Origin of the sequence: Fibrobacter sp. UWB3 (genome assembly GCF_002210405.1) — a bacterium.
Lineage (GTDB): Bacteria > Fibrobacterota > Fibrobacteria > Fibrobacterales > Fibrobacteraceae > Fibrobacter.
The window spans coordinates 1-57,671 of the sequence record NZ_MWQJ01000010.1 but is presented as its reverse complement, the minus strand read 5'-3'; the positions used below and the strand labels follow the sequence as shown (position 1 = coordinate 57,671).

48 protein-coding genes, 1 tRNA gene and 1 pseudogene (1 of these 50 running past the window's edge) are annotated in these 57,671 nt (G+C 48.9%); 37 read left to right on the top strand and 13 right to left on the bottom strand.

All coding sequences use genetic code 11. The annotated features are described in order from the left end of the window. The 6 genes from lysA to glmM all read left to right on the top strand — a co-directional run. On the top strand, window positions 1-31 hold the final stretch of the coding sequence (gene lysA, locus B7991_RS11545) for a diaminopimelate decarboxylase (RefSeq protein ID WP_073425305.1). It extends 1,229 nt beyond the left edge of the window; 31 of the gene's 1,260 nt are visible here — the last part of the coding sequence; the start codon falls outside the window, past its left edge; its stop codon occupies window positions 29-31. Between the two features lie 184 nt (window positions 32-215). Then, complete coding sequence (locus B7991_RS11540) at window positions 216-1,121, top strand: bile acid:sodium symporter (RefSeq protein ID WP_088630959.1); 906 nt, start codon at window positions 216-218, stop codon at window positions 1,119-1,121. A gap of 119 nt (window positions 1,122-1,240) precedes the next feature. Next, window positions 1,241-1,381 carry a hypothetical protein gene (locus B7991_RS14880; protein ID WP_176421804.1) on the top strand — a complete coding sequence of 47 codons (141 nt, stop codon included), beginning with the start codon at window positions 1,241-1,243 and terminating at the stop codon, window positions 1,379-1,381. Window positions 1,382-1,460: 79 nt separating this feature from the next. Next, window positions 1,461-2,231 (top strand): hypothetical protein, encoded by a 771-nt coding sequence (locus tag B7991_RS11535; protein ID WP_088630958.1) that lies wholly within the window; start codon window positions 1,461-1,463, stop codon window positions 2,229-2,231. A 61-nt stretch (window positions 2,232-2,292) separates the two neighbouring features. Next, entirely contained in the window at window positions 2,293-2,625 is a 333-nt protein-coding gene (locus B7991_RS11530; protein WP_015732050.1) for a cupin domain-containing protein, read from the top strand. A gap of 21 nt (window positions 2,626-2,646) precedes the next feature. Then, the gene (gene glmM, locus B7991_RS11525; RefSeq protein WP_088630957.1) at window positions 2,647-3,987 is read left to right on the top strand and encodes a phosphoglucosamine mutase; all 1,341 of its coding nucleotides are present in this window, start codon (window positions 2,647-2,649) and stop codon (window positions 3,985-3,987) included. Window positions 3,988-4,102: 115 nt separating this feature from the next. Here glmM and B7991_RS11520 read toward each other — a convergent pair whose 3' ends face one another. Together B7991_RS11520 and B7991_RS11515 are read right to left on the bottom strand one after the other, a co-directional pair. After that, on the bottom strand, window positions 4,103-5,626 hold the full coding sequence (locus B7991_RS11520) for a T9SS type A sorting domain-containing protein (protein ID WP_088630956.1): 1,524 nt from the start codon (window positions 5,624-5,626) through the stop codon (window positions 4,103-4,105). 244 nt (window positions 5,627-5,870) lie between these two features. Further along, the gene (locus B7991_RS11515; RefSeq protein ID WP_088630955.1) at window positions 5,871-7,370 is read right to left on the bottom strand and encodes a T9SS type A sorting domain-containing protein; all 1,500 of its coding nucleotides are present in this window, start codon (window positions 7,368-7,370) and stop codon (window positions 5,871-5,873) included. 197 nt (window positions 7,371-7,567) lie between these two features. On the opposite strand from B7991_RS11515, the gene B7991_RS11510 reads away from it, so the two are divergent. Continuing rightward, a complete protein-coding gene (locus tag B7991_RS11510) occupies window positions 7,568-8,722 on the top strand; it encodes an NYN domain-containing protein (RefSeq protein WP_088630954.1) in 1,155 nt (384 codons plus the stop codon). Window positions 8,723-8,882: 160 nt separating this feature from the next. Here the strand turns inward: B7991_RS11510 and B7991_RS11505 are convergent, their stop codons facing one another. From B7991_RS11505 to B7991_RS11490, 4 genes are all read right to left on the bottom strand, one after another. Continuing rightward, window positions 8,883-10,181: a TolC family protein gene (locus B7991_RS11505; protein ID WP_088630953.1), complete on the bottom strand. Its 1,299-nt coding sequence runs from the start codon at window positions 10,179-10,181 to the stop codon at window positions 8,883-8,885. A gap of 97 nt (window positions 10,182-10,278) precedes the next feature. Continuing rightward, a tRNA-Val gene (locus tag B7991_RS11500) sits at window positions 10,279-10,353 on the bottom strand. Window positions 10,354-10,397: 44 nt separating this feature from the next. Then, on the bottom strand, window positions 10,398-10,862 hold the full coding sequence (locus B7991_RS11495) for a PTS sugar transporter subunit IIA (RefSeq protein ID WP_088630952.1): 465 nt from the start codon (window positions 10,860-10,862) through the stop codon (window positions 10,398-10,400). 76 nt (window positions 10,863-10,938) lie between these two features. After that, the gene (locus B7991_RS11490) at window positions 10,939-11,700 is read right to left on the bottom strand and encodes a type I 3-dehydroquinate dehydratase (RefSeq protein WP_088630951.1); all 762 of its coding nucleotides are present in this window, start codon (window positions 11,698-11,700) and stop codon (window positions 10,939-10,941) included. A 278-nt stretch (window positions 11,701-11,978) separates the two neighbouring features. Here B7991_RS11490 and B7991_RS11485 point away from each other — a divergent pair, with 278 nt between their 5' ends. From B7991_RS11485 to B7991_RS11450, 8 genes are all read left to right on the top strand, one after another. Then, a complete protein-coding gene (locus tag B7991_RS11485; RefSeq protein ID WP_085492104.1) occupies window positions 11,979-12,560 on the top strand; it encodes an ATP-dependent Clp protease proteolytic subunit in 582 nt (193 codons plus the stop codon). After that, a complete protein-coding gene (ftsY, locus tag B7991_RS11480) occupies window positions 12,560-13,480 on the top strand; it encodes a signal recognition particle-docking protein FtsY (protein WP_085492103.1) in 921 nt (306 codons plus the stop codon). The genes B7991_RS11485 and ftsY overlap by 1 nt, the downstream gene beginning before the upstream one ends. 76 nt (window positions 13,481-13,556) lie before the next feature. After that, window positions 13,557-13,877 carry a hypothetical protein gene (locus B7991_RS11475; protein WP_235002987.1) on the top strand — a complete coding sequence of 107 codons (321 nt, stop codon included), beginning with the start codon at window positions 13,557-13,559 and terminating at the stop codon, window positions 13,875-13,877. Beyond that, window positions 13,874-14,350, top strand: a complete 477-nt coding sequence (locus B7991_RS11470) for a DUF255 domain-containing protein (RefSeq protein ID WP_088630949.1) — start codon at window positions 13,874-13,876, stop codon at window positions 14,348-14,350. Before B7991_RS11475 ends, B7991_RS11470 begins: the two co-directional genes overlap by 4 nt. Continuing rightward, window positions 14,347-15,498, top strand: a complete 1,152-nt coding sequence (locus tag B7991_RS11465; RefSeq protein WP_088630948.1) for a glycosyltransferase family 2 protein — start codon at window positions 14,347-14,349, stop codon at window positions 15,496-15,498. The genes B7991_RS11470 and B7991_RS11465 overlap by 4 nt, the downstream gene beginning before the upstream one ends. Window positions 15,499-15,593: 95 nt before the next feature. Further along, window positions 15,594-15,776 carry a hypothetical protein gene (locus B7991_RS14690; RefSeq protein WP_141099872.1) on the top strand — a complete coding sequence of 61 codons (183 nt, stop codon included), beginning with the start codon at window positions 15,594-15,596 and terminating at the stop codon, window positions 15,774-15,776. A gap of 25 nt (window positions 15,777-15,801) precedes the next feature. After that, window positions 15,802-16,260 (top strand): hypothetical protein, encoded by a 459-nt coding sequence (locus tag B7991_RS11455; RefSeq protein ID WP_088630946.1) that lies wholly within the window; start codon window positions 15,802-15,804, stop codon window positions 16,258-16,260. A gap of 176 nt (window positions 16,261-16,436) precedes the next feature. Further along, the gene (locus tag B7991_RS11450; protein WP_088630945.1) at window positions 16,437-17,330 is read left to right on the top strand and encodes a hypothetical protein; all 894 of its coding nucleotides are present in this window, start codon (window positions 16,437-16,439) and stop codon (window positions 17,328-17,330) included. Between the two features lie 258 nt (window positions 17,331-17,588). Here B7991_RS11450 and B7991_RS11445 read toward each other — a convergent pair whose 3' ends face one another. Together B7991_RS11445 and B7991_RS11440 are read right to left on the bottom strand one after the other, a co-directional pair. Continuing rightward, entirely contained in the window at window positions 17,589-18,662 is a 1,074-nt protein-coding gene (locus B7991_RS11445) for a glycoside hydrolase family 5 protein (protein ID WP_088630944.1), read from the bottom strand. Window positions 18,663-18,712: 50 nt separating this feature from the next. After that, a complete protein-coding gene (locus B7991_RS11440; protein WP_015732053.1) occupies window positions 18,713-19,003 on the bottom strand; it encodes a hypothetical protein in 291 nt (96 codons plus the stop codon). An 85-nt stretch (window positions 19,004-19,088) separates the two neighbouring features. On the opposite strand from B7991_RS11440, the gene B7991_RS11435 reads away from it, so the two are divergent. After that, the gene (locus tag B7991_RS11435; RefSeq protein ID WP_088630943.1) at window positions 19,089-19,910 is read left to right on the top strand and encodes a menaquinone biosynthetic enzyme MqnA/MqnD family protein; all 822 of its coding nucleotides are present in this window, start codon (window positions 19,089-19,091) and stop codon (window positions 19,908-19,910) included. Window positions 19,911-19,960: 50 nt separating this feature from the next. Then, window positions 19,961-20,830: a diguanylate cyclase gene (locus B7991_RS11430; protein WP_088630942.1), complete on the top strand. Its 870-nt coding sequence runs from the start codon at window positions 19,961-19,963 to the stop codon at window positions 20,828-20,830. 138 nt (window positions 20,831-20,968) lie between these two features. Here the strand turns inward: B7991_RS11430 and B7991_RS11425 are convergent, their stop codons facing one another. From B7991_RS11425 to B7991_RS11410, 4 genes are all read right to left on the bottom strand, one after another. Continuing rightward, window positions 20,969-21,610 carry a bifunctional 4-hydroxy-2-oxoglutarate aldolase/2-dehydro-3-deoxy-phosphogluconate aldolase gene (locus B7991_RS11425; protein WP_088630941.1) on the bottom strand — a complete coding sequence of 214 codons (642 nt, stop codon included), beginning with the start codon at window positions 21,608-21,610 and terminating at the stop codon, window positions 20,969-20,971. Between the two features lie 96 nt (window positions 21,611-21,706). Then, entirely contained in the window at window positions 21,707-24,940 is a 3,234-nt protein-coding gene (locus B7991_RS11420; RefSeq protein WP_159462302.1) for a glycoside hydrolase family 9 protein, read from the bottom strand. A 44-nt stretch (window positions 24,941-24,984) separates the two neighbouring features. Next, window positions 24,985-26,190 (bottom strand): ABC transporter permease, encoded by a 1,206-nt coding sequence (locus tag B7991_RS11415; protein WP_088630939.1) that lies wholly within the window; start codon window positions 26,188-26,190, stop codon window positions 24,985-24,987. After that, window positions 26,187-26,966: an ABC transporter ATP-binding protein gene (locus B7991_RS11410; protein WP_088630938.1), complete on the bottom strand. Its 780-nt coding sequence runs from the start codon at window positions 26,964-26,966 to the stop codon at window positions 26,187-26,189. The genes B7991_RS11415 and B7991_RS11410 overlap by 4 nt, the downstream gene beginning before the upstream one ends. A 226-nt stretch (window positions 26,967-27,192) precedes the next feature. Here B7991_RS11410 and B7991_RS11405 point away from each other — a divergent pair, with 226 nt between their 5' ends. Both B7991_RS11405 and B7991_RS11400 read left to right on the top strand, forming a co-directional pair. Continuing rightward, window positions 27,193-29,313 carry a polysaccharide biosynthesis tyrosine autokinase gene (locus tag B7991_RS11405; RefSeq protein WP_088630937.1) on the top strand — a complete coding sequence of 707 codons (2,121 nt, stop codon included), beginning with the start codon at window positions 27,193-27,195 and terminating at the stop codon, window positions 29,311-29,313. 19 nt (window positions 29,314-29,332) lie between these two features. Beyond that, window positions 29,333-31,435: an OmpA family protein gene (locus B7991_RS11400; protein ID WP_088630936.1), complete on the top strand. Its 2,103-nt coding sequence runs from the start codon at window positions 29,333-29,335 to the stop codon at window positions 31,433-31,435. Window positions 31,436-31,666: 231 nt separating this feature from the next. On the opposite strand, the gene B7991_RS11395 is transcribed toward B7991_RS11400, so the two are convergent. Next, window positions 31,667-32,083, bottom strand: coding sequence for a GtrA family protein (locus tag B7991_RS11395; protein ID WP_088630935.1), 417 nt, complete (start codon window positions 32,081-32,083; stop codon window positions 31,667-31,669). 30 nt (window positions 32,084-32,113) lie between these two features. Between B7991_RS11395 and B7991_RS11390 the strand changes: the two genes are divergently transcribed. From B7991_RS11390 to B7991_RS11305, 18 genes and pseudogenes are all read left to right on the top strand, one after another. After that, the gene (locus B7991_RS11390; RefSeq protein WP_235002988.1) at window positions 32,114-33,601 is read left to right on the top strand and encodes an acetyl-CoA hydrolase/transferase C-terminal domain-containing protein; all 1,488 of its coding nucleotides are present in this window, start codon (window positions 32,114-32,116) and stop codon (window positions 33,599-33,601) included. A 163-nt stretch (window positions 33,602-33,764) separates the two neighbouring features. Beyond that, entirely contained in the window at window positions 33,765-35,780 is a 2,016-nt protein-coding gene (locus B7991_RS11385) for a histidine phosphatase family protein (protein WP_088630933.1), read from the top strand. Window positions 35,781-35,824: 44 nt separating this feature from the next. Continuing rightward, the gene (locus tag B7991_RS11380) at window positions 35,825-37,912 is read left to right on the top strand and encodes a histidine phosphatase family protein (RefSeq protein WP_254917954.1); all 2,088 of its coding nucleotides are present in this window, start codon (window positions 35,825-35,827) and stop codon (window positions 37,910-37,912) included. A 78-nt stretch (window positions 37,913-37,990) separates the two neighbouring features. Continuing rightward, entirely contained in the window at window positions 37,991-38,833 is an 843-nt protein-coding gene (locus B7991_RS11375) for a hypothetical protein (protein WP_088630931.1), read from the top strand. Window positions 38,834-38,881: 48 nt separating this feature from the next. Then, a complete protein-coding gene (locus tag B7991_RS11370; protein ID WP_085492087.1) occupies window positions 38,882-39,247 on the top strand; it encodes an acetyl-CoA carboxylase biotin carboxyl carrier protein subunit in 366 nt (121 codons plus the stop codon). Window positions 39,248-39,261: 14 nt separating this feature from the next. Next, window positions 39,262-40,422, top strand: coding sequence for a sodium ion-translocating decarboxylase subunit beta (locus B7991_RS11365; protein ID WP_014546278.1), 1,161 nt, complete (start codon window positions 39,262-39,264; stop codon window positions 40,420-40,422). Window positions 40,423-40,688: 266 nt separating this feature from the next. Then, window positions 40,689-41,510 carry a TIGR02147 family protein gene (locus B7991_RS11360; RefSeq protein ID WP_088630930.1) on the top strand — a complete coding sequence of 274 codons (822 nt, stop codon included), beginning with the start codon at window positions 40,689-40,691 and terminating at the stop codon, window positions 41,508-41,510. 10 nt (window positions 41,511-41,520) lie between these two features. Then, window positions 41,521-43,077, top strand: coding sequence for a hypothetical protein (locus B7991_RS11355; RefSeq protein WP_088630929.1), 1,557 nt, complete (start codon window positions 41,521-41,523; stop codon window positions 43,075-43,077). Window positions 43,078-43,087: 10 nt separating this feature from the next. Continuing rightward, entirely contained in the window at window positions 43,088-45,097 is a 2,010-nt protein-coding gene (locus B7991_RS11350; protein WP_176421803.1) for an FISUMP domain-containing protein, read from the top strand. A gap of 33 nt (window positions 45,098-45,130) precedes the next feature. Continuing rightward, window positions 45,131-46,591, top strand: coding sequence for an FISUMP domain-containing protein (locus B7991_RS11345; RefSeq protein WP_088630927.1), 1,461 nt, complete (start codon window positions 45,131-45,133; stop codon window positions 46,589-46,591). Between the two features lie 48 nt (window positions 46,592-46,639). Further along, window positions 46,640-47,878, top strand: a complete 1,239-nt coding sequence (locus B7991_RS11340) for an FISUMP domain-containing protein (RefSeq protein WP_088630926.1) — start codon at window positions 46,640-46,642, stop codon at window positions 47,876-47,878. A 203-nt stretch (window positions 47,879-48,081) separates the two neighbouring features. After that, window positions 48,082-48,942, top strand: coding sequence for a TIGR02147 family protein (locus B7991_RS11335; protein ID WP_088630925.1), 861 nt, complete (start codon window positions 48,082-48,084; stop codon window positions 48,940-48,942). Then, the gene (locus B7991_RS11330; protein ID WP_088630924.1) at window positions 48,932-51,301 is read left to right on the top strand and encodes a fibrobacter succinogenes major paralogous domain-containing protein; all 2,370 of its coding nucleotides are present in this window, start codon (window positions 48,932-48,934) and stop codon (window positions 51,299-51,301) included. The genes B7991_RS11335 and B7991_RS11330 overlap by 11 nt, the downstream gene beginning before the upstream one ends. A 268-nt stretch (window positions 51,302-51,569) precedes the next feature. Continuing rightward, a complete protein-coding gene (locus B7991_RS11325) occupies window positions 51,570-52,460 on the top strand; it encodes a TIGR02147 family protein (RefSeq protein ID WP_254917953.1) in 891 nt (296 codons plus the stop codon). Window position 52,461: 1 nt separating this feature from the next. Continuing rightward, window positions 52,462-54,780, top strand: a complete 2,319-nt coding sequence (locus B7991_RS11320) for a fibrobacter succinogenes major paralogous domain-containing protein (protein WP_088630922.1) — start codon at window positions 52,462-52,464, stop codon at window positions 54,778-54,780. Between the two features lie 24 nt (window positions 54,781-54,804). Continuing rightward, window positions 54,805-56,391, top strand: a complete 1,587-nt coding sequence (locus B7991_RS11315) for a fibrobacter succinogenes major paralogous domain-containing protein (protein ID WP_254917952.1) — start codon at window positions 54,805-54,807, stop codon at window positions 56,389-56,391. Between the two features lie 183 nt (window positions 56,392-56,574). Continuing rightward, on the top strand, window positions 56,575-57,447 hold the full coding sequence (locus tag B7991_RS11310; protein ID WP_088630921.1) for a TIGR02147 family protein: 873 nt from the start codon (window positions 56,575-56,577) through the stop codon (window positions 57,445-57,447). A 1-nt stretch (window position 57,448) separates the two neighbouring features. After that, window positions 57,449-57,671: pseudogene (locus tag B7991_RS11305) on the top strand (hypothetical protein); the annotation flags it as partial.

Sequence of the window (57,671 nt, the reverse complement as noted above, 5' to 3'; positions counted from 1 at the left end):
CTTGCAGAACGATCGCATTATCGAACTGTAAGCGTTGGATGTCATGCCGGACACAGTTCCGGCATCGCCACATTTCCTTTGCATTCATCACCCCGGCGTTTGTACCCTGTCATCCCCGCCTACCTGTCCTCGCTTGACGGGGACGAGCGGGGGATCTCCTTTTTTATAGCCAAGTCCATACTCAATTTACTACCTTTGGTCTCGGAAATAAGACTATGGGTAACTTACGCGCTATTCTCATGCCGGTCGCCATTCTCGCTGGCATCCTCATTCCTCAGGCGCACTTTCTGTCGCCGCTCTTGCCGTTCACTATCGGCATTATGATGTTCCTTACGTTCGTGACGAAAATTCCGCCGCAGACGCATGGTTACACGTTCAAGATAGAAGCTCGCGCGTTTATCGCAAGTCTCGTGATTATCGCCGCCCTCTGGGGCGTTGTGGAGCTTTTCCACTTGCCGCGCGAAGTGCTTTTGGGCGGTGCCATCATTGCGCTTTGCCCACCCGCGAATGCGGCCCCTGCGATGGCGAAAATGCTTGGCGGCAGCGCATCCCTTGCGCTCAAGATTTTCCTCAGCGGTAACTTGATTGCATGCTTTAGCATCCCAGTGATTTTTGGCTATTTGACCGGTGCCGAGGCGGACCTTTCCGAAATCGCGATGAAAATTTTCAATACGATCCAGCCGATTATCAGCATCCCGCTTGCGTTTGCGTTTGGGCTCCGTAACTTTTACCCGGAACTTGCTGACCGTGCTGCGAAATACCAGAAGTACACGATGTTTGTGTGGACGTTCTCGGTGTTCATTATTTTGTCCAAGGCAAGCTTTGACATTCGCGAGATGGGCTTTGCCGACTTGTGGAATAGCGGAAAGCTCCCGCTGATGGCTGCGGTTTCGCTTGTGCTTTGTCTTTTGCAGTTCTGGCTTGGTTGGGTTTGCGAACGCGGTCGCCGTCCGATTGAAGGTTCGCAGAGCATGGGGCAAAAGAATACGACGCTTGTCATCTGGGTTTCTAGCCTTTACGCGGGCCCGGTGGTGGCTCTTGCCCCGACTTGCTACGTTGTATGGCAGAACCTTGTGCTCAGCTATATGACCGCAAAAATCAAGCCGAAAAAAGATTGTTAGAACTTAGAATTTAGATCTTGGAACTTAGAATATTTCTGAAATCAAAATGTCATGCCCGCCACCGAGCTCTTTGATCACTTAGTGCTTTGACGCTTTGCGTCAGCATCTTCGGCTCAATCATGACAGTCTGCAAGCAGCCTGTCGCGACACTCGCCTTGAATGCAACTAGCACTTATGTGAGCATGATCCGCGTATGGGGAGGGCATCTCCTTTTTTATGTCGAGATGGTGATGCCCGCATTCGCGGGCATGACAAAATGAAATTTGTTCATCGTCACATACAAGAAAATTTTTAAACTTTTCTTTACTTTTTGCTTACGACCGCTTTATATTTATACACATGGTGTATTCGAAGCTGGTTTCATCTTTGATTGCCCTTGTGGCAATTCTTTTTGTGTCATTCTTTGTGCGTGACTGGTATGTGCTGCATCAGTGCGGTGCTGTTCAGTCGTGTCTAGATTCTACCAGCGATTTTCAGAACATCACAAAGTTTATTGTAACCTTTATTGCAACGCTACTTGCGTTTATGATTGGCAGACGTTCAGTCACTAGGCGCGACCGCTTCTTTTTGCAGATGAGTTTCTTGATGATTCTTTGCGCCGACTTTTGTTTTAAAATTCTGTACAATTATTTTGGCACGCCCGACACTCGCGAAAATTTTATCACGCTTGGCATCGGCTTTTTCTTCATGGCGCAAATGATTTTAATTTATCGACATTCGCGTACAAAGAATACAGACTGGTCGTTCCCGTGGATTTATTGCATTCCGCTTGCGGCTGTGATTGCGATGATTTTCCTTGCGTATTTCAAGGTCCTTGAATCCGTGATGCTCATGGCTGTTATTGCGTACGCGCCGACGTTGCTTTGTTCGCTTTACATGGCATGCAGGGCGACAACGTTAGGCTTTTTCCCGGAGAAAAATGCCTTCTTCATCATGTTCGGCATGATTTGCTTTACGTGCTGCGATGCACTCACGGGAATTTCGCTCCTTACGGGGGCGGACCATTCGACCCGTGAAATCTTGGCGGTTGTGTCGAATAACTTTATTTGGCTCTTCTATGTCCCGGCCATTATTTTCCTTGCTTTGAGCGGATATCGCCGCAACGTTTAGACCCGCATGCTTGGCTCTATTCCCCTAAAATTCTATTATTACCTCGTTCAAAGAGGTCATAATGATTATTGATTTAAAAGGTATGGAGACGACTGTTCTCCCGAATTTTAAGGGTGGCGAAAAAGAATACAAGGCCAAGATGTATTTCGACGGTACGACGCGCATTATGCACGGCACGCTCGAAGCTGGCGCTTCTATCGGCTACCACAAGCACGAAACTAACAGCGAAATTATGTTCTTTGTCTCGGGGAAGGGCAAGGTACTTTTTGATGATGGTGTGGAATATGTCGAAGCTGGCCAGTGCCATTTCTGCCCGAAGGGGCATTCTCACAGCTTGATTAATGAAGGTCCGGAAGATCTCGTCTTTTATGCGACGGTCCCGGAACTCGGATAAGTTTAATTTAATGGAGAAAATATGTCTAAATTAATGCGTTCTATTTCTGGTATCCGCGGAATCGTTGGCGATACCCTTACTCCGCAGATTTTGCAGAGCCATGTGCGTGCTTTCCTTGAAATCACGAAGGCTAAGCGCGTGGTGATTGGCCGCGATAGCCGCCCGACAGGTGATGCCATCGTGCAGTTCGTCGCTGGCATTTGCCGCCTTTCTGGTGTGGATGTCGTGGATGTTGGCCTTTCGACGACACCGTCTGTGGAACTCTTGACGACGCATTTCAAGGCTGATGCGGGCATCATCATTACCGCAAGCCATAACCCGCTCGAATGGAACGCTCTCAAGTTCCTCAACAACAAGGGTCTTTTCCTCGGTCCGGATGATGTGAAGCAGCTCTTTGCTCTCGCTGATGCAAACCAGTTCAGCTATCCGGATTACCGCACGATGGGCAAGTACGAAGTCGCTCCGGATGCCGATGGCATTCACATTGATGGTACGCTCAAGATTCCGTTCGTGGATGTCGAAGCCATCAAGGCCAAACATTTCAAGGTCGCTGTCGATGCTGTGAACGGTGCCGGTAGCTTTATTGTGCCGCGCCTCTTGGAACAGCTCGGTTGTGAAGTTGTTCGCGTCCATTGCAGCCCGGATGGCACGTTCCCGCGCGGCGCAGAACCGATTCCTGAAAATCTCGGTGACTTGCGTAAGGCTGTCAAGGATAACGGCTGTGCTGTTGGCTTTGCCGTGGACCCGGATGCAGACCGCTGCGCTCTCGTAGATGGTTTGGGACAAAGTATCGGCGAAGAATACACGCTTGCAATTGCAACAGACGAAGTACTTGCTCAGAAGAAGGGTAGCGTTTGCGTGAACCTCTCCACGAGCCGCATGAACGAAGATGTTGCCACCAAGTACGGTTGTGAATTCAGCCGCGCGAAGGTCGGTGAAATCAACGTTAGCCTCCAGATGATCGAAAACGGTTGCGTGATTGGCGGTGAAGGTAACGGCGGTGTGATTCTCCCGGCGCTCCATTACGGTCGCGATAGCCTCGTGGCTGCCGCACTTGTGCTTAGCTGGATGGCCCACCACAATGGCGGCCCGGAAAAGTTCGTGGCAGAAAATCCGGCCTACGTGATGCCGAAGAAAAAGTTCGAACTCGGCGACAAGAAGGTTGCTGACATTCTCCCGAAGGTCAAGGCTGAATTTGCCGGCTGGAAGACGGATGAACGCGACGGTCTCTGGCTCGGTTCCGAAAAGTCCTGGGTGCACGTGCGCGCCAGCAACACGGAACCTGTGATCCGCGTGATTGCCGAAGCTCCGACTGCTGAGGAAGCTGAAAGTTTGTGCGCTAAGGTTGAAAAGCTCATTTAGTAGTAAGTAGACGGTAACGTCATCCTGAGCAACGCGAAGGATCCAGTCAAATTAAACCAAAAGGGCTCGCCGTTTCCGGCGAGCCCTTGAACATTAGAGAGTGTATAGGAAATCTTTAGAACTGTTCGAAGAACTTGTGGACTTCTTCAGGAACCCAAGTGCTTTCCCAGTTCCAGCCAACGCCCATGTTACCGGTGTCATGAGCGGTCCACTGATGGTCACCTGGCCAGCTGCACCACTTGACCGGGAAGCGTTCGTCGACGTTCTTAAAGTCATAGCAGACGTGTCCGGTGTTGCCGTTCACTTCTTCAGGCTTTTCGGAGCTTGCGTCGGTGAAGTCGCCATTGGCGTCGGCCTTGCCGTTACGCTTGAGGATTCTCGGGAGGGCGCTGTTCTTGGCGCGGTTGTAATCGCATCTGCCGTCGTTTTTGCCGTGAACGTTCATCCAGGCGATCGGCAAGTTCTTCATGTTGTTGCCTTCGGGGAGCCAAATGTTGTAGTCAGCGACTGCGTAGGTGGCTGCAGCGCGGACGCGGCTCTGCATGTCTTGCATAAGTGAGTAGCTGAACATGGCGCCAAAGCTAAAGCCTGTAATGAACACGCGGCTAGTATCAATGCAGTAGTTGTCGTTCAGAGTCGTTAGTGTCTGAGCGAAGAAGTCGTGGTCGCCCTGACCCTTGGTCCATACACCGCCAATAGCGTCGAGTGAAACGAAGATGTAGTCGCCGTTCTTGTCGAGCACTTGCTGGCCGTAGTACGGAGTCGGATGGTCGTAGTCTGCTTTGTGATGCACGAAGTCTTCACCGCGGCTACCGTAGCAGTGTAAGGCAAAGAGAACCTTGTGCGGTTTCTTGTTGTCGTAGTTCTTCGGCAAGGTGATAAAGTAATCGCGGGTGTCGCTACCGACCTTGATTTGGAACTGGTCGCCGTTTTCGACGCTCTTGACTTTTTTCAATGTGGAATTGGTTCCGCAGCCCTTACTCGGTGTCGGTGCGTTCTTCAAAGCGTAACCGAATTTGAACGTCGGTTCGGGAGGGATGGTCTTCGAGAGTTTCACGTCAACGGTCGTGTCGAGCGTTCCGAGCGGCACGGTGAGCGTGTCATAGCCTTCGAATGTAAAGCGGAGTGCTTCGTCCTTGGCGGCATCCTTCATGAGGGCGTTAGCCTGTGAGCCGAAGGAGCTGGTAAAACTTTCGTCCGTCGTGAACTTGAAATTCTGCTTGGCGTTACCGACAGAGACCTGTGCAAAGTAAGTACCGCGTGCGCTGAGTCCTTTGCTCAAGTCATACGTGCCGGAACCTTGCAATGTCTTTTTGAAAACCTGGTTGCCGAGCGAGTTGTAAATCTTTACCTGAACAGGCGAGGTGCTGCTCTGGGAGTAAGAGAGAATGCCTTTGTTTACGCTGATATAGCCAACGGCGTTTCTGAAGCTTGGGTTGATGCCCACTTCCTCTTCCTGGATGGTGAATTTACCCTTATCATCCGTCGAGGCTGTCTTGCCTTCTTTGAGCAGGTCGACCGTGACACCTTTGAGTGCCTTGCCATCATTGTCAGAAACTGTTCCTGTGATTGTGTATGCCGATGCCATCCCGCACAAGGCAAAACACGCGGCCGTAAATAGATTAGGCGCTTTAATCATATGTACTCCTTTTACCAAACTCCTAAGACACACCTCACTATAAACTAATCTAATTCCAGATGTGATGAATGTTACGCGTTTGCGCTCCATGTTTATGGATGAATTGTCTATAAAATGATTTTTACAAGTCCCGCTAAGGTTGGCGATGCCGAAGGGCCGGAATGCGCGGGCATGACAGAAAAAAGCGGCTCCTGGGGAGGAACCGCTTTTGGGTAGAGAGCTGATTTATGAATATCGTTTGTGATTAGAACTGGCCGAAGAACTTGTTGACTTCTTCAGGAACCCAAGTGTTTTGCCATTGACCGTTGTCCGAAGCGGTCCACTGGTGGCCACCGCCCCAGGTGCAGAGCTTGACCGGGAAGCGCGGGTCTACGCTCTTGAAGTCGTAACAGACGTGGGTGTTGCCACCGCTATACTTCGTTGCCTTTTCCTTGCCGCGAGCATCGGTGCCGTCCGGGCCGTTATTGGCGAGGATGCGGTCCACAGAGCTGTCGACACGGCTATAAGAGCAGAGGTTGTCCTGAGAACCGTGCACGTCCATCCAGGCAATCGGCTTGCCGGCATTCTTCGGGATGTAAATGTTCCAGTCTGCCACAGCGTAAACGGCGACAGCGCGGATGCGGTGCTGGAATACCTGGGCCAAAGAGTTGGTGACCATGGAACCGAAGCTGAAGCCCGTTACGAACACGCGAGAGGTATCGATGCAGTAGTTTTCTTCGAGCTTGGTGAGGAGTTCGTCAAAGAAGATGTGGTCCTTGTTATCGCCAGTGCGCCAGGGGCTTCCGTCCGTATCGCCACGCGGAGCGACAAAGATGAATTCGTTGTTCTTGTCGAGATTCTGCTGGCCATAGTACGGAGACGGATGATCGGCGTCCGGAGAATGGTTGGTGAAGTCTTCGGCGTTAGAGCCCATGCAGTGCATAGCGAAGAGAATCTTGTACGGCTTGGTGTTGTCGTAGTTCTTCGGGAGCGTAATCCAGAATTCACGATTCAGGCCGGCGCTCTGCATATTGTACTTCTTGGCGTTGCTGTTCTGACCGGTCGACTGGAGTGTCGAATTTACGCCGCAGCCCTTACTCGGGGTCGGTGCGTTCTTCAAGGCGTAGCCGAATGCGTAGGTCTGTTCGTTAGAAACCTTCGTGAGTTTCACGTTGAGGTTTGTGTCAAGCGTGTTGAGTGCGATGGTGAGCGTGTCGTAGCCATCGAGGACAAAGCGGATGGCTTCGCCGGCTTGAGCATCCTTCATGAGGGCGCTTGCGTCTTTGGAACCGATCGAGCTCTCAAAGTTGCCGTCTGTCGTGAACTTGAATTTCTGCGTTGCAGAACCGACGGATACCTGTGCAAAGTAGGTACCGCGAGCCTTGATTCCCTTGGTCAGGTCATAGGTGCCGGAGCCCTGCAGAGTCTTTTTGAAAACCTGGTTACCGAGCGAGTTGTAAATCTTCACCTGCACAGGAGAAGTGCTGCTCTGGGAATAAGAAAGAATGCCGTTGTTGATGCCGATGTAGCCGACGGAATTTTTGTAGCTCTGGTTGAGCCCCGTTATTTCGTCTTCGTGAATGGTGAATTTACCCTGGTCGTCTGTCTTTGTGGTCTTGCCTTCCTTGAGCAAGCTGACATCGACGCCGTTAAGGACCTTACCCTGATCGTCGGAAACGGTTCCGCTGACCGTGTAGGCGAATGATGTGGTACATAAAGCCGCAACGCATGCTGCGGTAACGAACGAAAGACGTTTCGCTTTCATCGAACACTCCTTTTTGAAATCCAAAAATTTCTCTCTGGACCTCTTAACCCAATCTTAATTTATTTTCCAAAAAGAAAATAATCAATAATGTAAATATATTGTTATGGACATTTTGTCAACGCTTCTGGGCGGTTAATTGAGTTTGTAATAAATTTGTAAACTTTAGACGGAGCTAGTTAAATTCTATATATACACCTATGAACCACATTGCAATTTTTATCGACGCAGAAAACTTGACCAACTGGGTCAAAAATAACGGTGTACAGTCGCTCATGGACGAGCTTTTGCCGCTTGGACAGATTGTCGTGCGCAAGGCTTATGGCAAATGGTCCACGCCACAGCTGATCCCGTTACAGTCCGCGCTCAATGAAAATGGCTTTGAACTTGTGCATACGTTCCATCCGGTGAGTGGCAAGAACTCGACGGACATCAAGATGACGGTCGATACGATGGAAGTGGCGCTCGATTCCCAGGTGCAGTGGATTGTGCTTGCCACGGGCGATTCTGACTTTTCGCCGCTTTTCCGCAAGCTGCGTGAACAGGGCAAGGAAGTGATTGGCGTGGGTCCCAAGTCCCCGCTGAGCGAATGCGTCAAGAATTCATGCTCCCGCTACATTTACACGGACGATGCGACCGGTGCCGATGACGATTCCGGTGATGAAGTTGCCGATGCCAAGGAACGCGCAAACTTGATCGTTTCCGAGAAAATCGATTCCATGGAAATGCTCCGTAGCGTTTTGCAAAAAGAAGATGGCCCGATTGCGCTTGCGGCGATCAAGCCCAAGATGCTGGGTATCGATAACGCGTTTAACGAGAAGCGTCTCGGTTTCAAGACGTTCAAGGATTTCGTGAAGTCCGCGGACTTTGTGCAAATGACGGATGTGGGTGGCGGTTCTTACATGGTGGCACTCGCCGAGCAGAAAGTCGCTGTCGAAGAAGATGCGCAGATGGTTTTGGCAAAGGCGCTCAAGCGTAAGGGCTGGGACATGTTCCCGCGCAACATGCTCAAGAAGATTTATGCCGAAGCTTGCGACCTTACTTCATTTGTTCCGATGAACAAGCAGGACTTGGTTCAGGAAATTGTTGCAAAGAATATTGCCGGTACGACGAGCAGCATTATCAACCGCGCGCTGAGCACGTTCTTCAAGGCGAAGCTTGTGACCATCAGCGGTGGTGATGACAAGCTCTGGACTGTCACCGAGACGAACCAGTACTGGAAAGAAATTGACAAGGCCATGCTCGACAGGCTCCGCGTGAGCCTCAAGGAAACCGGTCAGAAGGTCCCCAAGAAAGATATCGTCGCTATTTTGTACGGAAAGTACGCCGACGGCGAAGCCGAAAAGCTCGTATAAAAAGGAGATGCCCCATCAAGTGGGGCATGACATGTTTCTGCATCGCTCGGCTACGCTTCGTCGTTCTGAGTGCAACGAAGAACCCAGTTATATCTTGTTCTACATACCAGAAATGACTGGATTCTTCCGCCTTCGGCGTCAGAATGACGGTTGCGATAGTCTAGTCCAACTTACCTTGGTACAGGTCCAGCAGGTTGCGGGCCAAGAGGCTTGTGTACTTGGCGTTCGTGAGCGTGGATTGTGCGCTTTCGAGGCGGTTCTTCTGCGTGAGGTAATCTGTGTACGTGAGGGCACCTACGTTACGTTGTTCTTCGGCGACCTGCAAGGCTTCGTTTTCTGCTTCGACCTGGAGGATTGCAGCCTTCCACTGCATGTCGGCGCTGAGGGCGTTCAGGTAAAGCTTTTCGATGTTGTTTTCGAGCGTCTTTGCCTGTTCCTTCAAAGCGACCTGGCTTTCGGTTTCACTAATCTGTGCCTGCAAGACCTTGTTTTCGGTTGCACCGCCGTCGATAATCGGAATGTTGATGTTCAACGAAATGCTGTGCGAGTAGCCGTTCTTGAGTTGGCGACCGTACTTGTCGGATTCCCAGGCCTGGAGGCCGGTGCTTGCGCTTGCGCCGAGCGAGACCTTGATGGACTTGCCCTTGCCTGCAATTTCGGTGTTCTTCTTTGCGACCTGGATGGCGAGGCTGTCAGACTTTAATCCCGGATTTGTTTCCGTGGCTGTGGACTGGAGCTCATTGAGGGTCGGAATCGGCGTGAGGGCGTCCGGCGTCTGGATTTCGGATTCCGGAGCGGAGACTTCGAACGCTTCGCTTTCCGGGAGTTCCAAAAGCTGGCGGAGTGTTGTCTTTGCGGTATTCACGCTAAGCTGAGCGGCGAGCTGTGCTGCTTCTTTCTGGAGCACGTTTGCCTGCGACTGCGTCAAGTCCTTCTTGGTGATGGAGCCTGCTTCGAACAGCGTGTTGTAGTGCTCGAATTCGGCCTTGGCAAGTTCAACGGTCGCATCTGCTGTGTGCAACTTTTCGATTGCGGCGAGCAAGTTCATGTATGCGTTCAAGACGCTTTCTTGCACGGAGCGTTCGGTTTCCTTTGTCGAGAGTCGCGTAGCTTCTTTATTGATTTCGTTAGCTTGAATAGAAAGTCTTGTAGAGCCGCCGTCCCAGAGCGTGTAAGAGGCGCTGAGGCCTGCATTCAAGCGGTAATGGTCCTGCGGACCGTCTCTGAACGGGGAATCGTAAAGGGTGTTGCCGATGCTGGCGGAAAGCGTGGGGTAGTTCCCGACTTTAGCCTGTTCGAGGCTCACATCAGCTTTCTGTTCGCGGAGCTTTGCGGATTCGAGCTTGAGGCTCTTTTCTTTGGCCTGCTTGAGGCATGCGCTTAAGGTCCAGGAACCATCAGCGAAAACGAGCGATGCTGACGCAAAAATACCGAGAACGATTGCTTTTCTGTAATTCATACCTTTTAGATGCCCCAGCTATATATTTTGGTTGCGTGTTTTAAGATAGCAAATTTGTACAAACACAAAAAGGCTTCCTTGCGGAAGCCTTTTCGAATGGACGGTACTGGATTTGAACCAGTGACCTCTGCCGTGTGAAAGCAGCGCTCTAAACCAACTGAGCTAACCGTCCGAGGTGAGAGCAAATATAGAAAAGGATTTATTTGCTGTCAAGGGTTATAAGAACTTGTCTTCGGCAGCGCGGAGGATGCTGAGGAACTCTGCCGGGGTTTTGGAGGCGATGAGGTCCTTGCGCACGTTGCCGTCGGCGAGGAGGCGGCTCACGGAGGAGAGAGCCTTGAGGTGCGGACCCACAGTGTTGCCCGGGCTCACGATGAGGATGAGCAAATAAACCGGTTCACCGTCAAAGGACTGGAAGTCGAGGCCCTTTTCGATGGTAGCGGCGACCATGCACATACGGTCAACGTAGTCAATCTTGGCGTGGGGGACAGCAAGACCGCAACCGATACCCGTGGAACGGCTCTGTTCGCGCGTCCAGATGGCTTCGAAGATTTCATCGCGGTGGTCAAGTTTGTAGGCGCTGCAAAGAGTATCTACCAATTCGTTAAGAATGGCTTCCTTAGTTTCACTGGAAGAGTTAATCAAGATGCAATTATCTACAAATCTTTCAGAAAGTCGCATGTTTATTATGTTCCTTTTTGTGTATCTGTCAAACAATCATTTTAGAATAATTATTGCGATTTGGTAAGATTTATATCTAAAATATGTTTAAAAAAGAAGATAATTCTAGCTGTGAAGTGGTATTTTCGAGCCTGTCGATGGCTTTTCTCATGAGCGCGACGTCAATTTGGCCGGGGGCGGCCGCTTTTCCGATGGAACCGTAAGTGAGGTTTGCACCCTCCTTCAAAGACCAGATTCGGCTGATTTTTCCGGTTTCGCCCATGCCGAATGCGGCGATGAACTTGAACCCTTTGGCCTTTTTTGCGAACTTGTAGAGGCGCGAGCAGTCGTCGTCGGAGTTGCTCATGGCGGCAATTTTGATGCCGTCTGCCTTCACCCGTTTGACGTCGGTGAGGTAGTTCTTGAGTTCAAGGTCGGTTGGGATGCGGGTGAAGTTGTGCTCGGAAATGAGGATCTTCACGCCCTTCGGGGTTGCAATTTCGCGGAGCTTGTCGTAGTCGTGCAAGCTGTCGCGTTCGAGGTCCAGCCATTCCGGAACGTTCGACGCGTTAAGAATTTGTTCGAAAAGTCCGGGGCGCTCGATAGCGCGTGCGTCGGGGAATGTACCGCCGTCACGCTTGAGTCGTATGGTGCCGAGCTGTATTGCCTTCGGGACGAGTTTGCGGATTCTTGCTGAAAGTCCTTGCCATTCGGATTCGTCAAAAAAGTCGTAACGGATTTCGAGGATATCGCAGCTTTCAAAGTCAATGCGTGCCGGGTGGAGTTCTTCGCTCTCGGCGGCGGTAAGCGTTTCGGGACTCACGAGCCCGACTAGGTATTTCTGAGAATCGATTGGCATGACTGTAAATTTAGCAATTAGGAAATAGGAAGTAGGAGTTAGGAATTCTCATCGCGTCATGTTGAGTGGCGAAGCCACGAAACATCCAGTAAAGTCTCGTATTGAACGGAATATGACTGGATCCTTCGTCGCAAGCTCCTCAGGATGACAACTTTAGAATGACGATGTTGAAATCTTGTAACTAACTTCTGCCTCTAAAACACTGTCTACTTCCTACTTCCTACTGCTTACTGCTAATTGCGAATTTTCTACATTATACCCGAACAAAAGGATTATTTATGGCAGATTGTAACGAAAACAAAGAAAAGCAGACCCCGGACATGCTCAAGAAGGCGGAAGAATACCTCGCCTCCAAGCGCAGAATTTTCTTGTGGGGTGGTGTCGATGACGAAAGTGCCGAACGCATTGTGAAGCAGCTCCTGTATTTGGATTCCCTGAATCACGAAGACATTATTTTCTTCATCAACAGCCCGGGTGGCGTGATTTCTAGTGGCCTTGCCATTTACGACTGCATGAACGCAATCCAGAGCGATGTCGTGACGGTTTGCTGCGGACAGGCTGCCTCTATGGGTGCTGTGCTCCTTACTGCCGGTGCAAAGGGCAAGCGTTGTGCATGGCCGAACGCTCGCATCATGATCCACCAGCCGCTCATTCACGGTGAGATTGTCGCACCTGCAAGCGATATCCAGATCCAGGCCGAAGAAATGCTACGCATCCGTGGCATCACGGGCAAGATTCTCGCTGAAACTTCTGGACACACGATTGAACAGATTGACCGCGATACCGAACGCGACAACTTCATGTCTGCCGAAGAGGCTAAGTCTTACGGTCTCGTGGATAAAGTCGAGAGTATTATCTAATGGGTTTATTTTCTGCAATTAAGAGTGGCCTTGCCAAGACCCGTGACGCTCTCCTTGGGGAGTTGAAGGGGATTGTCGGTGCCGGTAAGATTACGGACGAGACGCTCGAAGAACTCGAAGAGCATCTCATTAAGGCTGATGTCGGTGTCGAAGCTGCATTCCTTTTGACGGATGCACTTCGCGAAAATGCTTTGGGCAAGTCGCTTACGACAGAGCAGGTGCTCGACATCATGCGTAATGAAGCGGAACGCTTGCTCAAAGATCCGCCTCCGTTTGAACTCAAGGGCAAGCCGCATGTGGTGCTTGTGATTGGTGTGAACGGTGCAGGCAAGACGACGACAATCGGTAAGCTTGCTGCCCGCCTTAAGAACGAAGGCAAGAAGGTGATGATTGCCGCTTGCGATACGTTCCGTGCAGCTGCGATTGACCAGCTCGAAACGTGGGCCGAACGCTCGGGTGCTGAATTCGTGAAGCATCAGGAAGGTTCTGACCCGGCTGCTGTGGCATACGACGCTTGCAGTGCCGCTGTTGCTCGCGGTTGCGATGTTGTCTTGATCGATACCGCTGGTCGTTTGCACAACAAAGATTACTTGATGGAAGAACTCAAGAAGATTGTTCGTGTCATCAAGAAGGTGAGCCCGGACATGCCACACGACATGTGGCTTGTGATTGACGGCAACACCGGACAGAACACCATCAACCAGACGAAGATTTTCAATCAGAGCTTCCCGCTCACCGGTCTTGTGGTGACAAAGCTCGATGGAACCGCGCGAGGTGGCTCCGTGCTCTCGATTGCAAGTTCGTTGCAAATCCCGATCCGCTGGGTTGGCATGGGCGAACGCATCGATCAGCTCGTAGAATTCAACAAGCGCGACTACGTTGACGGTCTTTTTGAAAACGCTCTAGAAAACAGGGAGTAGTCTATTGCTCTCGAAGGTACGCTCATTTCTATCGAGCCTTTGGGGCTTTCTTGATTCGACACTGACATGGGTTGCCGTGTTTGTTGTCGTAATCGCTGTGGTGTTTTTCTTCTTTTCGAAAACGCCCCCGAAGACCGATGAACGCTTAGTTGCTGCGTTTGTAGAAATGCGTGCTGCCGAACAGCTCTATGGGGGTGAAACTCCTACAGGGCGTCTTGCTCGTCGAGAAATCCTGAACAAGTACGGCTATACCCGCGATGAATTTATCAAGGCTTGCGACAAAGTTCTTGACGACGGGAATAGCTGGGTGCCCTTCCAGATGGCGGTCTCTGATAGAGTAGATTCGTTGCTTGGAATTCCAAAAGTGGTTCCAGTGCAAAAGAAGGGGAAAAAATGATGAGAGCGTGTTTATGGGTTGTTTTGGTACTAAGCCTTGCGCTTTCTGCATTTGCGGCTCCTCCGCCGAAGCCCAAGCTTGTACACTGGATGAACTACACCGAGGCGTTGGAGAAAGCTAAAGGTTCGAGCAAACTTATTTTTGTGGACCTTTATGCGGACTGGTGCGTTCCTTGCCGCATCATGGATGCAAATACTTATACGGATCCGACTGTTGCATCGCTTTTGAATACGCGGTTTTTCCCGGTGAAGCTGGATGCGGATTCCCAAGATACGATTGTTTGCGATGGTAAACGCAAGACGGTACAGCGCTGCTATTTCGATGTGTGGGAATTGAACGTTTTACCTGCTATGGTTCTGATTGCTCCGAACGGACTTTCGATTTTGACGATAAAGGATTCATTTACTGCTGAAGAAATGAAGTATTTGCTTTATCAAATTCTCGAGAAAGAAAAGGAATGGATTTCTAAATGAGTGAAAATGTTCTCTTTTATGCTCAGATTGCATTCTGGGTTCTTTTGTTCTTGATTGTTCATTGCTATTTGCTTTTCCCGATGACGCTCCCGTTCGTGAGTGAAATCTTCAAGCGTAAAAAGAAAAAGGCGGAAGGCATCCCGGAGCTCCCGACCGTGTCTATCTTGATTTCGGCATACAATGAAGAAGCCGTGATTGAACGCAAGATCCATAACATTCTTGAAATCGATTATCCCAAGGAAAAGCTGGAAGTCTTGATTGGCGATGATGGCTCTGCAGACAAGACGGCAGAAATTGTCGCCCGCTATGCCGATCAGGGGATTACTTTGGTCAAGGCTCCGAAGAATGCGGGCAAGGCGGCCATGCTGAACCGCTTGCAGAAAATAGCTAAGAACGATATCCTCTTGTTCTGCGATGCAAATACGATGTTCTTCCCGAATGTGGTGCGTAAGCTTGTGGACCCGTTCAAGGATAAAAAGATCGGTTGCGCTTGCGGCCACTTGATTCTTTCGGACAAAAGCGGAAGCGTACTTGGCAAGGGCGAAAGCTCTTACTGGGACTTGGAAAGTGAAATCAAAAAGTTCGAAGGCGTGCTCGATCGTTTGATTGGAGGCAACGGTGCCCTTTATGCCATTCGTCGTGAACTTTATACGGAACTTCCGGTCAAGAAGAGCGTCATGGACGACTTCTTTGTGACAACGAAGATTTTGCAGAAGGGCTATTTCTGCACGTTTGTGGATAGTGCCATTGGTACGGAGCAGACTTCGAAGGAATCGAGCGGTGAATACAGGCGCAAGGTGCGCATTGGCCGTGCAAACTTCAACTATTTGTTCTCTTACTTGCCGCTTTTGAATCCGTTCCGCCCGCTGTTGGCTTACCTGTTCTTCTCGCACAAGATTGTGCGCTGGTTCTCGCCACATATCATTATTCTTTTGTACGTGGCAAACGCATTGCTTTTGACGAAGGGCTTGTTCTATCAGGTGACTTTTGGATGCATGACGCTTGCGTTCCTTGTTGCAGTGACAAAGCTTTTGCCAAGTGCCTATTACTTCTTGCTTATGAACCTCGCCATGCTCAAGGGATTCTTCCTTGCGTTTAAGCGTGAACGCAGTGGCGGCTGGGCCCGCGAAGCCCGCAGCGACGAGTAGTATCAGACGAAAGACCGCTACGCTGGTAGACGAGAGACGAAAGTATTGTGTCATCCTGAACGAAGTGTAACGGAGTCGAAGGATCCAGTGATGTCTTGTTTCGCAGTGTCATCCTGGGGCCTTTCGCTCGCGTCATCCTGAACGCGAAGCGTGAAGGATCCTGTGATGTCTTGTTTCGCAGTGTCATCCTGAACGCGAAGCGTGAAGGATCCAGTAACGTCTTGTTTCGCGTTGTCATCCCGCACTTGTTGCGGAATCACCATCTCGTAAGTGAATAGAAATTATATATTAGAGTGTCGAGATATGAAGAAAATTTTGATAACATTACTTTTCGCGCTTGCGTTTGTCGCTACTCCGGCGAGCGCTTTCACAATGGATGCTCAGGGCGGCTTTTGCAATCGCGTGAGCAGCATGGGCGATTTCAACATGAGTTTCTATGGCCATCTGTGGTATCCCATTGACCAGATGGTTTTTGCAGGCCTCGGCGTCGGTTATGAGGAACTCGACAACGTTGGGTATGTTCCCGTTTCTGGAAGCCTCTGGGTGCGTCTCCCGATTGGTCGTACTGTGTTGCCGATTGCTACAGGTGATTTCGGCTACATGTTCGGCAAGGACAATCAGATGTTCTGGCGCGCTGGCGGCGGACTCGACATCAAGAATGGTGACCGCACATCAATCATCGTTTCGACGGGTTACCAGTTCTTGAACCACTCCGGCGAAGGCTACTGGTACTTGCAAGCCGGCATTCTCATCGAGATGTAAATTTGTTTTAAATAATACTTGTTTTTTTTCAATAATTATGCCGCATTTGCGGCATCTCTTTTTTCTTCGTCATCCTGAACCCGTAGGGTGAAGGATCCAGTCAAATCTAGTTATCGCATATAACACTTTTATATATAAATTTACATTGGAAAATTTTAAACGTAGGAAAATCTCTTATGGAAAATAAAATGAACAAGTTCGGATTGAAAAGACTGCTCGCTGTTTTGGCGGTTGCCTTCGCATGCGTATGCATGTGGGGATGTTCGGACGATGTATCGTTTGAGTGGGAAAGGACTCGGCGGAATGCTAAGGTTATCGGATTTGTCGATGACTCGTTGGTGATGGTGGGCGATTATCGTTTTTGGTTGGAAGTCACGGAGTCTTGGAACGGGGAACACCTAGAGGAATCTGGAGCTGGAAACCCGCGTTTGTGTGTTTACAATTACCGAGTACAGGAAGAAGGGCCGAGATGGTGCGATTCTGTTGCGGAACGAAATAATTCGGGATGGTTTGGTGGACAATTGACAGATTCGATTATTTGGGGTGGCGATTTTACTGCTAAAATGAGAATGTGGAAAATTGGAGAACGGCCACATGAAATAGCTTTAGCGAGAAGGGTAGAGGATGGGTGTTCCGGTAAATTTAAAATAACCTCCATAAAACAGTGGCTTAATGGAACTTTTATTGCAAGAGGTGATAAATCGTTGAATGTAGAAGGTGATGGTTGCCAGTATGCTGTGTTGGATACGATGACAAGAACGTTAATGTTTAAACGTTTGGATGAACGTTTGAAATGGATTAAAGATTGTGACGATGTGAGGGCGTGGGGTGATGATGTGTATTGCATAATCTTGGATGATGAAGAGGGAAATAGTTTCGTTTTAAAAAACGAAAAAGATACGATTCCAACACCTCGAAAATTTGCAATTGGAGGTTTTTGGGGTGATATGATTAAAATGAGCGGAAACATTTGTAGCATGAATAGTGATGAAATTATCTGTTCCGATGTAATATGGTATGGTAATGAGTTGAGGTTTTATCAAAATGATAAATGTGTTGCGGAGTATTGATGGTGGCTGATTGTATGAAAAGATTTTTTCTTTTAGTGGTTATCTTTTCCATCACATGTTGGGCTGTTCCCAAGCCTATGGAAACGGTCGAAAAATATAATATTGTGTTAGTTCATGGTGCGTATCAAGCTGATAAGGGTATATAAAGCAAAAAAGCGGACTTTCGTCCGCCTTTGTTGTAGTTGTATCTTGCAGTTTATTAATCACGAGATTTAACTGGATCCTTCCGCCTTTTGCGTCAGGATGACGAAGTAGTCATTACCCCTTCGCGATCATTTCCATGAGTTCAGAGTCGAGGCGTTCGGGATTGTTGTACTGCGGTAAATCGTTGTGCAGCGATTCGCCTTTTGAAACGAGACCGAAGTCCAGATTCTTGTAGTTCCAGTAGCTGTAACCCACGTCGGCGTCGCGGAGGATGTCGAGGAAGTCGCGCATCCAGGCGAGCTGATACTTGCGGGGTACTTGTACGTAAACGCCGAACTCGTTGCAGCTTACGGGCAAGTCGTACTTGGCGCGGAAATCAAGAGCGTTCTGGATGCTGGCCTGCAACTGGGCCTTGTCCCACTTGCCATATTCCACATTCAAACGTGTCGTGCCGCCTGCTTCGGGGGCGGCGTAGTCGCCCGGCCACGGGCGTTCAATCTTGAAGAACGGATCGTCGATCCATGCGGCGCCCTGGTGCGTAAATGTCACCGGCGTGTAGGTGTGGAAACTGTAGATGGCATTGTCGTCATCGAGCGGTGTGAGGAATTCGAATTCCCTAGCACTGTTCCACTTGTTCGCGCCAACGACAATCGTGTTCTTCGGGGCGTGCTTGCGGATTTCCCAGAAAATTTCGTCCTTGACTTTGTCCCAAACCTTGGAATCACTTGCGGCCGGTTCATTCAAAAGTTCCATCATCACGCGCGGCATGGAACTGTAGCGTTCAGCCATGAATGCCCAGATCTTGCGCGTGTCCTTGCGGGCGTTCGCATCGGCAAAGAAAGCTTGTTCGTGGTTGCTGGCGAGGTGGAAATCGTGACCCGGGCACTTGTGAAGGTCGAGAATCACGTCCAGATCTGCATCCTGGATGTCCTTGAGCGCCTTGTCCAGGAGCGCAAAGATTTCTTCGTCCGGCTTGAGGTCGTCGCCTTTAAATAAATTAAAGTAGTCAACTGGCAAGCGAACGTGGTTGAACCCCGCATCGTGGATGCGCTTGAAATCGCTTGTTCCAAGGAACGTCTTGATGTGACCTACGACCCCCGGAAAACCGACAGGATCCTTTTCTTCGATGCAGTCTACCTGACTGAACCATCCGCCCAAATTCACTCCGCGCAATCTTTCTTTCTTCATGCGTGCCATCCCATACTTTGGCTGCCGGGGCAGCCGGTTGAATGAATAGGTTATTCGTTTACGATGTTCAAATCTTCGTCGGCGATGTTTAGGTCCATGATGACTTCCATATCGTCGGGAAGGTTATAAAAATCTACAACCAGGCCCACCTTCTTGTCTTCGTCTTTTTGCTTGTCGAACTGGACGACGTCGTAAATTTTCATTTTGACGACAGCTTCCTGCGTCACAGGAATTTCGATGGTCATGCCCTTGCTGATCGGGCCTTCTACAATCTTGCCCTTGAAAACCAGACTGGTCTGGTCTTCGCCGAGCGAGGTCTTCTTCACGTGAAATACAGCCATTATTAAGCCATTAACTTTTTGAATTAATCGGTTTGTTTTGACGTGGCATACAATTTCGCCACACATAAAAATTTAACTTTTTTACATGACTCTCCGTGTTGGTCGAATCCCTTTTTTGGTCTGTGCGCCGTTTTTCTTCAATTCTGTCGGGCGCGAGAATGAATTTCCCGATGTAGCCTTTGTCGATGGCCCGCCGAGTGCCCATAGTGCAGGCCTCAAGGATGGCTCTATCCACCTGTCTCCGGCGTCTTCGATTACGTTTGCGCAAAAGCCGGGCGCCTTTGTGCTCTCGCCTGTGCTTTGCACGTCGTGCTCCTTTGAGGTGCGGTCGGTCAAGCTGTTTTCACGTTACCCGATTGAGGAACTTTCGGGCAAAAAAATTCGCATGACATCGCAGAGCAAGACTTCTGTTACGTTATTGCGGATTCTCCTTGAAAATCGATATGCTCTTCGTCCGGAATATGTGCCGGGGCTTGCGGCTGAGTCGACTGACGATGCTTGCCTTTTGATTGGCGACTTGGCGCTTGAAGAAAATGAACGCCACCGCTTTGCATATAGTTATGATCTGGGAACTCTCTGGCAGGAATGGCAAGGATTACCTTTTGTGTTTGGTGCATGGCTGATTTCGAAGGATGCTCTGTCGACTCGCTTGCGCCCTGTTCTCGATGATTACATGTTGCGCTTGGAAACAAGCATTCGCGAGTTCCGTAAAAATCCGTCGCAAGCGCTGGACGTGTGGCTTGCGAAGTACCCGGTGAATTTGCCGCGCCCTCTTATCGAAGATTACTTTAGTGTGCTCGATTACCATTTTACTAATGAACGTAAACAATCGCTTACGTTGTTTTTCAAATTGGCCGCTCAAATGGGGTTAGTTGATTCCGCTCCGCCGATAGAGTTCCTCGAGTAATTTTATTTTATAGCGGTTGGAATGAGTGTTGGGATGGTAAGGAGAACAAAATGGTAGAGGAAAAAATTCTTATCGTCGACGATGATGATGTTGAATTAAAAAGAGACTCGGATATTCTGAAAGCGGTTGGGTACGAAGTTATCGGCTGCAAATCCGGTGCCGAAGCATTGGAGTACCTGAACAACAATCCCGTGGAGCTTGTGGTGCTTGACGTCAATATGCCAAACATGAATGGTTTCGACGTCTGCCTGAATATCCGCAAGCAGTTCCCGCTAGATGACTTGCCGATTATATTCCTCACGAATCAGGAAAATGAAGCTAGCGTTACGCAAGGATTTCAGTCGGGAGCTTCTGATTTTGTCTGCAAGTCTGCTGCGCCTGATATTCTGCTTGCTAGAATCGGTGTGCATCTGCGCTTGGCTCGTTCGCTGCGCAACTTGCGCGAAATCTCTTTGACGGACGACTTGACGGGCGCCTACAACCGCAGGCATGCCATCTGCTCGCTGCGAGAATTGTTTGCCCGTAGCAAACGCTATGGCACGAATTTTTCGATTATCTATTTTGACCTGAACGGACTCAAGAAAATCAATGACCAGCATGGGCATTTGGCTGGAGACTTGTTGCTCCGTTCTGTCGTGAACGTTTGCAATAAGTTGCTTCGCGAATCGGATATGCTGTTCCGCATGGGTGGTGATGAATTCATGGTCATTTGCCCGGATACCGATTTGAAGGGTGCGTTTGTCTGTGCCGAGAGAATGCAGGCTGCGGTAAAGTCTCTTACGATTGTAGACCAGACGGTCGCCTTTGCGTATGGCACGGCGAGCTCTACCGAAGACTACAAGGACATGGACGAGATGCTCCGCAGTGTCGATGCTTCCATGTACGACTGCAAACGCAAAATGCGCGCCGAACGCAGTTAGTAACTGGTTATTAGTTAATAGTTACTAGTTTAAAGTATGGCGGCAAAGCCGCAAAAAAGAGAAGCCGCGGAAATTTCCGCGGCGTTTTCGCTTTTTTCGCAATTGTCACCCCGGACTAGTTCCGGGGTCGCCATTCTTTTACGCAATCGTAGCCTTGACTGCAGCCAGCAGTTTCTGCATCCTTGCTTCGATGGTAGCCCAGTCGCCAGCCTTCATCAGTTCTGCATTGAAGATGCTCCCGCCAAAAGAAAGCAAGTTCGCGCTAGCCTTGAGGTAGCTTGCTGCATTCTCTGCATTCACGCCACCGCATGCCATCAACGGAATGTCGCGGAACGGACCGCGCAGAGCCTTGATGTATTCCGGACCGCCCACGCAGTTCACCGGGAAAATCTTGATGGCAGTTGCGCCAAGGTCGTAAGCCTTCTGCACTTCGGTCGGAGTGAGGGCTCCCGGGATAATCGGGATGCCTGCGGTATTCGAAAGTCGAATGACTTCGTGACGCGTATTTGGCGTAACGATGAATTCGGCACCTGCAGAAATCGCCTTTTCCACATCGCTCCCGTGACGGACGGTACCTGCGCCGACCTTGATTCCAAGTGGCTTTGCAATGGACTTGAGCTTTGCGATAATTTCGGTTGCTGCTGCGGTGTTCATCGTGACCTCAATCGCCTTGAGCCCGCACTTTGCAGACGCATTCACGCACGCTTCTTCGGCGCCCTGAGGAATGTCGCGGAGAATGCCCACGACCGGCATCGGTTGTAAAAATTCAAGGAAATTCATGACTTTAAAATAGCTTCTGAATAGGGAATGTGACAAGAAAAAATGAAAAAAAGCCGACTATGGTGAGTCGGCTTTTGTACGAAATATGTAAAAGGCTTATCGAACTTTAAATGCTTTTGTTGCCAGAAGCTTGTTGCCCGATACAAGCTTTGCGACCAGTGTACCGCGGTGCGATAGATCGGTGAGGTTCACCTGGGTCTGTATTCCGTTGAAGGTCTGGGTCTTCAGCTGGTTACCGAGAACATCGAAAATTTTAAGCGTCTTGGTGCCTTGAGCCGTAGCCTGCATGAGGAGATTCTTGCCGCTTAGCATCATGCGCGTCTTGTTGAAGCTAGGAACATTTTTGATGCCCATGCGATCGTCCGTTGTCTTGCCCGGGCCATATCCCCACAGGAGCGTTCCCTTGTCTCGAATGACTATGTAGGGATCCTTCGGAGCATCTTGAATATCGCCTTCGTCTTTATCCCAAGTTGGGGTGCCAGCGTAGTCAGGCATGTCTTTTTCGTCTTTGTGAGCGGTGAAACTCCAGGCGTCCGCTATTTTGATCTTGGTGGGCTCTCTGAGGGTTTCGCAGCTTACGCCTTCGGCACCAAAACCAGAAGTGATGCCAAGGTCAAATCTGATAGATTCTCCCACATCGATGGATGAAAGTGTAATGGGCTTTTCCCAGATGTAGGTCTTTGTTTCTTTGTTATAAGTTTCTTCAATTCGTACGGCATTGTCTTTTCGAAGAATTGTCCTCATTTGCTTGTCAAGATTACTGTCGCATGGCTTGCTATATCCAGCCATGTTATAAACCTGGCAAATATCTGAATCAAAAACAACACCGCAAGAGCTGACTTGCTTTTCTGTGGCTTCGAAATAGATGTAGGCGACAACGCTGTCTAACGGGACCAATGTTTCATTGGTAATCTTGATGTTGATGAAGTCGAGGTCTTCGAATGTGTAATGGTAGGCGCTGGCATATGCGCCGTTAAACGGTGTTGCTAAGGTCCTGCAATCATCGCACTTCTTTTCGTAGTAGTCGTTACCGCCATTGCTCACGATTGTAAGGGCCGAGAGGAGGACGGTGGATGCATTAAGGCAGGTTTCGGACAAATGATAATCTTCCCAGCTCTTGTTGTAGGGAACCATGGAGTTTGTTAGACCGGGGTTGGCTCCTCCAAAGAGGGCGCCCACTGGGCATACATAGTTGTAGGCGATGCTAGGAGAATTTCGTCCTTCGGGGTTTGATGCCCTGTGGTGGGGGTGTGCATCGTTCTTGTCGCCCACGCCATATACGAACGAAATATCCCAGGGGTTTACGCCGAACATATAGTTCAACTGGTTGATGCCGAGCTGTTTCATTTCGTCCGCTTTTAAATCGCTAGATGCCATCGTGGGGAATTTTAAGCTTTGCTTTTCGATGTCGGCAGCCACATCGGCATAAGCCAGTACATCGAAGATGTTGCCCATCTGATATTGATTGAAAATCCAATCCTGATCTGTGTGCATAGTGTACCAAGTCGGATCGTAAGATACGGTATTTTGTTTCCAGCCGATACCATGCTTTGGCAATGTAACAGATGTGGAACCAATTTCACTCAAGTCACCTAAGTTTGCAATCATGTTGGCAAGGCAGTCTTCGATTGCGGCGAGTCGTTCTTCTTCGGTAAGGCCGTATTCGGTTGTGGCCTTGGTCTTGTCGGCGAGGATTAATTTATACAAGGCGTACAGGGCGTAGGTATATGAGTTTGCCCAGCTTGTATTTTTTACATTCTTTATGAAAGATTTGTCTATTGTTACAAACCAGCCTCCTTCAAAGAATCCTGCTCCCTCGCCATACTCTTGACCGCTCACAAGGTTCTTGGTGCGGATCATATCATCGGCGTAATCTTTTTTGCCAGTGGCGTACAGGAGCGCTACTGAGGCAAGAGCCAAGTCATCGTTGAATTCGTTATTGCCGTTGTAGGCGGGTGTACTCCAGCCAGCGGCCCATGTGTTGTTCTTGAACTTTTTGCCTCCGTCGTAGGTGCTTTTGCCTTGGGCGAGTGACTTGGCAAAGTCGTACATCTTTTCGGCGACCATCAGGCAGCTGTCTGCAAAGTCCTTGTCGTACTTGGCGTAGTCTTTGCTCAAGATGGCAAGCCCAGCAATGATTTCGCCTGCAATGTTAGAACCGAGTTCTCCGAGACGGACGTTTCTAGTGGCGGGGCCTCCGCGGTCTGTTGCAGCGAAAGATTTGTCTGTGGGTAGTTTGTCTTGGGCTTCTGGGCGACCCCACCAACTGTGGTCAGAGCCAAAGTTGCCCACGGAAACAGGCATGTCATCGATAACGCCCTTGGCGAATTTGAATGCTCTCAAGAAAAAGTCAGCGCCGTGCTTTGCTTCGCGTAATACGTCAGGCACCTTATCGGTGTTTACGAAATCAGCTTGGTTGTAGGCGTAGTGGTCCACATCCTTTGAGGGGTTGGTGGCGGACATCACGGCCAAGGCCATAAATGCGAAAGCCTGCGTCTGTGATTCCTTCAGGTGATCTCCGCAGTCATACCAGCCGCCGGCAAGAGAGCCGGCCAATGATTCATCGAATGCCCCGCGGACGTCTTCTGCATCTGTGACGATGGGACCGCCGCCATCCTTGGTATGGCTTGGGCCGTGGAACCAGGACTCTGAATTGCCGCTACGCTGGATGCCAAAGAACTTGAGCGTGGCGTCTTTTGCCATGGTGTAAACGTCGTTGCTAACAATAAAGGTGCTTGAAATATCGTTACCGACCTTGATGCGCAATCGTTCGTTCGTCGGTACAGATTCGGGAATTTTTCCGATTTGAATAATGCCGGATGGCCCTGTAAATTCAACCTTATAACGCTTTGAGTCGTTTGTTCTAGTGTCTGTGCCGGCGATAATGGTCCAGTCGCTTTGAGTTTCGACTGTGCCTTTGGTGAATTTTCCGGTCAATTTGGTCTTGAGCGATTTGCCGTATGCGTCGACGACTTCGAATTCCGTGGCGGAGCCGACATAGTAAAATTGGCGTTCCTTGTCGCTTTCAAGGTAGCCTGCCTGGTTCACGCGGATCGGTGAAATCTTGGTGTTGATGGCGTCGAAATAGGCTTGGTCCAATGTGTCGGGCATGAGCTCGCCGGCTTTGAATCTCTCAGGAGTTTTTGCCTCCGGGAGCATGCCGGTTTTCTTGGTAACGCTTGTATCAAATTCTTCGAAAGCCTTCTCATCCCAGCTTAACGGCCATGTGGGTCTGATCAAGTCGTAAGGCGTGGTTGCCGCGATGGAGGGCAATGCGCTAATAGCCACAATTGCCGAAGCAAATGTGATTCTGTTTGCCTTTATATTCATGAGTTTTCTCCTTAAATACAAAGGACAATATAAAAATTTAGGCTTTATTCGAATCTTAGTGCTTCTATCGGGTCGAGCCTGCTTGCCTTGCGGGCGGGGTACCATCCGAAGAATACGCCGGTGGCAAAGCACACGCCAAAGCTCACGATGACGCTTGTGACCGAGACGCTCATAGGCCAGTTCATCGCAAACTTTACAGTTTCAGAGGCGGCAATGCCAAGTGCAATTCCGATGGCTCCACCGAGCAAACTGATGATCACGGATTCAAAGAGGAACTGCAAAAGGATGTCGCGGCCGCGGGCGCCAATAGCCATGCGTAGCCCGATTTCCTTGGTGCGTTCTGTGACGGACACGTACATGATGTTCATGATGCCGATACCGCCAACAAACAAACTAATCCCTGCGATGGCGGTCAGCACAAGCGAGAGCATGTCAGAAGTGCTTGTGACCATCTGGATCATTTCTTCTTGCGTGAACACGCGGAACGGATCAGTCGGTTTTGTCCAGTTGCGGCGTTCCTTCAAAATGGTCATGATTTCTTCGGTGGCTTTTGCAGCGTAGCCTTCACCGATGGAGTTCGCGTAAATCTGTCGGATATTCGTCGTGGCGGAGAATCGCCTCATCACGGTCTGGTACGGAGTGAAAATCACATCGTCCTGGTCTTGCCCAAAATCACCGGAACCTTTAGCCTTGAGCGTGCCGATGACTTTCAGCGGAATGCTCTTGTAACGGATTGTTTTTCCGATGGGGTTTTCATCTGCAAAGAGGTTCTTCACTACGGTCTGTCCGATGACGCAAACTTTTGACATGCGGTCGGCTTCGTCGTCAAACATTACGCCATCTTCTATTTCGTAGTTGCGGATTTTGAGGTAGTCTGCAGAGACGCCGGAAAGTGTCGTGGGAGAGTTATTGTTTCCAACTATAGCCTGGCCCCCGATGGTTACCATGGGGGAGACGCCGTTGATGTAAGTTGCGTTTTCGCGGATGGCGATGACGTCTTCTTCTTCAAGCATCTCGGTCGATTCTGTCTGGACGCCACCGCGACGGCTTTGGTTTGGCATGATGGTGATGGCGTTTGTGCCCATCGCAGTCATCTGTTCCTTGATGGACTTCTTGGAGCCTTCGCCCATGGCGACCATGGTGATGACGGCCGCAACGCCGATGACGATGCCGAGCACCGAGAGGAATGTGCGCATGCGGTTGCGGAACAATGCGCGGAGAGCAATCTTAGCTAATGTAAACGGATTCATTCCACTTCTCCTTCGTCGTCGTCTTCAAAAGTTTCTGGTGGCGGGAGCATTTCAAATGCAACTTTGGCATTTTGCACTTTCTCGTTGATGACATCTTTTTTCAGTAAACCGTCGCGGAGGGTGATGGTCCTTCCGCTAAATGTGGCGATGTCGGGTTCGTGCGTCACGAAGGCAATGGTCTTCCCCTGACTGTGCAGTTCCTGGAATATCATCATGATTTCGTAACTCGTGCGGGTATCGAGGTTGCCGGTCGCTTCGTCGGCGAGAATAATTACGGGATCGTTCACGAGGGCTCGTGCAATGGCCACGCGTTGCTGCTGGCCGCCCGAGAGCTGGTTCGGCAAGTGGTTCATGCGGCTTTCGAGCCCGACCATCTTTAATGCTTCGATGGCGCGGTGGTGACGTTCCTCGGCAGAAATCTTGGAATTATATAATAGTGGTAGTTCCACGTTTTCGATGGCGGTCGTGCGGCTGAGCAGGTTGTAGCTCTGGAAAACGAACCCGAGCTTCTGGCTCCGGATGCGGGCGAGCGCATCGCGTTTTAATGTTTCGGTATGTTGGCCATCTAATATATAGTGTCCTGAAGTCGGGCGGTCCATGCACCCTAGTATGTTCAACATGGTAGACTTGCCGGAACCGGATGTACCCATGATGGTCACGAATTCGCCTGGATAAATATCAAAACTCACGCCGCGGAGGGCGTGTACAATTTCGTCGCCCATCTTGAAATCGCGACGCAGGTTTTGGACTGAAAGTATTGGTGAAACAGCTTGCATAAAGACCTTTTTTCTCGCTTCTTTAGATGCTCTAACCCGTTGATTGGGTTGCTTTTACGTCGCAAGTATATGAAATTTATCGGTTTCAGTGTTGAAACACTCTAAAAACATCAAAAAATCATATGATTGTTATGTTTCTGAACATAAACGTTAATTTTTTTTTTATTTTATATTCCGAATTGGACCACACTAGGTGGTTGGTTCATGTGTCCTTGGAGATTATTTGATGAATGAGAAAATGACTCAGAATGTTTCGAGTAAGTCAGATGATGACGAAATCGATATTCTTGAGATATTGGTGTATTTAAAAAGCAAGTGGAAATTCTTGCTCATTTTCTTGATTTTAGGTATTGGTTTCGGTGGCCTTTTTTCGATGTGGCTTCGTCCTTCTTTCAGAAGCGACATCCTTCTCCAGGTGAATGTTAAGGGAAACAAACAGGGTCTTGCCCTTGGTGAAATGGGCGCTCTGCTTGATGTTTCTACTCCGTCTGCTGCAGAAATGGAACTCCTCAAGAGCCGCGTTGTTCTCGACCAGGTCGTTGAAGATGAACGCCTCTGTTTTTCTGCTGTCCCGCTGAATAAGATGGACCGTCTCAAGCATCGTGAAGGTCGTATGGACCTTGAGCTTCTCTCGATTCCACGCGCCTTTGTCGAAGCTAAGGGTGAACTTATTGCTCGCGTAACGGCGGACTCTAGTGCATACGAAGTGCTCGGACTAGAGGGTGAGGTCGTGTTAAGTGGTTCTGTGGGCGAGACATACCGCAAACCGTTTGCCGGTGATACCTTGGTTATTTGCGTGAAGTCCTTGACTGCGACTGTTGGTCAGACGTTCTTGCTCAATGCTGTGCATCCGCAGACTGCTTCTGCAAGCCTTCTCAAAGGAATCAGCATTTCGGAAGAAGGTAAGAATTCCGGCATCATCAGAGTGTCGTTTGAACACCGCTATGCAGATCGCGTTGCTGCTATTTTGAACACTATAGCAAATACGTACTTGAAGCAGAATATCGAAATGCGCAGCGCCGAAGCTAAGAAAACCTTGGCGTTCCTCGAAGAACAGCTGCCGGGTGTCAAGGCCAAGCTCGATTCTGCCGAACAGAAGTTGACATCGTTCCGCCATGCCAATGGTACGATTGACCTTTCTGGTGAAACCCGCGTTCACTTGGAAAAGGATGTTTCCTTGCAACAGCGCCTGCTTGAACTTGAACAGAAAAAGCAGGAAGCATTGCGCTTGTTCCGCGCTGAACATCCGACGGTGCGTACGATTGAAGAACAGCAGTCCAGACTTCGCCGTGAAATCGCAAAGCAGCAGCGTTCTGCCGCAAGCTTGCCGGTTGTGCAGCAGGAAGTGCTTTCGTTGCAAGAAGAAGTTGAAGTCAACAACAAGCTTTATACAAACCTGTTGAACAATATCCAGCAGCTGCGCGTGGTGCAGGCGGGTGAAGTTGGCAACGTCCGCATTGTGGACCAGGCCTACGTTCCGCTTAAGCCGGCCAAGCCGAATCGCAAGCTGGTGTTCCTTGGCGTCGTTTTTGCATTCCTGCTTTTGGGTTGCTTCATTGTCTATGTCCGTCGCATGCTTTCGAATGGCGTCTGCAGCAGCAGCGAAGTTGAACAGGCGACAGGCATTGGCGTCTATGGCAAGCTCCCGATGCTCGATGGAAAGACGCAGAACGATGTGTATAAACCTTGCGTTTCCACGAATCCGGATGATCCGTTTGCGGAAGGTATTCGCGCTCTCCGTACGGCTCTCGAATTTTCTGTCTTCTCTGACGGCAAGAAGATTCTCATGGTTTCTGGCCTTGTGCAGGGTGTCGGTAAGTCTTTTGTCTCTACAAACCTTGCTGCATCTTTTGCCATGTCCGGCAAGAAGGTGTTGCTGGTCGATATGGACCTTCGTCGCGGTCATCTATTTAAGCACAGCCAGAAGGGCTTGTGCGAAATGCTCGAAAAAGAAGACTATAGCGATGAATATGTCGTTCATGTGATGGACAATTTCTACGTTTTGGGTTCAGGTGCTCGTGTCGTTAACCCGGGTGGACTCCTGAACAGCTCTAGATTTAGCGCTTTCCTTGATGCATTCAGGGATAAGTATGACTTGATTGTTCTGGATACTCCCCCGGTATTCCAGTGCAGTGACGCATTGCTTGTCGAAAAGCATGCGGACTATCTGTTGTGTGTTTTGAAGCATGCAGCTCATACCATTGAAAGCATCCAAGATGCCTTGAATACTTTTGACCGCAGTACGGAAACACCGTTACAGAAGGCTTTCGTCTTCAATAAGTGCGAACGTCATGCGGGGTACGGCTATGGTAGTTACGGCTACTATGGCTATCACAAGAAATATTAACCAATAACAAGGAGAATAGATGAAAAAAATAGTCGCAATGTCTCTCTTGGCCGGTAGCTTCGCTTTCGCGCAGTCCGGCCTGACGGGCGGAGCCGATGGTCTCAATCAAAAGACTGCTCAGACTCTTGGTCAGGGTGGTTTTGTCGCTACTGTCGGTGGCAATGTCTCTTATGACTCATGGTCACTCTCTCGTGGCGGCCAGATTTCCAAGGCTGGTCAGAAGGACACGTTCCATGGCAATGATGGAAGCCTTACGGGTTTCGTCAGCTTTGCTGGTGGTGCAACCGAATTCTTGGACATCGGTCTTACCCTCCCTCTCTACTACGACCATGCCAATGCTCACAAGATTCCGGAAGGTGACTTGTGGAAGGCTAGCCGTGGTGACCTCGAACTTTGGGCAAAGGCTAAGCTTCCGTTTGACGAAATGACGGACGGCGTTTTCAACGCAGCTGTTGCCGCTCAGTTCTACTTCCCGACTGGTGACAAGTCCGTCGGTGTTCGTCCGCGTCATGCTTGGTACTTGCACGCTGATGGTGGTGAAACCCATCCGTACACCCTCCGCAACATGGCTTTCGGCGGTGAATTGATCCTCACTCTCGACCTCCAGAAGGTTGGCGCTCCGCTTCGTTTCAACGGTAACGTCGGTTTCGTCGGCACCGTGACGAAGGGTTCTAACACCTTGGTCTACGGTGGTGGCATCAACGTCCTCCCGACCGATTGGATGGACTTCTTCATTGAAGCTAACGGTGAATTCCGTGTAGAAAAGGGTGCTTATCCGCGTGACCCGGGTTACGATCCGTTCACCCTCACTCCGGGTTTCCGTTTCCACCTCCCGGCAAACATCGACATCGCCCTCGGTCTCGATGTGGGCATCCGTGCACTCTCCAACTTCACTTGGAAGTACAAGGACGAAATGCACAGTGCTGAACTCTACCAGCTCCACTACGGTGACAAGCATGGTAACAAGATCGTTTACGGTTACACCCCGACTCCGCGCTATGCCGGTACCGCCGCCCTCTCTTGGCGCTTCGGTAACGTCCGTGGTGCTGACGAAGATAACGATGGCGTAGCAAACAATATCGACCAGTGCGCAGGCACTCCGGCTGGTGCTGTTGTTGACGCTAACGGCTGCCCGGTTGACGCCGACAACGACGGTGTCTTCGACGGTCTCGACCAGTGCGCTGAAACTCCGGCTGGTGCTGTGATTGACGCTGCTGGCTGCCCGGTTGACTCCGACAATGACGGTGTTGCTGATGGCATCGACCAGTGCGCTGAAACTCCGGCTGGCGTTGTTGTTGACGCTGCTGGCTGCCCGGTTGACTCTGATAAGGATGGCGTTGCCGACTACCTCGACAAGTGCCCGAACACTGCTACTGGTGCTCCGATCGACGCTGCTGGTTGCCCGCTCGATGGCGACAACGACGGTGTTGCTGATTACCTCGACCAGTGCGCTAATACTCCGGCTGGTGTTGCTGTTGACGCTAAGGGTTGCCCGGTTGACGCTGACAATGACGGCGTTGCTGACTACCTCGACAAGTGCCCGAACACTGCTGCTGGTCTCCCGGTCAATGCTGATGGCTGCAGCCCGGATACCGATAAGGACGGCATCGTTGACGCTCTCGACAAGTGCCCGAATACTCCGGAAGGCGTCTCTGTTGACGAAGTTGGTTGCCCGGTTGACTCCGACAAGGATGGCGTTGCCGATCACCTCGACAAGTGCCCGAACACCCTCGTTGGCGTTGCTGTTGATAAGAACGGCTGCCCGAACAAGAACCAGGATCTCGACAAGCTCAAGAAGGGTATCCAGTTCAAGTCCGGTTCTGCTAAGCTCACTGCAAGCAGCAACAAGACCTTGAACAACATCGCTAAGTTGCTCAAGAAGCTCCCGGCCGTTAACCTCGAAGTCCAGGGTCATACGGACGACAGCGGTAAGGAAGAAAAGAACAAGAAGATCTCCGAACAGCGTGCACAGGCTGTTGTCAAGTACCTCGTCAAGAAGGGCATTGACAGCGAACGTCTCCGCGCAGTCGGTTACGGTTCTGACAAGCCGATCGCTGATAACAAGACGAAGAAGGGCCGCAAGCTCAACCGCCGTGTTGAACTCGTTCCGTTCGAAAAGTAATCTTCGATCTTAACTGAGAACTAAAAAGGGGCGTCCGCAAGGACGCCCTTTTTGTATATGAAGAATGATATAAGCCGCTGCGTGTACTGCGCAATACAAAAGGCGCACGGATAACCCGTGCGCCTTTTCTAATAACTAGTAACTAAACTTTAAATTTTGGTAGCCCAAAATAACTGGATCCTTCGACTCTCCCTATTGGGGTCGCTCAGGATGACCGTTCCTAGTTCTGAATTACTTCTTAAACACCCACTTCTTATAGAGTGTGAAGCTTACGAGCACGTAAACGACATTTGCAACGAAGCTTGCGAATGTCGTCGGCTTCATGAACTTCGAAACGAATTCTGTGAAGCTTGCGCACCAAGCGGCGTTTTCGAGCACGTAAATGCTTCCTTTGAGGACCGCCAGGTTCACGAGATACGAGCAGAGGAATACGACGATGAATCTTATGACTTCGGCGCGCTTCTTGTTTGTGCTCTTGAAATTCCAGATGCGGTTCATGATGTAGCTGTTGAGCCCGCCGGCGACAAATCCCAAGAAGTTTGAAAGAACTACGTCCCAGTCTAAGACTTCGTGCAAAAGCCAGACTGTAAAGAATGTAATGGCGGTGTTCATTACACCGATAGCGTTGTATTTGATAAAATGTTTCACGGCGGTAAAAATACTATTTTTTGCTACGATATGACCTGGATTACAACTAAGAAATGCAGTGCTGCCAGCGCTGCAGATATGATTCGTAATGGCGATGTTCTCGGGGTTTCTGGATTTACTTTGGCTGGATACCCCAAAGCGGTTCCCTTGGCAATTGCTGCGCGCGCTGAAAAATTGCACGAAGCAGGTCAGGAATTTAAGGTAACGTTGTTTGCAGGTGCCTCGACGGGCGACAGTTGCGATGGGGCTCTTGCCCGCGCAAAGGCAATGTCTCTTCGCATGCCTTACCAGTCCAATCCGAGCTTGCGCAAGGCGATTAACGATGGCAGTATTCGTTACATTGACGCTCATCTCGGTAAGATGGGTTACCTTGTGCGTACTGGGGCTGTCCCTGCGCCGACGGTTGCAATTATAGAAGTTTCTGCAATTTTGCCGGATGGCCGTGTCTGCCTCTCGACTTCGGGCGGTAACTCCGTTTGCTATCTGGAAATGGCACCGAAGATTATTTTGGAATTGAATACACGCTTGGGCGATAGCTGCATCGGCATGCACGATAACGCTCTTCCGGAACTCCCACCGCATGCAAAACCGCTTGCGATTTACAGTGCCGGAGATCGCGTGGGTGGTGAATTTGTTCAGATTGACCCGAACAAGGTCATTGCGATTGTCGAAAACGAAGCATATGACGAAGTGACTCCGTTTGTGGAACCTGATGAAGTCTCGAAGAACATCGGCGAACGCATCTTGGACTTTATCCGATTCGAAGAATCGCATGGCAGGCTCCCGAAGGGGCTTGCTTACCAAAGCGGTGTTGGCAAGGTGGCGAATGCGGTACTTTGCGCGATGGCTGACGATGACCGCCTGGGACAAATTGACCTTTACACCGAAGTGATTCAGGAAGCGGTGCTTCCGCTTTTGAAAAAGGGCAAGCTCGGCATCGCCTCTGGAACGGCCTTGACGCTTTCACAGGCGGCGCAGAAGGAATTTGTTGAAAACAGCGCTGAATGGAAAAAGCATTTCATTATCCGCCAGCAAGAAGTGAGCAATAGTCCGGATGTGATTCGTCGCTTGGGCGTGATTTCTATGAACACGGCTCTAGAAGCGGATATCTTTGGCAACGTGAATAGCTCGCTTGTGTGCGGTTCTGCGATGATGAACGGCATTGGCGGCTCGGCTGATTTTGCACGAAATTGCGCACTCGGATTTTTCCTCACGCCGTCTGTGGCAAAGGGCGGTGCGATTTCGAGCATTGTGCCTTACGTGAGCCATGTGGACCATACCGATCACGACACGCAGATTTTTGTGACGGAACAGGGACTTGCAGACCTTCGCGGTTTGCCGGTCGAAGAACGCGCCCGCCTGATTATCAAGAACTGTGCCCACCCGGATTACCGCGATGCTCTCACGGATGTTCTGGAGTACGGTCTCAAGCATGCAAAGGGCGTCCATTTGCCGCTTGCGCTTTCCCGCGCTTTCGAAATGCACACCCGCTTCTTGGAAACAGGCAAGATGCTCTAAAAGTTCTTGATAGCTGATTGAACGGTCACTACAGATTGTATAATAAAGCACCTTTTTAAGGTGCTTTATTTTGTAATGTCCTATTGCGTAATTTGTGTAAAAATTATATTTTTGTTACGGGGTGTTTTCGTGTGGTAAAACTTGATGGTAAAGGGGTTTTTCTATGGGATTCTTTTTGCAAAAGAATTTTAGAGACCGTTCTTTTTGGTCTCGCGTAACATTTCCTATTTTGTTGGCAACGCTATTTGTAGCGTGTGGCGAAGACACCGTAAATAATTCAGACCAGTTTTCAAAAGATGATCCTGAGTTGTCTAGCGCCGATGATAGCGAAGTGTCCTCTTCTAGCGTAGCTTCTGGTAGCAAGCGCTCTTCGAGCAGTTCTAAGACTTCTGTCACGGATTCCCTTTCATCGCAGTCGGATGAAGATTTGGTAAACGACAGCCTGCTTGATGTCGCCTATGTTCTTGTGGATGGAACGGTTTCTGGTACGATTGCGTTAGACGGATTTGCAAAGTCGGCCAAGATCAACATGGTGCAGCTTGATTCTGCCGATGGCTACAAGGAAACGAAAATTGAATTTTCGGGTGATATCGGCAAGAATGGCGATTATGAAATCAAGAAGATCAACTTGCCTCAGCCTTATGTGATGTTCTCTGCAGAAGGTACGGTTGAAAATGTTGTCGATGGAACGTCTTCTACGGTTACGCTTTCGACGCTAGGCGATATGACCTCTGGGGAAGTTTTCAACTTGAACTTGCTCACGACGCTTGAAGCGGAACGTACAAAGGAACTTTTGGGCGGAAAGAATAAAGCTTCGGTCGAAGCGACAAAGTATGAGGCTGCCGAAGACGTGTGGAACATGTTCCACCTGGAATCGATTGATTTCGATATTACCGAAAATATTCACGTATCGGATGCCGGTGAGTCTGGGGCTGCATTGCTTGCTGCTACGATCTTGTTGCAGGCTGGCTCCGATGGCGATTTTGCGAAGTTCTTTAAGGCCGTTGTTGCCGATATCCGCAAGGATGGCAAGTGGGATGACGCCGATGCAAGGATTGCCATTGCTGACTGGGCTTTGGCAAACGACCTCAAGGATGGCTATGCCGCGCTCCGCAAGACTCTTGAAAAGCGACTGGGCAAGGCTGCTGAATTTGAATGGTACCTTAAGAACTTTTATTTGAATGAACTGAAATTCCCGGCTTGCGATGACGAGTCTGTCGATGATGTTTTCTTTGTCGGTAATAAGTCTAGCAAGTTCTATGCGGCAAATTACAGCGATGTATCGAAGTCGACGGAACGCTTTGTCTGTGATGAAGAAAAAGGCTGGATTGCGATTCCAGACGAAATGAAGGATTTCATAGACGATGCAACTCCTGCTGAAGATGGCGAAGTGCGTCGTGGCGCATTCTCGGGCAAGTTCTTTGTGTACGATGGCAAAAAGAAAGAATGGCGCGAAGCAACCGCTGTTGAAAAGGACCGCTATTTTGTCCTTGCCTCCAATGCTAAGGAATTTGTCGATATTCAGGATGTCTACGAAAGCATCAAGGACGATGAACGCGTGATCTTTGTGCTCCGCCATGCAGAACGTGGTACCGATACGAGCAAGGGCGGGACGCTGACGAGCGATGGTAAGAAACAGTCCGAAGAAGTCGGTGCTCGACTCACGAAGTTCAAGGAAGACTTTGTTCTTGGTGCCTCTGAATTTTTGCGCGCTCACCAGACTGTAGAAAGTATTGCGAAGGGCCGCGGTCAGCAATCCGATATCCGTGATACGATTCCGCAGTTGAATGACGACTGGTATTCCAAAAATGCCGAGGCCGTCGAAAAGGCGAAGAATGAATGCGGTGGCGGCTGGGAAGTGACTTCCAAGTACGCTTACACGGGTGCTTATTCGACAGGTGCCGATGCAGCATACTATGATCTTGCTGAACGCTCGGTGGAGCTCATCGAGGATGTGCTTTTGAAAAAGTACCCGACAGAAAAGTTTGTGCTCCTCAGTTCGCATGACAAGTTGATGGTGCCGCTTGTTGCCTACTGCTCAAATTTGCAGGTGGAACTCAAGAAATATGATGGTGGCAAGTGGATTAACTACTTGGCTGGTGTTGCCATTATCATTGACAAGGACGGAAATCGCCGATATGTGGCTATTCGCGGTTTGGAATCTGGATACGCGAACTAAAAATTACTAACATTCAATCCATGCGGGTTTGGATATTAGCTTTATTGGTTTTGCTATGGGCGGGTTGTGATTCCGTCCGTTATGGCTCTGATTTATGCGAAGGCGACGAATGCGAGGCGGTGGTAGATTCTAAAAATCCTCAGGATTCGTTGTCTTCAGAAAAAGCACCCAAAGACGGTAAGAGCAGTTCGTCGGTGAGCAGCTCTTCGCAAAGGGATGTTCTCCGTTCCTCGAGTTCTGTTAAAGATTCTGTTGTTGCCAAGCCCATTACCGATACGACTATTACCGGGAATTACACTTGCAGCGATGGCGAACTGATTCCGGTTGATGATGAAACGGCTGTTGATGACGATGCTACTGATTTTCGCAGGGCTGGCGTTGCCATTAAGGGCTTTGCTGAGAAGGGACCGTTCCGTTACGGTACGTCTGTGAAGATTGTGGAACTTGATAGCCTGAAGCGGCTTGCCGATTCCAAGCGGACTCACGAAACCTGCATTGTCACTTCGAATGGAACCTTTAGTTTTGACAGTGTCAACCTTGTTTCGCCTTATGTGAGAGTCGAAGCAAATGGTTATTATATGAACGAATTTACGGCGAGTCTTTCGACATCGCTTGTAAAGCTCAATGCAGTTGTGGACTTGTCCAAGCGCGATTCTTTTAACGTGAATATCCTGACGCACATGGCTGCCCCACGTGTGATGAAGCTTGTCGAAGATTCGGGCAATAACCAGCCGATTGGAAGCCAGAGCGGGCGTGCATTGAGCGACGTGCTTTCTTCGTTCGGCATAAGCCTTGGCGGATCGTCTAGCGGAACAGGCTTTGGTCAGGGATTCCCTTGGGGGCGTGGTCAGACGACAGCATCCTCGGACACCTCTGCAGAAGATATTAGCTTGTTTGGTTCTGGCGACTACAGTGCCGCGCTCCTTGCGGTTTCTGTGATGATGCAGAGCTATGCGCCGGATGGCGATTTCCTTTCGCAGGCAGACTATATTGCAGAAGATATTCGCGGCGATGGCAACTGGGGCGATAACGCTTCGAAGGCGAAACTTGCAGATAAGCTGTTGATTCTCGATGCTGAAGGTGGCCTTGCAAAAATCCGCAAGAACATGGAAGGCTGGAAGCTTGGCGATGTGCCGAACTTTGAAAAGCATGTGCGCAATTTCTGGACGAGTACGCATGGCTTTGAATCTTGCAATGCGATGACCAATGGAATGGTGAAGCATGTGGGCAACAGCCAGAGCGAGTATTTTGTCTCTTACTATGAACAGCCCGAAGGTCCGCGTATCCGCTTTATTTGCGATGGTTCCATCAAGGCCTGGCGCGTGGCGACGGACCTTGAAAAGGATACGGTAGGCTTTGGCGCTGGCGATTACGATGGCCAGATCAAGAATGGTAAAATCAATGCCGATAAGTTCTACGTTTACGAACAGAGCAAGAAGTCTTGGCGTGAAGCAACCTCGGATGATATTCAGGAATTTGTCGATGTCGAAGATGTCTTGAAGAAACTTGCTCCTGGCGAAAAGGTCATCTTTATCTTGCGCCATGCCGAACGCACGGACGATACGGGTAAAAACGGTCACTTGACGGCTAATGGCAAGACACAGTCGCAGTCGGTGGGCGCTAAGCTTAAAGGCGAAAACATTTACTTTGTGAATTCGACGTACACGCGTAGCTACGAAACCTGCGAGAACGTGGCGGCGGGTGCGGGCGTCACGAGCATGGGTAACGACACTTTGCCGGAACTCGATGGCGACTGGTTCGTGAAGGCCGAAAATAAGTTTGAAACGTACAAGAACAACAATGGCGGTGGCTGGGTTGTCGCTTCGGAATATGCGTACAAAGGAAGCTATACCGATGCATACTATCCTCTACAGTCCCGTGGCGAAGAATTTATGACCGAGATTGTGATGCCCCGCTTTGCGAAGGTAAACCGCGTAGGCGTGTGGATTTCCCACGACATGATGGTTGTGCCGCTGACGGCGTTCTGCACGAACGGCAAGGCAAATCTCCGCTATTTCGACACGAAACAGTGGATCAATTACCTCGCTGGTGTGGCAATCATCCTGGGGACCGACGGTACCCTCCGTTATGAGCCTGTGAAGGGTCTTTCTTCCGGTACGATGACGATGTAAAATCCCTAAAATTGCTATATTCACGCGCGTTGATTTTTATCAAACAGTTCACTTAATTAAACATGGACGCATTCCGATATGAATGATACACTAAAGAAAGCTATGCTTTTTGCCGCGGTGACAACGGTTTCCGGTGCCTTCGCGTCTGAGATCGTAGCTCAACCTGCTGCTTCCAAGGCTGCAAAGGTTGGCCGTTTTGACGAGCAGATTGCTCTGATGCCGGACTCCATTGCCGCTCCGCTTAAGGAACAGCTCAAGTGGATGGATGAATCTACTGTTTTCCAGATTGTGGAAACTCACGGTGGTGGCTATTCCATTCTTTATAAGACATACGAACAGTCCGTTCGCGCCCGCGATATTCGCGATTCCGTTGAAAATGCCAACGGTACGGCTGTGCTTCCGATTGCTAAGGCTAAGCTCGGCAGCGAATACTGCCAGGGCAAGATGGAAGGTGGCAAGTGCCATGGTGAAGTCCAGAAGTTCACCCTTGGCAAGCTCGTCGAATTCCAGGCAACAGGCCTCATCGTCGTGATGTCTGTGATCATTGGCCTCCTCGTCCTCTGCACTATCATGAGCGCAATCATGAAGAAGCTCGGTTTGGACAAGGTCAAGGCTCCGGCTCCTGCTAAGAAGGCTGCTCCGGCCGCTGCCGCTGCTGCCGCTCCGGCTCCTGCGGTTCGTGCTCCGGCTCACTGCGACTGGGATCCGAATGCAAAGAGCATCCATCCGGGATTCACCAACAAGCAGCTCCAGGCGTTCCTCGGCATTGCCGCCGTCGCCGCTCTCGAAGAACATCCGGGACTGACAAATGAACAGTTCCTCGTGATCGCTACCGCTGCTGCAACGCAGGCTCTTGGTCAGCCCTGCCGCGTGACCGCTTACAGAAACATTAACTCCCCTGCTTGGACGATCGTCAAGTAAGGTTCAACTTTTAAAACTTAACAGGCTTTTAAGCCAGGAAAAATAAAAATGAAGAAAACAGTCCGTATCAGTTTCGAAGGCAAGACCTACGACGTCGAAGTAGAAGTTCTTGATTCCGCAGTTGCTGCAGCTCCTGCTGCTCCGGTTGCCGCTCCGGCACCGGCTCCTGCTGCTCCGGCAGCCGCTCCGGCCGTCGCTGGTGGCACCGAAGTCAAGAGCCCGCTCGCTGGCTCTGTGTTCAAGCTCAAGGTCAACGTTGGTGACACTGTTGCTGCCAACCAGGAAGTGGCTGTTATCGAAGCCCTCAAGATGGAAAACCCGGTCGTCGCTCCGTGCGCAGGCAAGGTTACCTCTATCTCCGTCAAGGAAACCGACACTGTTACTGATGGCCAGGTCTTGATGACCATTGCCTAATGAGGTAAAAGTCAATGAGTGGAATTATTAACTCAGTCGCGGACTTCGCCTCGAGCACAGGATTCGCGCAGATTACCGTTCCGATGGTAATCATGTGGATCGTGAGCTTCGTGTTGATGTTCCTTGCGATTGTCAAAAAATACGAACCGCTTCTGCTCTTGCCGATTGCTATCGGTGCACTTGCGGTGAACATCCCGTCCGTCGCGTTCTACGACGGTGGCTGGAGCATCGAAGGTATGTTCAGCCCGACTGGCGGTCTCTACTACTACATCAGCCAGGGTATCCATCTGGAACTCTTCCCGCCCATCATCTTCTTGGGCGTGGGTGCCATGACGGACTTTGGACCGCTTATCGCTAATCCGCGTACGCTCATCCTCGGTGGTGGCGCACAGTTTGGCGTGTTCATGACCATGTTTGCAGCTGTCGCTCTCGGTGGCTTTACGCTCGGTGAAGCAGCTTCCATCGGTATTATCGGTGGTGCTGACGGTCCGACGTCCATCTTCACTGCGAACAAGCTTGCTAAGCACCTCATCGGCCCCATCGCCGTTGCTGCCTACACCTACATGGCTCTCGTGCCGCTCATCCAGCCGCCTATCATGCGCGCTATGACGAACGACGCTGAACGCAAGATTCGCATGAAGGCTCTCCGCCAGGTTTCCAAGGCCGAACGCATCGTGTTTGCCGTGATGGTGATGATCGTTTGCGTGCTCGTCGTGCCGGATGCTTCTGCCCTTATCATCATGCTTATGATGGGCAACATCTTCAAGGAAGCTGGTGTCGTTGAACGCCTCGTGAAGACTTCTTCGAACGAACTCATGAACATTGTGACGATCTTCCTCGGCACGTCCGTGGGTCTCACGATGTCTGCTGACATCTTCCTCAAGCCGCAGACTCTCATGATCATCGCTATGGGTGTGGTTGCCTTTGGTTTCTCCACTTTCGGCGGTTTGCTCCTCGCAAAGATCATGAACAAGTGCTCTCCGAAGAACCCGGTGAACCCGCTTATCGGTTCCGCAGGCGTTTCTGCTGTGCCGATGGCTGCCCGTGTTTCTCAGGTTGAAGGTGCCAAGTATGACCCGCAGAACTTCCTCCTCATGCACGCTATGGGCCCGAACGTGTCCGGCGTGATTGGTACGGCAGTTTGCGCTGGTTATATGATCAGCCGCTTGAGCTAGTTTACTGATTCGTCATTGCGAGCAGCGCGAAGCAATCCCAAGATTTTACTGGATCCTTCACGTTGTTCAGGATGACGAAATGAAAACTTTAAATTCCCTCGGCATTACGCCGGGGGATTTTTTTGTTTTATAGAATTTCACTTTTGTTTTATGGATAAATACTTTTTTGTGTTTTATTTTATAATTGTTGAAATTTGTTTAAAAACGCCATTTTTGTTTTCGCAAAAATATTGCAGACAAGAGTGTGATTTTTTAATTTTAAATTCATGAAGTCTGTAACTGAATATAAGGAATACCGCGAATATGTGCTGGATTACTATCGCGAGCGCAAGCGGTGTTCTGCTTTTACATGGCGTGAATTTGCAAGGCTGGCTGGGTTTGCATCAGGTTCTTATTTGAAGCTTGTGTGTGACGGTAAGACTCGTCTCCGTGAAGAAGGTGCGAAAAAGACGGCGCTTGCCATGGGTTTGGCAGGTTTCGAATTAGATTATTTTGTCTTGATGGTGCGTTATGAAAACGCCAAGACCGATCAAGAAAAGAAGAAGTGCTTTGAAGAGATACAGGCTCTTGGCGATGCGAACCGCGTGAAAATTCTCGGAAGCGAAATGTACACCTTCTATGAAACCTGGAAACATTCCGTGGTTCGCGAGCTGGCGGTTGCCATGCCTGGCGCAAAGCCGAACGAAATTGCCAAGGTGTGCAAGCCAGCGATTTCTGCGGCGGATGTCAGCGAAAGCTTGCGTTTTTTGGTCAAGACTGGCTTTTTGACGCGCGATATCAAAGGAAATTATCACCAGGCGAATGTTTCGCTGTCGACTGGAAATCTGAACGTGGTTGCCGTGGCGGTACATTCGCTATTGCGGCAGATGGGCGAATTTGCATTGGACGCTTTGGATAAGCTCCCCATTTCGGAACGTCACTTTAGCGGAATTACAATGGGCGTGACGGAAGAAAGTTATGCCAAAGTCGTTCATGAAATTGCGGCGTTCCGCAAGCACATCGTTTCGATGGTCGCGAACGATAAAAACCCTAAAAAAATTTGTCGATTGAATGTTCAGTTTTTCCCGCTGACGGAAGATTTGACATAAACGAGTGAGAATGATGATGAAGATGATGAAGCTTTTGTTGATGCATGCGCTAGGTCTTGCGATTTGCGCATGCACAGAGAACAATCCTTCTTTGGAATTGGCCGTAGATGAAGACCCTGCAATTCCTGGCAAGGAAATTACAGGCGTGTCGCAAAAGGGGCCGTTTTTGCTCGGTTCTTCTGTGACGATACAGGAACTTGACGGTGATTCGTTGAATCAGACGGGAAAGAGTTTTAAAGCATCTGTTAAAAGCAAGAGCGGAGACTTTGCGGTAAATGTGGAAGACCTGGTCTCGCAATATGTGCTTCTTGAAATTAAGGGCTATTATTATAATGAAGTGACAGATGAAAACTCTGAAGGCGTGATTATGTTGAACGCTGTTGCTGATTTGAATGACCGTGATCGCGTGAATGTGAATGTGTTTACGCATTTGGTAACGGACCGCGTATTGCATTTGGTACAAAAGCAGGGAATGTCCTTTGCCGATGCCAAGAAACAGGCCGAAAAGGAAATTTATTCGTCGTTTGGATTTGTAGGCGAATTGCCGCCTCCTGAAGATATGAATGTTCTTTCTTTTGACGATGGTGCAGGGGCACTTCTTGCTGCCAGTGTTTTGTTGCAAAATGAAGGATCTTCTGCGGATCTTTCCGAAAGACTAGCCTTGGTTTCGCTTTCTATTGCGGATAGCGGTGTATGGAACGACTCCATAAAGACTGAAGTTGCGGATTGGGCGATGTACGCAACTGCAGATCTTTTGGGAGATTATGAATCCGGTTGGTTGTGGTGGCGGGTTCAGGGTAACATGGCGCGTTTTATATATCATATAGATTTATGGGATCATCGTTTTGAACTTGACCGTTATCCTCTCCCACCTTTTGAAAAGTATATCAATAATTTTTGGTCAAATGTGTATGGTCTAGGCGTATGTTCTGAATCGAATAAAGGTGAAGTAAAGTTGAATGAAAACAAAGAAAGTCGTTTTTATAAACATGCTTTTGCATGTAACGATAGTTTGCGATGGATGATCAATGCAGAGTACCTTCAAAACAAGTATTATGAAATGAATTCTGACGGTGAGACCCAAAAGAGGTGGAGCGCTGCAAATATGCAGTGTGATGAAAGCTTGTCCTCATTTGAAGAACCGGAAAAGCGTTGTGGAATTTATGGAGGCGTGTTTAGCTTTGATAATGCGGATAGTGCTTGCAAAGGCAAATATGGTTATTGGCTTAATGGAGTTTATTATAGATTCAGCCATGTGCCCACTCGTGCGGAAATGCAATCGTTGATTGATTCGTATGGCGGGGCCGCCGAAGCGGCTGCCGGCTTGCGCTCCCCAAGCGGTTTTGCGGCGTTGCTGGGAGGATATCATGACCCTGATGTGGATTCCCTTTATGTCGGGTTCGGTGAATCAGCGATGTTTTGGACATCGTCAAGTGAAATCTTTGACAGTGATGTGTACTATTACTTTATGCGAGTCGATTCTAATGAAGCTGTGATTGACAGTACTCGTAATCCGAATTTGGAAATGTCTGTCCGCTGTGTGGTTGAAGATGGTTATGAAGAATAGGATGGTGAATATGAAAAAGATTTTTGGAATACTTGCATTTGCAGGATTGCTTGTCAGTTGTTCGACGGACGGTGTTGTTGCCGAACCAGAAAATGATAATTCGTTGGAAACAGAAAAGCCATTAAAATTGACTATCGTAGGTGAATCTCAGAAAGGACCGTTTTTTGTTGGTTCTTCTGTAACCGTACAGGAAATCGATAGCACTTCTTTTGTCCAGACTGGAAAGAGTTTCAAGGGAAAGGTCGTGAATGAAAAGGGAGGTTTTTCTGTTGAAAATGTGAAAGTATCCTCTCCGTATGCGCTATTGGAAGTTGAAGGATATTTTAGGAACGAAATGACTGGAGTAAAATCGCAAAATACGATAAACATGGTGGCGATATGCAATATGACGGACCGTTCCCAGGTGAATATCAACTTGCTTACCCATCTGGAATTTGAACGCGTTCAAACGCTTCTTGCACAAGGCATGACCATTGCAGAAGCGAAACGCAAGGCCCACGAGGAAATATTCTCGGTGTTTTTCGGTAGCAGCAATTATGAAATGCCTGAAGATTTGGACATTTTTGGTGGGAGTGATTCGGATGGCGCCTTGCTTGCGATATCCGTACTTATGCTGGGGAATGCCAGTGAAGCTGAATTTATGGAACGCTTGCTGAAGTTGGGGTTGGACCTTGCCGATGACGGAATATGGAATGATTCGCTTCTTAAGGCTGAACTTGCGGATTGGGCTTGCATAACGGATTTGACGGACGGGTTTCCGTTTATTCGCCACAATATGGAGTCTTGGAAGCTGTCGGATAGTGTTGCCCGTTTTGAACCTAAGATTCGAGCATTCTGGGAAGATTTGTACGGACTTGGAGAATGTGGTACGAATGAAGTGGGAACCGTAAAGAAGAATAAGCTCTCTACAAGTTCTTTTTATGCTATGGAATTTAAATGTAGCGAAGCGGGGCGTTGGGAAAAGGATTACTTAGGTCGCTTTTTAGGGTGCGATTCGTGTGGTCTTTTGAATGATGGCCGTAATGGAAAAATTTATAAAACTATAAAGATGAATGGTTTGAATTGGATGGCGCAAAATCTCGATTATGATATTGATGTATCGTTGTCCACAGTTGATAGCGTTTGCCCTACGGGCTGGCGGCTCCCGACACGTACTGAACTTAAGCGCCTCCTTGAATATGCTTCAAAGGATGGGTATGAAAGCTGGCTTTCTGAAAATGGTTGGCATGCGACATCTGGGAATTATTGGAGTTCTACAAAAGATCTCTATTCTAAGGATCGGGTTGATCGCAATACGAATTTGGTGAGAGGAGAATTATGGAGACTTGATGTTTCAAGCATGTTTTGGGAACAACTTGATGGCTCGGAGACTGGTGTCCGTTGTGTAGAAGGGGAACCTCCTGTGCCTGATATTTTGCCTGTCAGCGAAGCTGTTCCGGGAACATTTACAGATGAAAGAGATGGAAAGATTTATAAAACGGTTACGATAAAAAATCAGGTATGGATGGCGGAAAAAATGAACAGTGCCATTGGGGATACCGTTATGATATCGTATGTGACTGGTTACCCGTATAACCCGCGTTGCTTGACGGCGACACCTTATTCGCAACCGGATAAGCAGACGGAATGTGCTGAGGGAAGAAAATATACATGGGCTGATGCGCAGACTATTTGCCCTGAAGGTTGGAAACTCCCGAGTAAGGAAGATGTTGAACAGCTGCTTGATTTGGTAGGCGGGGCGATAGGATCCTCTCCTTTATTGACGACTGGATATTATAACAGCGAGAATATATACGGCTTTTCAGCTTGGAGCCCAGGGGACTATCTATATGTAGAATCAAAAAATCCTTTTGACGGTTCGATAAGAGGAGGCGTGCAGGATGTCAGAATTGCATTTTGGTTGTCGGATTCTGAAGATGCCGCAAATGCATATCTGTGGATTATGGATAGATATGATTCGTCTTTTGATACCTATGAAAAAAAAGAGAATATTTCTGTTCGTTGTATGAAAAATCTTTAGTGCCCAGGAGCAAATAAACGAGTGAGTGGAATTATGAGAATTAAAAAGTATTTATTGATTGCCTTGTCGGGAATCTTTTTTGCGGCGTGTTCTGGAAGAGATTTTGCAGGAACAAGTGAAGAAAGCGAAGGCGTTGTTGCTATCAAGGATAAGCAAATTGCCGGTGTGACGCAAAAAGGGCCTTTCTTGCTCGGCTCCTCGGTGACAATCCAAGGCCTCGATGGCAATACTTTGGTACAAACAGGGAAGAGCTTTAAGGCTCTTGTCAAAAGTAACAAGGGCGACTTTGAAATCAAGGATGTTAGCTTATCTTCGCAATATGCGCTTTTTGAAGTCAACGGCTATTTCCGTGATGAATATACCGGGAATATTTCTGATATCAAGATTTCTTTGAATGCGATTGCTGATTTGAAAGATCGTAATCGCGTGAATGTTAATGTGGTGACGCACTTGGTTGCTGGCCGTATGCTTTTCCTTGTGCAGAAAAAGGGAATGTCTTTTAAGGATGCCAAGAAACAGGCCGAAATGGAACTGTTCTCGTCCTTTGGCTTTGTGAAGGGCGATGAATCGCCTGAAGATATGGACATTTTCGTTGGCGAGAGTGGGGCGGCTTTGCTTGCTATCAGTATTTTGCTACGATCCGAAGACGACAGAACTGCAGACTTTATGGAATGGCTGTCTGCGATGTCGTATTCTTTTGCAAATAGCGGAGTTTGGGAAGACGACGAAAAAACATATATCGCAGAACGATTTATGAATGCGGAGATGCTTCAACGAAGTAATAAACCTCTTGAATATTATGATGTGGATGTAAAGAAAATTAGAGAATATTTGGAAACTTGGGACGATTCTATTCCTCCGTTTGAAAAGTATACAAATCGCTATTGGGCTCACATGATTGGCTTGGGCCTATGCGCAGAAAATAATGTATATGAAATCCAGAGAAGTGGAAAAAGTGATGATTCTGAATCGGATGGTGACGAATATGTTTGTAATCCGGATCAGCATTGGAGTTTAATGGCTAATAGAGATGTGCCTGGTGCTTTTTATGTAGATACCTCAGGTAATAGGGCCTATTATGATGAAGTCGATAGCAATTACTGGTTTGCTGAAAATATGAAACATGAATATCAAAACTGTGAAGAAGGCTCTTTTGCTCGTGGGTGCCTGCTCTATTCCGGTTGGGCGAATGATGAATCATGTCCTAGTGGATTCCATTTGCCGTCAAGGGATGAATTCCGGCATTTGATTGATGCCTATGGTGGTTCGAAGAATGCCGCTGCCGCATTGCGTTCGCCGAAGGGTTTTGGCGCTACATTCTTTAAATACAGCAATGATGATGGGGAACCCTTGGCCAAGTTCTGTAGTTCAGATCGCGAGAAAAAGAAGAGCGGACGGACCTACTATTATTTCATGCGCGTTGATTCGAAAGAGGCTGTGATTGATAGTACAACATTCGATTTGTGCTCCGTTCGCTGCTTGAAGGATCGTTAGATCTTTAATTAGGGCCTATTGAAACTTTGTAAAAAAGGAAAGTTGGAAATGAAAAAGAAAGTATTTGTGTTGGCTGCCGTTTTTTTCGGGCTTTTTATAGGATGTACTGGAGGAAATCCTACAGAACCGCTGAATGGGAGCGATAGTTCCGTTCTCGTTGATGGACGCGATGGCAATGTTTATCGTACGGTGAACATGGCGGGTTTAAAATGGATGGCCGAAAACCTCAGGTACTATAACATGGATAAGGTTCTTGGTTGTAGCCTTGATCCAAGTAGTGAAGAAAGTCGTATTCCGAAGTGCTACCTTGGAGATTGCCAGTCCTATGGCTATTTCTATGATAATTTGAAAAATGTGTGTCCCGAAGGATGGCGGCTTCCGACGCGAGATGATTATGCCCGTCTTCTTGCGGAAACATCGGTGGGTGGATACCAGGAACTATTTGCGTCAACAGGATGGAATGCTCCGGTTTCTCTTGATGGGGATACGATTTTGTTTGCGACTTCGTCCGTAATGGACTTGTTTGTTAACGGAGAAGAAAAAGCACTTTTATTCGGCTTGTCAAGAAATGGTAATGTGCTAAATGCAGAAATGGAGTTCGGGTCTGATAATGTGGATGATGCGTTTGTTCGCTGTGTCGAAGGCACTTCTATCATCCGAAAAGGCTTGCCGCCAAGCGAAGCTATTGCAGGTACATTCACGGATACGCGAAATGGAGTTACCTATAAGACGGTAACCTTGAAAGACCAAGTATGGATGGCCCAAAATTTGGATTACGATGCTGGTGAGGATGAATCTTTTTGTAGAAATGGGCCGAGAGTAATTGGTTTTGGTGGATATTATAATACGGAATATGATACTTGCGCAATAGGTTACGATTATTCGTGGTCTATGGCCCAGCAGGTATGCCCCGAAGGTTGGCGAGTTCCGAGTGTCGCTGATGTTGAAAAGTTGATAAACACGGTGGGTGGCGCCATTGGGGCGGCTCCGCTACTGACTACTGGCTTTCCGAATAGCGACGATTATTACAATGTCTATGATTTTTCTGCTATTGCTACGGATTATAATGTGTCAAAGTATTGGTCTCTGTCGCTTGCCGCTCACTTTTGGACATCGGATTCTCTCGATTCGGAAAAGGCTTATCGCTGGACTTTGGATTGGTACGATGCATCGATTGAACCTGTCTATTCGAACGAATATCAAGAAGTTGTTGAATATGCGCAATCGGAACCTGAAATTGAAACGAAACAGAATTATTATCCGGTCCGTTGTATGAAGAATCTTTAATCTGTTTAGGATGCATAAATTTGTTTGCTGTTTTTAGGAGGAAAATGGGTCTGCCAGATTTGGCAGGCCTTTTCATGTTCTCAGAACATGCGGTCATATTCTAAAATATTAGAATTTTTAAAATTTTAGCAAAAAGTGGTAAAATTTGACGAAAAACGCCAATTTTATGTTCTGAATGTACTGGAAAAGTTATATTTGTACTCATGAAGGAAATCGTTGAATATACGGATTATCGCAAGTACATCCAGGACTACTATGACGAGCGCAAACGCACTTCGGCATTCTCTTGGCATATGTTTGCGCAGAAGGCGGGTTTTGCGTCGGATGTCTATCTGAAGTATGTTTGCGAGGGAAAGAAAAATCTGAGTGTCGGTTCTGCGGGTTCTGTTGCAAGTGCCATGGGCCTTGTCGGATTTGAACAGACTTACTTTGTCTTGATGGTCTCGTATGCGCATGCGAAAGATGACAAGACGAAGCGCGCTGCATTTGAAGAACGATGTGCGCTTGCGAATGCGCACAAGATGCGTGTTCTTGGGGATGAAGAGTTCAATTATTTCAAATCGTGGAAAAATTCCGTGATTCGAGAATTGGCTCCGCACATGCCCGGCGCAAAGCCTCTCGAAATGGCGCGAGCTTGCAAACAAAAGATTTCTGCAGCGGAAGTTTCCGAGACGCTTGATTTTTTGGTAAAGGCAAAACTTTTAAAGAAAGACAAAAACGGAAATTACCAGCAAACGGATAAGGCCATCAGGATGGCGCCTGTGGAGGCGGTTCCCTTGGCGGCTCGTGATTTACAGCGCCAGATGGGAGAGTTTGCGATACAGTCGCTTGATTTGCCTCTTTCTGAACGCATGATTTCGGGCTATACGCTTGGCCTTACGCGTCGCGCGTACGAACGCATCAAAAAAGAGACGGAAGATTATTACCGCCGCGTGGTGGCGATTGCGACTGATGAAGATGAAACGGAACAGGTTTACCGCTTGAACGTGCAGTTGTTCCCGCTGAGCGAACGATTGAATAAAAATGAAACGGATTTAAATAAGGAAGAGAAAAATGAGAAATAACTTGTATAAATTATTTGGCAATGTCTTTCCGGCCATTGCTGTGGTATCCTTGATTCTTGCGGCGTGTTCTTCTGAAAAGGTCGCGGGCGGTGCTTCGGGTGATGCGGGCGTTGTAGCCATCAAGGACCTAGATGTGGCCGGCTTGGCGCAAAAGGGGCCGTTTGTGAAGGGGTCTGAGGTGACGGTGCAAGGCCTTGACTGCAAGACCATGGAATTCACGGAGGAGAAATTCACGGGAAAAGTCAAGAGCAACAAGGGTGACTTTGGCGTTGACGATGTGAACCTCTCGGCGTCTTGCGCTTTATTCGAGGTCTCCGGCTATTACCTCAATGAATTTACTGGTGAGAAGTCTTCGAATAAGTTGACGCTTCATGCAATCTCGGATTTGAGCGACAGAAAGTCTGTGAACATCAACGTGCTCACGGAATTGGAATACGAGCGTGTGATGAACCTGGTCTCTAAAGAGAAAATGTCCTTTGCCGATGCGAAAATGCAGGCCGAAAAAGAAGTCCTTGCATCGTTGGGCATAATGGACCTTTTTGAGTCGTTTGAAGGCATGAGCATTTATGAAAAGGGCGATGGAAACTCGACTCTCCTTGCAACGAGTGTGTTGTTGCAATCGGATTTGAGTGCCGAAGAATTGACAGATCGTATAGATGCTATTGCTTCGTCTATCACGAAGACTGGTGAATGGAACGACGAAAAAACAAAAACGAAAATGGCGGATTGGGCAAGCGCTGCTAAGGACGATGGTAAATTTGAAACAGTCCGCGACAATCTAGAGAAGTGGAGCGGGTCCGATGAAATTCCTGCGTTTGAAGAGGTTGTTGAAGATTTTGGGACCGCTCAGAAAATCCCCGAAGGATGGAGCTGGGATGTGCCTAAGGAAGCACGCCTGAATCCGAAAATCAAATACGATTCGATGATTGACCCGCGCGACAAGAAGGTTTACAAGGTTGTGAAAATTGACGTGCCAGACACGAATTATTCGCAGGTGTGGATGGCAGAAAACTTGAACTATGCCGATAGCGTCAAGACTCCGAGCTTGAAGGGCCGCAACTGGTGCTACAACAATGATGAAAAGAATTGCAATGTGGGTGGCCGCTATTACACCTGGGCAGCAGCAATCGATTCTGTCGCTTTGGCGAACGATCCGAAGGAACCGTTGGATTGCGGTTATGGCAAGACGTGCGGACTCAATCATAGTGTTCAGGGAATTTGCCCGGATGGTTGGCATTTGCCGACACTCCGTGAATGGAGTTTGTTGTGTGAGGCTATAGGGGATTACAGTACGTGTGGAAAGCCTCTCAAGGCTTTGAGCGGGTGGGACTATGCCGGAACGCCTAACAATAACGGTACTGATAAATATGGCTTTGCATCACTTCCGACCGGAAGAAGGCTTTCTGCAACTAGTTGGGAAAAGGTGGGTTCGGATGTTTATTACTGGAGCGCCACCGAATACAGTGTCGATGATGGTCGATATTTCAATATAAACAACATTTATACTCAAACTTATACGTATCAGAATAGCAAGTCTTATGGACAAAGTGTCCGTTGCGTCAAAGGGGATCCTTCGACTGCGCCGGTAAGGCCTTCTTCAAGTTCTAGTGATACCGAAGGATGGAGCTGGGATGTGCCCAAGGAAGCTCGCCTGAATCCGAAAATCAAATATGACTCGATGGTCGACCCGCGTGACAAGCAAGTGTATAAGGTTGTGAAAATTGACGTGCCAGACACGAATTATTCGCAGGTGTGGATGGCAGAAAACTTGAACTATGCCGATAGCGTCAAGACTCCGAGCTTGAAGGGCCGCAACTGGTGCTACAACAATGATGAAAAGAATTGCAATGTGGGTGGCCGCTATTACACCTGGGCAGCAGCAATCGATTCTGTCGCTTTGGCGAACGATCCGAAGGAACCGTTGGATTGCGGTTATGGCAAGACGTGCGGACTCAATCATAGTGTTCAGGGAATTTGCCCGGATGGTTGGCATTTGCCGACACTCCGTGAATGGAGTTTGTTGTGTGAGGCTATAGGGGATTACAGTACGTGTGGAAAGCCTCTCAAGGCTTTGAGCGGGTGGGACTATGCCGGAACGCCTAACAATAACGGTACTGATAAATATGGCTTTGCATCACTTCCGACCGGAAGAAGGCTTTCTGCAACTAGTTGGGAAAAGGTGGGTTCGGATGTTTATTACTGGAGCGCCACCGAATACAGTGTCGATGATGGTCGATATTTCAATATAAACAACATTTATACTCAAACTTATACGTATCAGAATAGCAAGTCTTATGGACAAAGTGTCCGTTGTGTCAAGGGGGATCCTTCGACAGCTCCGGTAAGACCTTCTAACTAAATAACGTCTACACCAATTCTTATGCGTACTAGAATTACAAGTACTATGGACAAAGTGTCCGTTGCGTGAAAGACGTTGAAAAAAAACTTTTAAATAAGGAGGGAAGCCCCCGCGGACAAAGTACCGCGGGGTTTTCTTGTATTCCTGGAATACGTGTTTTGTGTTCCGAAATGCTAAAATTTGCGTAAATTTTGAGAAAATGGTAAAATTTGACTAAAAACGCCATTTTTGTATTCCGAAATGTACGGAAATGTCTATATTTGTACACATGAAGGAGATCGTAGAATACACAGATTACCGCAAGTTCATCCAGGATTACTACGATGAACGCAAGCGCAGCTCGGCTTTTACGTGGCGCGAGTTTGCCCGTGATGCGGGATTTTCGTCGGCTGTGTATTTGAAGTACGTTTGCGAGGGCAAAAAGAATCTGAGTGTAGGGTCGGCGGGATCCGTTGCTGCGGCGATGGGGCTTGCCGGGTTCGAACAGACGTACTTTGTTCTGATGGTTTCGTATGCGCATGCGAAAGATGACAAAGCGAGACGTGCCGCGTTCGAAGAACGCTGTGCGCTTGCGCATGCCCACAAGGTGCGTGTGCTCGGGAACGAGGAATTCGATTATTTCAAGTCGTGGAAGAATCCGGTATTGCGCGAGATTGCTCCGCACATGCCTGGTGCAAAGCCTCTTGAAATGGCTCGTAAGTGCAAGCCGCAGATTTCTGCGGCGGAGGTCTCCGAGACGCTTGACTTTTTGGTACGCGCAAAGCTCTTGAAGAAGGACAAGAGCGGAAACTACGAACAGACGGACAAGTCGTTATCGATGGGGTCGGTCGATGCAGTGCCTGTGGCGGCCCGCGATATGCAACGTCAGATGGGGGAATTTGCGGTGAAGGCTTTGGACTTGCCGCTTTCGGAACGTGACATGTCGGGGCTTACCATGGGGCTCACGCACCGTGCATACGAAAAAATCAGGAAGGAAATCGCGGATTTTCGCCGTCGCATTGTGGCGATTGCGAGTGAGGACGACGAGACGGAACAGGTGTACCGCCTGAATTTGCAGTTGTTCCCACTGAGCGAACGCCTCGACGATTGCGGTGAGCGTGATGAACATACGGAAAAGGTTTTGAATCCAAATAAAGTGCTAGGAATGAGGAGAAAGTGAAATGAAAAAGAGTGTGTTAGGAATGATTAAGGATGCGTTTGTGCAGCCGCTTGCGTTTGTCGCGTCGTGTGCTTTTGTCGTGGCCTGTACGTCGTCCAATGGCGATGGCTTTGCGGGCGGTACTACGGAAGATGCGGGGATCATCGCTGACTTGAATGTGGCTGGCGTGGCGCAGAAGGGCCCGTTTGTCAAGGGTTCTGATGTGACTGTGCAGGGTATCGACTGCAAGACGATGAAACTGACTGGCGAAAAGTTCGAAGGCAAGATTAATAACGACAAAGGTGAATTTGTTGTTGATAGTGTTGCTTTGTCTTCTGAATGTGCCGTGCTCGAAGTTTCGGGCTATTACATGAACGAACTTACCGGAAAGAAGTCTGCCAAGAAGTTGACTCTCCGTGCGCTGACGAACCTCAAGGACCGCAAGAATGTAAACATCAATGTGCTCACGGAATTGGAATACGAACGAGTGATGAACTTGGTGGCCGGACTGAAGAAGTCTTTTGCCGAGGCAAAGAAACAGGCTGAAAAGGAAGTGTTGGCGTCGTTTAACATCAAGGGCGACTTTGATGAAGCGGAAGACTTGAATGCTTTTGAGAAAGGTGATGGTAATGCGGCCCTCCTGGCGGTGAGCGTGCTGACTCTGGCGACTGCTGGCGAGGCCGAAGTTTCGGAACGCTTGGAAGAATACTCCACCGCGATTGCGGATAACGGTTCGCTTGATGAAGACACGAAGACGGGAATGACGAATTGGGCGTCGGCTGCTGCGGCAAGCGGCTCGCTCGATACAATTCGCGAAAACATCGAAAGCTGGGGCTACGCTGATTCTGTGCCTGCATTTGAAACGTATGTGAAAGAATTTGCCGAGGGTGTCATCCCGAGCAGCAGTTCCAAGGCAGTCATCCCGGACTCCGTTGCTCTGAGCAGCGACGATCATGAAAAGTCTAGCAGCAGTAAAGGTGATTCCGGCACTAAGGCCGGAATGACAAGTAGCAGCTCGGTCACTTCGGCAGGCTCAGTGACCTCGTCATCCTCGACCACGATCGAGGATCCAAGAGCATCCTACTTAAATCCAAATATTAATTATGGTGAAATGACCGATCCCCGTGATGGACAAGTGTACAAGACCGTAAAAATCGGCGACCAAGTTTGGATGGCGCAGAATTTGAACTACGACGATAGCGTAAAAACGCCGAGCTTGAAAGAAAATTCTTGGTGCTACAACGATTCCTCGGAATACTGCGAAAAGTATGGTCGGCTTTACAGTTGGGCTGCTGCAAAGGATGTTTGCCCTACTGGATGGCATTTACCGTCGGAAGATGAATTAGATGATTTGATTGATTCTGTAGCCCGTTCGGCTTCGGTGGGAAAATCTCTTCAGACAAAACTTTGGGATTCCGGTACGGATGCTTATGGCTTTTCTGCAATTCCGGCTGGCCGCAGGGATGATAGTGGCTGGTATACGGGGGAATCGGCTGCGTTTTGGAGCTCTACGGCGGAAAGTAAAGGTTATGCGTTCTATATGTTTATTTTTGCAAGTGGAGATGCTCGTTTGGGTGTTCTTTCTGAAAAATATGGGGCGTCTGTCCGCTGCATCCAGGGAGAAGTGATTGCGGATTCGTCATCCTCTGGCAAAGACAGTCTTAATTTTGATTGGAGCATTCCCAAAGAAAATTATTTGAATCCGAATATCCATTATGATTCTCTTGTTGATGATCGTGACGGACAAGTTTATAAAACTGTTGGAATCGGAAGCCAAGTTTGGATGGCCCAAAACTTGAATTATGCCGATAGCGTACAAACTCCGAGTTTGAAGGGCTTGATTTGGTGCTATGGGAATGACAGTGCCAAATGCGAAGCTGTTGGTCATCTTTATTCATGGTCGGCGGCGATTGATTCTGTTGCTTTGGCGAATGATCCTGCTAATCCGCTGATTTGTGGCAGGGGCAAGTTGTGTGAAATGCCGACTAGAGTGCAGGGCGTTTGTCCGAACGGTTGGCATTTGCCTGATACGACGGAATGGGAAAATTTGTTTGCTGCTGTGGGTGGACGTTCTACAGCGAGCGATGTTCTTAGGTCTAGCGATGGTTGGTATTATAACAAGAATGGAACAAATGCTTATGGATTTACCGCGCTTCCTGCGGGCTATGGAGGTGACGGTTGCTCATTTGGTGGCGATACTAGTAATGGTTTCTTTTGGACTGCGACTCAAACCGGTGAAGACGATGCCTATTATGTGCTATTGAGCGTTTATAATGAGGGGCCTCGCGTGACTTCGGAGGGTAAGAATTTTGGTCTTTCTGTTCGCTGCGTAAAAGATTAGTGTTTGAAAAAAAGGAGAAGGAAAGTGAAGAAATTCATAAGTAAATCAATTACTTTGTTGATGGCAATTGCTTCGGTGGGGATGCTCTCGGCTTGCCTGGATGATAAAGTTGCAGGCGGCGTCACGGAAGATGCTGGGCTTGCCATTAAGGACTTGGATGTGGCGGGTTTGGCGCAAAAGGGCCCGTTTGTCAAGGGCTCTGTAGTGACGGTGCAGGGTGTCAATTGCAAGACGATGAAGTTCACGGAAGAAGAATTCACGGGGAAGGTCAAGAGCAACAAGGGCGACTTTGGCGTTGACGATGTGAATCTCTCTGCGACTTGCGCGTTGTTTGCGGTATCCGGCTATTACATGAATGAATTTACCGGTGAGAAATCTTCGGATAAGTTGACGCTCCATGCGATTACGGATTTGAAGGACCGCAAGCATGTGAACATCAACGTGCTTACGGAATTGGAATACGAACGCGTGATGAAGCTTGTCTCCAAAGAGAAAATGTCCTTTGACGATGCTAAGATGCAGGCCGAAAAGGAAATCCTCACGGCGTTGGGCTTGGTGGATCGCTTTGAATCGTTCGAAGGCTTGAGCATTTATGAAAAGGGCGACGGGAATGCAGCCCTCCTTGCGACGAGTGTAATGCTGCAATCGGATTTGGATGCTGAAAAGCTCACGGACCGTTTGGATGGCTTTGCTTCGTCCATCACGGAAAGTGGCGAATGGGACGATGAAAAGACGAAAAAGAAAATGACGGATTGGGCGGATTCTGCAAAGTCCAGGGGCAAATACGAAACGATTCGCGACAATCTTGAAAAATGGAGCGACTCCGATGAAATCCCCGACTTTGAAAAGGTCGTCGATGAGATAAATAAGGATGCCAAGGAAACTACTCAGAAAATCCCTGAAGAGTGGAGCTGGGATGTGCCGCAGTCCGCTCGCCTGAATCCGAACATCAAATACGACTCGATGGTTGACCCGCGCGACAAGCAAGTGTACAAGGTCGTGAAAATTGATGTGCCCGATACAAATTATTCGCAGGTGTGGATGGCAGAAAACTTGAACTATGCCGATAGCGTCAAGACTCCAAGCTTGAAGGGCCGCAACTGGTGCTACAATGATGATGAAAAGAATTGCAATGTGAGTGGCCGTTATTATAGCTGGGCTGCAGCGATTGACTCGGTTGCTTTGGCGAATGATTCCAAGGAGCCGTTGGATTGCGGTTATGGCAAAAAGTGCGGACTTGATCGCGCTGTGCAGGGGATTTGCCCTGAAGGCTGGCATTTGCCGACACTCCGTGAATGGAGCTTGCTGTGTGAGGCTATAGGGGATTACCGTACATGTGGAGAACCGCTCAAGGCTTTGACTGGGTGGAACTATGCCGGAACGCCTAATAATAACGGTACGGATCTTTACGGCTTCGCCGCTCTCCCAACCGGAAGAAGAATTTCTGCAACGAGTTGGGAAAAGGTGGGCTCGGATGTCTATTACTGGAGTTCCACCGAACAGGATGATGATAGAGGTCGATATTTTAATATAAACAACATTTATACTCAAACTTATACCTATCAGAATTCCAAATATTATGGACAAAGTGTCCGTTGCGTGAAGGACTAATTTTTCGTTCTCATCATCCCGAGGCCTCGCTATTCACGGCGGGGTCTTTTTTTTGTATTCCAGGGATACAACTTGTGTTCTAAAATTTTGCAAAATCGTTTAAAAATGACTAAAAACGTAAAAATTAAGCGAAAAACGGCAATTTTTGTATTCCAGTATTATTGAAAAACTATATTTGTAATCATGAAGGCGATTGTTGAATATACAGATTATCGCAAGTTCATCCAGGATTACTACGATGAACGCAAGCGCGACTCCGCTTTTACTTGGCGTGAGTTTGCTCAGAATGCCGGTTTCGCATCGGCAATTTTTTTGAAGTATGTTGCTGAAGGGAAAAAGAATCTGAGCGTTAGTGCCGCAAGTTCTGTTGCGAACGCCATGGGCCTTGCCGGGTTTGAAAAGACGTATTTTGTTTTGATGGTGACGTACGCCCATGCCAAAGGGGACGAGGCCAAAATGGCGGCGTTCGAAAAACGCTGTGCGTTGGCTAGAGCGCATAAGATCCGTGTTCTCGGTGGCGAAGAATTCGATTACTACAAGTCTTGGAAAAATCCGTTGCTCCGTGAACTTGCCCCGAATATGCCTGGCGCAAGACCTGCCGAAATGGCCCGTGCGTGCAAACCGAAAATTTCTACAGCGGAAGCTGTTGAAACGCTTGAGTTTTTGGAAGATGCGAATCTCCTGAAAAAAGACCGTAATGGAAATTACGTACAGACGGATAAGTCCATATCGATGGGCTCCGTGGATGCGGTGCCGATTGCCGCGAAAGATTTACAGCGCCAGATGGGGGAGCTTGCCGTAAAGGCTTTGGACTTGCCGCTTGCGGAACGCTCCATGTCGGGAGTTGTCGTGGGGCTGACGCAGGATTCTTATGAACGGATTAAGAAGGAACTTTTGGAATGCCGTCGCCGTGTTATTGCGATTGCTACGGAAAGTGGCGAAACGCAGCGCGTGTACCGTTTGAATTTGCAGCTGTTCCCGATAAGCGAAGATCTGGAAGTTGCAAACAAGGCTTTAAAAAATAAGGAAGAGAGAAATGAAAAGAAACGGGTTTAGAATGTTTAGGGAAGTTTTTACTTTTGCGTTGGCATTTGCTTTTTTGTCGATGTTTTCGGCATGCTCCGACGACAAAGTCGCGGGTGGTTCTTCGGACGATGCGGGCGTTTACGCCGTCAAGGATTTGGACGTGGCGGGTGTCTCGCAGAAGGGACCGTTCGTCAAGGGTTCTGCGGTGACGGTGCAGGGCATTGATTGCCAAACGATGGAGCTGACTGGCGAAA

What these genes read in the sequence shown, in the direction of transcription:
- B7991_RS11540 (WP_088630959.1), top strand. Translation starts at nt 216, where the DNA reads ATGGGTAACTTACGCGCTATTCTCATGCCGGTCGCCATTCTCGCTGGC.
- B7991_RS14880 (WP_176421804.1), top strand. Translation starts at nt 1,241, where the DNA reads ATGACAGTCTGCAAGCAGCCTGTCGCGACACTCGCCTTGAATGCAACT.
- B7991_RS11535 (WP_088630958.1), top strand. Translation starts at nt 1,461, where the DNA reads ATGGTGTATTCGAAGCTGGTTTCATCTTTGATTGCCCTTGTGGCAATT.
- B7991_RS11530 (WP_015732050.1), top strand. Translation starts at nt 2,293, where the DNA reads ATGATTATTGATTTAAAAGGTATGGAGACGACTGTTCTCCCGAATTTT.
- glmM (WP_088630957.1), top strand. Translation starts at nt 2,647, where the DNA reads ATGTCTAAATTAATGCGTTCTATTTCTGGTATCCGCGGAATCGTTGGC.
- B7991_RS11520 (WP_088630956.1), bottom strand. Translation starts at nt 5,626, where the DNA reads ATGATTAAAGCGCCTAATCTATTTACGGCCGCGTGTTTTGCCTTGTGC.
- B7991_RS11515 (WP_088630955.1), bottom strand. Translation starts at nt 7,370, where the DNA reads ATGAAAGCGAAACGTCTTTCGTTCGTTACCGCAGCATGCGTTGCGGCT.
- B7991_RS11510 (WP_088630954.1), top strand. Translation starts at nt 7,568, where the DNA reads ATGAACCACATTGCAATTTTTATCGACGCAGAAAACTTGACCAACTGG.
- B7991_RS11505 (WP_088630953.1), bottom strand. Translation starts at nt 10,181, where the DNA reads ATGAATTACAGAAAAGCAATCGTTCTCGGTATTTTTGCGTCAGCATCG.
- B7991_RS11495 (WP_088630952.1), bottom strand. Translation starts at nt 10,862, where the DNA reads ATGCGACTTTCTGAAAGATTTGTAGATAATTGCATCTTGATTAACTCT.
- B7991_RS11490 (WP_088630951.1), bottom strand. Translation starts at nt 11,700, where the DNA reads ATGCCAATCGATTCTCAGAAATACCTAGTCGGGCTCGTGAGTCCCGAA.
- B7991_RS11485 (WP_085492104.1), top strand. Translation starts at nt 11,979, where the DNA reads ATGGCAGATTGTAACGAAAACAAAGAAAAGCAGACCCCGGACATGCTC.
- ftsY (WP_085492103.1), top strand. Translation starts at nt 12,560, where the DNA reads ATGGGTTTATTTTCTGCAATTAAGAGTGGCCTTGCCAAGACCCGTGAC.
- B7991_RS11470 (WP_088630949.1), top strand. Translation starts at nt 13,874, where the DNA reads ATGATGAGAGCGTGTTTATGGGTTGTTTTGGTACTAAGCCTTGCGCTT.
- B7991_RS11465 (WP_088630948.1), top strand. Translation starts at nt 14,347, where the DNA reads ATGAGTGAAAATGTTCTCTTTTATGCTCAGATTGCATTCTGGGTTCTT.
- B7991_RS11455 (WP_088630946.1), top strand. Translation starts at nt 15,802, where the DNA reads ATGAAGAAAATTTTGATAACATTACTTTTCGCGCTTGCGTTTGTCGCT.
- B7991_RS11450 (WP_088630945.1), top strand. Translation starts at nt 16,437, where the DNA reads ATGGAAAATAAAATGAACAAGTTCGGATTGAAAAGACTGCTCGCTGTT.
- B7991_RS11445 (WP_088630944.1), bottom strand. Translation starts at nt 18,662, where the DNA reads ATGAAGAAAGAAAGATTGCGCGGAGTGAATTTGGGCGGATGGTTCAGT.
- B7991_RS11440 (WP_015732053.1), bottom strand. Translation starts at nt 19,003, where the DNA reads ATGGCTGTATTTCACGTGAAGAAGACCTCGCTCGGCGAAGACCAGACC.
- B7991_RS11435 (WP_088630943.1), top strand. Translation starts at nt 19,089, where the DNA reads ATGACTCTCCGTGTTGGTCGAATCCCTTTTTTGGTCTGTGCGCCGTTT.
- B7991_RS11430 (WP_088630942.1), top strand. Translation starts at nt 19,961, where the DNA reads ATGGTAGAGGAAAAAATTCTTATCGTCGACGATGATGATGTTGAATTA.
- B7991_RS11425 (WP_088630941.1), bottom strand. Translation starts at nt 21,610, where the DNA reads ATGAATTTCCTTGAATTTTTACAACCGATGCCGGTCGTGGGCATTCTC.
- B7991_RS11420 (WP_159462302.1), bottom strand. Translation starts at nt 24,940, where the DNA reads ATGAATATAAAGGCAAACAGAATCACATTTGCTTCGGCAATTGTGGCT.
- B7991_RS11415 (WP_088630939.1), bottom strand. Translation starts at nt 26,190, where the DNA reads ATGAATCCGTTTACATTAGCTAAGATTGCTCTCCGCGCATTGTTCCGC.
- B7991_RS11410 (WP_088630938.1), bottom strand. Translation starts at nt 26,966, where the DNA reads ATGCAAGCTGTTTCACCAATACTTTCAGTCCAAAACCTGCGTCGCGAT.
- B7991_RS11405 (WP_088630937.1), top strand. Translation starts at nt 27,193, where the DNA reads ATGAATGAGAAAATGACTCAGAATGTTTCGAGTAAGTCAGATGATGAC.
- B7991_RS11400 (WP_088630936.1), top strand. Translation starts at nt 29,333, where the DNA reads ATGAAAAAAATAGTCGCAATGTCTCTCTTGGCCGGTAGCTTCGCTTTC.
- B7991_RS11390 (WP_235002988.1), top strand. Translation starts at nt 32,114, where the DNA reads ATGACCTGGATTACAACTAAGAAATGCAGTGCTGCCAGCGCTGCAGAT.
- B7991_RS11385 (WP_088630933.1), top strand. Translation starts at nt 33,765, where the DNA reads ATGGGATTCTTTTTGCAAAAGAATTTTAGAGACCGTTCTTTTTGGTCT.
- B7991_RS11375 (WP_088630931.1), top strand. Translation starts at nt 37,991, where the DNA reads ATGAATGATACACTAAAGAAAGCTATGCTTTTTGCCGCGGTGACAACG.
- B7991_RS11370 (WP_085492087.1), top strand. Translation starts at nt 38,882, where the DNA reads ATGAAGAAAACAGTCCGTATCAGTTTCGAAGGCAAGACCTACGACGTC.
- B7991_RS11365 (WP_014546278.1), top strand. Translation starts at nt 39,262, where the DNA reads ATGAGTGGAATTATTAACTCAGTCGCGGACTTCGCCTCGAGCACAGGA.
- B7991_RS11360 (WP_088630930.1), top strand. Translation starts at nt 40,689, where the DNA reads ATGAAGTCTGTAACTGAATATAAGGAATACCGCGAATATGTGCTGGAT.
- B7991_RS11355 (WP_088630929.1), top strand. Translation starts at nt 41,521, where the DNA reads ATGATGATGAAGATGATGAAGCTTTTGTTGATGCATGCGCTAGGTCTT.
- B7991_RS11350 (WP_176421803.1), top strand. Translation starts at nt 43,088, where the DNA reads ATGAAAAAGATTTTTGGAATACTTGCATTTGCAGGATTGCTTGTCAGT.
- B7991_RS11345 (WP_088630927.1), top strand. Translation starts at nt 45,131, where the DNA reads ATGAGAATTAAAAAGTATTTATTGATTGCCTTGTCGGGAATCTTTTTT.
- B7991_RS11340 (WP_088630926.1), top strand. Translation starts at nt 46,640, where the DNA reads ATGAAAAAGAAAGTATTTGTGTTGGCTGCCGTTTTTTTCGGGCTTTTT.
- B7991_RS11335 (WP_088630925.1), top strand. Translation starts at nt 48,082, where the DNA reads ATGAAGGAAATCGTTGAATATACGGATTATCGCAAGTACATCCAGGAC.
- B7991_RS11330 (WP_088630924.1), top strand. Translation starts at nt 48,932, where the DNA reads ATGAGAAATAACTTGTATAAATTATTTGGCAATGTCTTTCCGGCCATT.
- B7991_RS11325 (WP_254917953.1), top strand. Translation starts at nt 51,570, where the DNA reads ATGAAGGAGATCGTAGAATACACAGATTACCGCAAGTTCATCCAGGAT.
- B7991_RS11320 (WP_088630922.1), top strand. Translation starts at nt 52,462, where the DNA reads ATGAAAAAGAGTGTGTTAGGAATGATTAAGGATGCGTTTGTGCAGCCG.
- B7991_RS11310 (WP_088630921.1), top strand. Translation starts at nt 56,575, where the DNA reads ATGAAGGCGATTGTTGAATATACAGATTATCGCAAGTTCATCCAGGAT.